Here is a 57,671-nt window from a genome sequence, read left to right as displayed (position 1 = left end):
ACCGTCAATCGATTTACTGGACTCGGTAAAAACGACGGATCAAAGTGACGAGTATAAAAAAATCGAGAAAAATATCGGAGTCTTGGAACAAACTTTTCAAAGTTTTGGCGTAGATGCGAAAGTCGTCAAAGCAAGTTTAGGACCCTCTGTGACAAAATTTGAAGTCCAACCAGCAGTGGGTGTCAAAGTAAGTAAAATCGTCAGTTTAACGGATGACATTGCATTAGCATTAGCGGCTAAAGATGTTCGGATGGAAGCACCGATCCCAGGTAAATCATTGATCGGAATCGAAGTACCGAATAGCAAGATCAGCATGGTGTCATTTAGAGAAATCATCGAAGCGCAACCCAATCATCCAGATAAGCTGTTAGAAGTGCCATTAGGAAGAGATGTTTCTGGGCGAGTCCAAACCGCAGACCTTTCTAAAATGCCTCACTTATTAGTAGCCGGATCGACAGGTAGTGGGAAATCGGTAGCAATCAATGGGATCATTACCAGCATTTTGATGCGAGCAAAACCCCATGAAGTCAAATTGATGATGATCGACCCCAAAATGGTGGAATTGAACATGTACAATGGGATTCCTCATCTTTTGACGCCAGTTGTGACTAACCCGAGAAAAGCTGCTCAAGCGTTGCAGAAAGTCGTTCAAGAAATGGAAGAACGTTATGAAAAATTCGCTGCTACTGGTGTTAGAAATATCACTGGTTATAATGAATTTGTCCAACAAAAAAACTTGGAAAATGGAACGAAACATCCTACCTTACCATTTATCGTGGTGATCGTGGATGAATTAGCTGACTTGATGATGGTTGCCAGCAATGAAGTCGAAGATGCTATTATTCGTTTGGCCCAAATGGCACGGGCAGCGGGAATCCATATGATTTTAGCGACCCAACGTCCAAGTGTGGATGTTATCACAGGGATCATCAAAGCGAATGTTCCTTCTCGTATGGCATTTGCAGTCTCTAGTGGAACGGACTCACGTACGATCATTGACTCCAATGGTGCGGAAAAGCTTCTCGGACGTGGGGATATGCTCTTCTTGCCAATGGGTGAAAACAAACCGATACGGGTTCAAGGTGCGTTTATTTCTGACCACGAAGTAGAACGAGTGGTCAACTTTGTAACAGATCAACAAGAAGCACATTATGAAGAAAAAATGATGCCTTCTGATGAAGTAGAATCAGGCGGTACCGCAGAACAACCACAAGATGAATTATTTGAAGAAGCTAAAGCACTTGTCATTGAAATGCAGACAGCAAGTATTTCATTATTGCAAAGAAGATTTAGAATTGGTTATAATCGGGCAGCACGCTTAGTCGATGAATTAGAAGCACATGGCGTAGTAGGACCTTCAGAAGGAAGTAAGCCAAGAAAAGTCTTCATTGAGCAAGTCGAAGAACCAATGGATATGATGCCAACGGATCACGAAACATAGAAAAAGTGCGTATGTGCTTGTCAGTTCTAACAATGAAACCGAAGAAACGCCAAAAGTAATTTTGGGTGTTCTTCGGTTTTTTTATGAGATTGATCACTTATTCATAAAAATCAAAAAAACGATAGCTAAAAAAGGAGGAGCATTCATAAACAGCCTAAGATTTGGTATCTTTGTTTTGTGAACTATTGCATTAGTTGTTAGAATCAGTTATAGTATGTAGCGATACTTTGAAAAAAAGAGGGAAACGATTTTGGAAAAACAATCCATTTATGGTTTAACAATCGAAGAATTAACCAATTGGTTTTTAGAAAACGGCGAAAAAAAATTCCGTGCCGCCCAAGTGTGGGAATGGCTTTATCAAAAGCGTGTCAAAGACTTCTCCGAAATGACCAACTTGTCAAAAAACTTGATAACAAAGTTAACGGATCAGTTTGTGATCAATCCGTTAAAACAAATAGTGGTTCAAGAAGCAACGGATGGCACAGTCAAATATCTATTTGAATTACCAGATAAAAATATGATCGAAACAGTCTTGATGAGACAAGAATATGGATTATCTGTATGTGTGACGACACAAGTCGGCTGTAATATTGGTTGTACTTTTTGTGCAAGTGGTCTGTTAAAAAAGAATCGAGATTTGACAGCTGGAGAAATCGTGGCACAGATCATGATGGTTCAACACTATTTTGATGAACGACAAGAAGGAGAAAGAGTGTCCCATGTGGTTGTGATGGGCATTGGCGAACCGTTCGACAATTATGATAATGTCATGAACTTCTTACACATCATCAATGATGCCAAAGGGTTGGCAATTGGCGCACGACACATTACTGTTTCAACAAGTGGTTTGGCAAATAAGATCAAAGAATTTGCTGATAATGGGTTGCAAGTCAATTTAGCGATCTCATTACATGCACCAAATAACGAGATTCGGACCTCCATCATGCGGATCAATCGGAGTTTCCCAATTGAAAAATTGATGGCTGCAGTAGATGAATATCTTGAAAAAACCAATCGACGAATCACGTTTGAATACATCATGTTGAATCAAGTCAATGATCGTCCGGAGCATGCACAACAATTAGCGGATCTATTAAAAGACAAAAAGAAATTAACGTATGTGAATTTGATCCCTTATAATCCAGTCAGTGAACATGACCAATACTCTCGCAGTCCTAAAGCAGATGTGCTGAAATTTTATGATGTATTGAAAAAGAATGGCATCAATTGCGTGATCCGTAAAGAACACGGTACAGATATCGACGCTGCGTGTGGTCAATTACGGAGTAAACAAATGAAAAAAGGAAAAGCAACGACTAAATAGCATTAGCTAATATCCAGCATCTATGGAGAAGAAACAACAAAGACGACAAAGCCTTATGCTTTGTCGTCTTTTGCTGAGTTTTCTTAGAACCTCAATTTACTGTTTGTTCTTGCGGTTCATCCCAATGCCATACAATATCCATGAGAGAACAAAACAGGATAATGCATACAGAATATCTTTTGTCACGTTCAAGACAGCGAGACTTGAGATGATTGATAATGATAAAAATATCAGAAACTTTCTATTATTCATTATACCAAACATTTGATACTCATTAAGCCTAAAGCAGCAACTACTACTGGGATGGTAAATTCGGCACCAGCTACTTCAAAAACAAGAGCAGCTATTTCTTGCCATGCTTTTTTCTGGATCAATGCCCATAATCCACCAGCAGTTAGACTCATATAGATCGTATCTCCTACATACTCTTTAATACTCTTGCCCATACAATCGGTAAAGCCTCTTCCATTTATAGAATCGATTTCATGCATGGAGCGTTCATTTTCGAAAAATTGCTTAAATAGATAATATGAATTTGAGTTAATTTGTTCAGGAAATTGTGATTCAATTCTAGTGAAATTAATTCCGATAACTTCACCAACACTATTTTTTATTGGTGCTTTTTCAAACATAAACGCTAGCTCTTTAGCAATTTTGTTGATTTCTATTTGCTTTTGATCCTCAGATAATAGGGGTAATCGATTATTTTTGATATCCATACTCAATTGTTTTTGAAATTCTTCAGGGGAAGTACTCTCGTTGGCATAAACAACTGTACCTGTACTAATCAGTAGATTTAAAACCATCAAAAATGACATTGCCAAACAAAAAAATTTTGAATTTCTTGATACATGTAATTCCATCTATAATCACTCTCCTATTTTTTTGGTAACAAGCACTTGTTGTAATAATCTTAATAGAATATACATATTTATACATTAAATCAGTATTTAATTTTTATTAAAATATAATATTTATATCATTTGTTTTTTAAATTTTTTTATTTTTAAATTAAATTTTTGTCAACTTTTATATACAATATTTCTTTATTATAATTATAAAAAATAACGAAATGTATTGAAATGTTGGGTCTGGTATTTATTTATTATAAGATGCTTATATGTATTTTTATTTATTTCGAGAGAGTTAAACATAAAAATTGATATTTCGTTTTCTATTATCTATTTAAAAAAGCAAAATTTTAAAGTAAATCGTTTCTGTTATGACCTCCTTTACGGCGTTCAAGAAGCAACTCCTCAGCAATAAGCGATGATTTTCTAAAATATGAGAAGCTATTTTAAAAAATCCTCTCTTATTCGCTCGGAGCTGAACGCTTCTTTCACGACCTTATCCACGGCGTTCAAAGAGCTGCCCTTCGGTATTAAGTCAAAAAATCTCAAAACATGAAAAGCTGTTTCGAGATTTTCATCCTTAATACTCAGGGCAAACCGCTCTTTTCACGACCTTAAGCATAAACTTTTCTTTTTTCTTTCTAGTACTGCTAAAATAGGCAGAAAAGGGAGGGATAGCGATGATTATCAGTGAGTTTGATCGTGAGAATATTGTCTTGCGAGATCAGCTTGCAGATCTTTTAAGATTGACTTGGCCTGATGAGTATGGAACAGAGCCGATGAAAGAAGTCGAACAGTTGATGGCTCCAGAACGGATTGCTGTATCGGCGATTGAAGGGGAGGAATTGGTCGGTTTTGTTGGAGCGATCCCTCAATATGGCAAAACAGGGTGGGAGTTACATCCTTTGGTAGTAGCAAGCGCGCATCGCAAACAACAAATCGGGACACGATTGGTTTCCTATCTGGAAAAAGAAGTCGCTTCATATGGTGGCCTGGTCATCTATCTAGGGACAGATGATGTTGAAGGACAAACAAATTTAGTTGAAACGGATTTATTTGAAGATACCTTTGCAAAGTTACAAGAAATCAAAAATATCAATCATCATCCCTATACATTTTATGAGAAACTTGGCTATCAGATCATCGGTGTGATCCCAGATGCGAATGGGTGGAACCAGCCTGATATTTGGTTAGCAAAACGAGTGGCCAAAAGAGAGCCAACGGAATAAATTAAGACACTAATATTAGAGAAATGAACGATCCATTTTGTTCTCTAGTATTAGTGTTTTTTTGTTAGAATAAAAAATTATAATCTTTTTATGAGCTAAATCCGAACATTATAGCTGTTTTTACGATTTATTTTTTTTTGATGAAAATTATTTTATTTTTTTATCAAGTAGAAATAAAACCTTATAAAATAAGTGTATTTTCAGAAAAGAACAATAAATATTTCACTATAATGACATTATTTAAAAAAAAACCGAGAAAAAAGTATTGCTTTTTTAATAATTATTCATTAAACTCTTAAACAACTCAGAAAAAACTAATTATTCTGAAAATTTCGACAAAAGGGGTACGGGAAATGAAAAAGAAATGGGCATTTAGTGTTGTAGCCTTGAGTGGGCTGGTACTTGCAGGCTGTTATGGCGGAAGTGCAAATACAAAAAGTAGTAATTCAGCGAGTGGCAACTCTACAGATGGAGGCGGAGTATTCAATTTAGTCGTACCTCAAGAAATGCCAACAGCAGATTTATCGTTAGCAACGGATACAATTAGTTTTACTGCATTAAATAATGTGTATGAGGGAATCTATCGTTTAGATAAGGATAGTAAACCACAACCAGCAGGAGCGAGTGAGCTGGCAGAAGTTAGTGAAGATGGGTTGACTTACAAGATCAAATTGCGTGAAGACGCTAAATGGTCCAATGGTGATCCAGTAGTTGCGGCTGATTATGTTTATGGTTGGCAACGTACAGTGGATGCTGCCACAGCTTCTGAATATGCGTATCTTTTTGCTCCAGTAGCGAATGCAGAAGAAATCACAGCAGGCAAAAAAGATAAATCAGAATTAGGAATCAAAGCAGTAGGCGATCATGAATTAGAAATTACATTAACGAAACAAACGCCATACTTCCAATATTTACTTGCTTTCCCATCATTCTTCCCGCAAAAACAATCAGTGGTGGAAGAAAACGGTGATGCTTACGCTTCAGCAAGTGATAAAGCAGTATACAATGGACCGTTTACCTTAACAGATTTTGACGGACCAGGGACAGATACTGAATGGTCATACAAGAAAAATGATAATTATTGGGATAAAGATGCAGTGAAGTTATCTGAAATCAAAGTTAGCGTGGTCAAAGAATCTTCTACAGCGTTGAATCTCTTTAAAGACGGACAAGCAGATGACGTCATCCTTTCAGGGGAACTCGCTCAACAAAATGCGAATGATCCAGCATATACGTCAGTCAAAGAAGCACGTACGAGCTATATTGAGTTGAACCAACGTGAAGCTGATTCACCATTTAAAAATGTCAACTTAAGAAAAGCTATTTCATACTCAATCAATCGTGATGCGTTAGTGAAACAAGTTCTAGGAGATGGATCGGTTGTGTCAACTGGCTTGATCCCAGCGGACATGTCTAAAAATCCAGAAACAAATGAAGATTTTGCGAAAGAAGCAGGCAAACTTGTTTCTTACGATAAAGACAAAGCAAAAGAATATTGGGAAAAAGCGAAAAAAGAACTTGGCATTGATTCCCTTGAATTCAATTTGATGGCTTCAGATGATGATGCATCGAAAAAAGTGATCGAGTATATCCAAAACTCAATCCAAGAAAATTTAGATGGCGTAAAAGTTAAACCAACACCAGTCCCATTCTCTGTTCGTTTAGACCGTTCGTCTTCAGGAGATTTTGATACTGTATTAGGCGGTTGGGCAGCAGACTATGCTGATCCAAGCAGCTTTACGGACCTATTTGTTGCAGGTAACTCTTATAACCGTGGACAATGGAGTAATGCGGACTACGACAAAGTAGTAGATGACTCAGGGAATAAAGATGCGGGCGATGAGCAAGCACGTTGGGCGGATCTACAAGAAGCAACTAAAATCATGGCAGATGATATGGGTGTGATCCCAGTTTACCAAAAAGCTGAAGGACACTTAGTCAATGAAAAAATCAAAGGAATTGTCCATCACGCTGCAGGAGCTTCATGGGATTACAAATGGACTTATGTAGAAGAATAGGCAAACATTAAGACAAAAAAAGCGGACTAGAGATTAAGGCAGTTGTCTTAATCTCTCTCCACTTTTTAAAGGTTACGTATCATAGAAACGAAAAAATCACCAGCACGATAGAAAGAGCAAGCAAGATTCCGGCAATGATCAGCCAAAAGGTATACATACCATAGCTGGCAGACGAGAGTGAAGAAAATTCTGGTTTTTTCTTGCGGTTTCTTGTTCGGGCTAAATAGATCGATCGTTGAAAATGATCAAAGAAACCCGAGGAAAAAACCCATAAAAATCCGCCGATAATCAAAAACGGCATCGCACATAAAAATAAATCATTTGATAATTGAGTGAGTGTTAGTTGATGATTCAAACTATTTTTTACAATAATCAGGAGAATCAAGACACCAGCAATCAGGTAGGGAAGAGACTTCTTTTTCATCAGTTTGCTCCTTTATCTTTGGTTCATTCATTAATAATGTAGCGAAACATTTGTCAGAAGTCAAAAGCTAGGGGGAAACATTAGTGAATAGTTATCTAAAATATGTATTGAAACGTGTCTTCTTTATGGCCATTACGCTTTGGTTGATTGCCACAATCACGTTCTTCTTAATGCAATTATTACCAGGAACACCTTATACCAACCAAGAGCGCTTGAGTCCTGAAACGATCGCTATGTTGAATCAACAAGTTGGACTGGATAAACCTGTGATCGTCCAATATGGTATTTACTTGTCAAATTTACTTCAAGGAGATTTCGGTATCTCTTTCCAATTTAAAAATCAGCCTGTCGCTCATTTATTAGCTGGTAGAGTAGGTCCTTCATTACAACTAGGACTACAAGCGATTATTTTTGGAACAGTGATCGGTACGATCTTAGGAACGATTTCAGCAATGAAGCAAAACACTTGGGCAGATACTTCTTCCACGTTGGTTGCTATTTTGGGTCGCTCGATCCCTAACTTTGTTTTTGCAGTCTTATTACAATATATTTTTGCGATCCGCTTGCATGTACTGCCGATTGCTAAATGGGACGGCTTCATTTATACGATCCTTCCAACCATTGCATTGGCTATGTCACCTTTAGCCGATTCAGCTCGTTTTATCCGAACAGAAATGGTCGAAGTATTACACAGCGATTACGTGGAATTAGCGAGAGCCAAAGGATTAAGCCGTTGGGAGATCGCCTTTAAACATGGTCTTCGTAATAGTTTGATCCCATTAATGACATTGTTAGGACCGTTAGCAGTTGCTTTGATGACTGGTTCGTTAGTAGTCGAAAACATTTTTGCCATCCCCGGTATTGGTGAGCAATTCGTTAAATCGATCACGACGAATGATTATCCAACGATCATGGCAGTAACGATCCTTTACTCATTTATGTTGATCTTTGTGATTTTAGTCGTTGACCTGCTGTATGGTTTAGTTGATCCAAGAATCCGTGTTTCAGAAGGGAGTCGAAGCTAGATGGAACTGATACCAAAACGTTATGAAACAATAGCAGATATTCCTGCAGATAAATTTCTTCCGCTACAAAAAAACACTGAAGAAGAACGAGAACAAATTGCAGCTCCATCGCTAAATTTCATTCAAGATTCTTGGCGACGTTTAAAGAAAAACAAAGCTGCAGTCGTTTCGATGATTTTACTATCAGTGATCATTTTGATCTCGATCGTTACGATCTTTGTTTCGCCACACAACCCAACAGCACAAAATATTGATTACATCAATCTACCCCCACGTATTCCAGGGTTAAATATCGATGGATTGAATGGAAAAGCGATGGTTGGTGGTGAGTTAGTCGATAAATATGCCCAAGCAAATGTTCCAGCAAATGTGAATTTCTTTTTAGGAACGGATGGTCTAGGACGTGACGTATTAAGTCGGCTATTCATGGGAACACGAATTTCCTTACTGATCGCTTTTATTGCTGCATTATTAGATGTGACGATCGGTGTTGCTTATGGGCTGATTTCTGGTCTGCTAGGCGGACGAATCGACAACGGAATGCAACGTTTCTTAGAGATCTTATCTGGGATTCCTAATCTGGTAGTCATGATTTTAATGTTGGTTGTTTTTGAACCAGGTATTTTTTCCATCGTGGCAGCAATGGCGATCACGAACTGGATTCCGATGGCTCGTATCGTTCGAGCGCAAACCCTGAAACTGAAAGATCAAGAATATGTGTTAGCTGGTATGACATTAGGTGAATCGAAATTGAAAATTGCCTTCAAACATATTTTACCGAACATTTCCAGTGTAATCATTATTCAAATGATGTTTAGTATTCCATCGGCAATTTTCTTTGAAGCCTTTTTAAGTTTCATTGGATTGGGGCTAACGCCACCATCTGCTTCATTGGGAACAATGCTGAGTGATGGCTATAAAACTTTCTTGTACCTGCCATATCTATTATGGATCCCTGCGGCAACGTTGTCTGTTATCATGATCGGCTTCAATTTACTAGCGGACGGATTACGTGATGCCTTTGACCCTAAAATGAAAGAGTGAGGAATATGACAAAAGTTCTTGAAGTTAAAAATTTGCAAATCTCATTTGATACGTACGCTGGGAAAGTCCGAGCGATCCGTGGTGTCAATTTTCATTTAAACAAAGGCGAGACTCTAGCAATTGTTGGAGAATCTGGTAGTGGGAAATCAGTCACTACCAGAAGTATCATGAGATTGTTATCAAGTAATGCTACGATCGATTCGGGCGAGATTTTATTCAAAGGAAAAAATATTGTCGATCAATCAGAAAAAGCCATGCAAAAAATTCGTGGGAAAGAAATCGCAATGATTTTCCAAGATCCAATGACTTCTCTCGATCCTACGATGACGATTGGGAAACAAGTGGCTGAATCCTTGCGAAAACACAATAAAGTTTCGAAAAAAGAAGGACAAAAAGCAGCATTGGAATTACTAAACTTAGTCGGGATTCCTGAGGCTGAAAAACGGATCAACAGTTATCCTCACCAATTTTCAGGAGGACAACGGCAACGGATCGTCATTGCGATTGCGTTGATCTGTTACCCGGAGATCTTGATCGCTGATGAACCAACAACTGCATTAGATGTTACGATTCAAGCCCAGATTTTAGAACTGCTAAAAGAAATCCAAACGAAAATCGATACCTCGATTATCTTTATCACACATGACTTAGGTGTAGTAGCAAATGTAGCGGATCGGGTAGCGGTGATGTATGGCGGAAAGATCATTGAAGTCGGTACCTCGGAAGAAATTTTTTATCATCCGCAACATCCTTACACTTGGGGCTTGTTAGGTTCGATGCCGACCTTAGATAGTGCGAATGAACGACTTTATGCGATCCCAGGTTCACCACCTGATTTATTGAATCCACCTAAAGGCGATGCCTTTTATCCACGGAATGAATATGCCCTGCAGATTGATGCAGAAGAAGAACCACCATTTTTTGAATTATCAAAAACACATCAAGCAGCAACTTGGCTTTTAGCACCTCAAGCACCAAAAGTAGAGCCACCTGAAGAAATCAAACGTCGTTGGGCGATTTTTGAAGAAAAGCAAAAAGCGAATGGAGGGATGACGAATGCCAAAAAAACTGCTAGAGGTTAATGGTCTAAAACAATATTTCAATATTGGAAAGAAAAATGAAGTTCACGCAGTCAATGATATTAGCTTTCATATTTATGAAGGGGAAACCTTTGGCTTAGTTGGTGAATCAGGTAGTGGTAAATCAACCACTGGGCGGACAGTCATTCGCTTAAATGAACCGACCGATGGCGAGATTTTCTTTGATGGAAAAGATGTCACCAAGCTAAAAGGAAAACAAGAAATGGCTAAGTTTCGCCGTGAGGTTCAGATGATCTTCCAAGACCCTTATGCATCATTGAATCCCCGAATGAAAGTTCGTGACATCATTGCAGAAGGGATCGATGTCAATGGATTGGTCAAGTCTCCTGAAGAACGTTCAGAAAAAGTGGATGAGCTTCTTCGAACGGTAGGATTGAATCCGAGCCATGGTACACGTTATCCTCATGAATTTTCAGGTGGACAACGACAACGGATTGGGATTGCACGTGCCTTAGCAGTTAACCCTCGTTTTATTATTTGTGATGAGCCGATTTCGGCTTTAGACGTATCGATTCAAGCACAAGTGGTCAATTTATTACAGGATCTGCAAAAACAACAACAACTAACGTACTTATTCATTGCTCATGATTTATCCATGGTCAAACATATCAGTGATCGGATCGGTGTCATGCACAACGGTCGTTTATTGGAAATGGGAACAAGTGATGAGATTTACCACCATGGGGTTCATCCTTATACGGAAAGTTTATTATCTGCAATTCCACTACCAGATCCCGATCATGAAAGACAGCGGAAAAGAATCAAGTATCAACCAGAACCAGAAGATGGGCAAAAACGGACATTAAGAGAAATTGCCCCAGAGCATTTTGTCTATGCGACAGAGCAAGAAGTGGCTTATTACGCAAAAAAATTGAAACGGCAAAAAGAAGCGAGCTTACTTGTGACGTCTTAGGAGGTAAGTGCTGATGCTAAAAGCCTTTAAATTCCGAATTTATCCCACGGCTTCACAAAAGCAATGGTTTGTTCAAAATTTTGGCTGTGTTCGTTTTACGTATAACCACTTACTAAAAGCCCGTCAGGAAAGCTACGCTAAAACAGGTGTCATCGATTATACACTGACTCCTGCTTCTTTAAAAAAGCAATATGATTTTTTAAAAAAAGCAGACAGCTTAGCGCTTGCGAATGCACAACTAAATCTAGATCGTGCGTTTCGTAATTATTTTAAAAAACGTGCCAGTTTTCCAAAATTGAAAAATAAAAAAAGTATGTGGCAGTCTTATACAACAAATAATCAAAAAGGCACAATTTATTTGAAAGATAAGTATCTAAAACTGCCAAAACAGAAAGAACTCATTCAGGTAAACCTCCATCGACCGATCGAAGGAGAGATTCGTTCAGCGACGATCTCCTCACGGTATAATGAAGCTTTTTATGTTTCTTTACTCTGTGAGGTTTCAGCGAAAGAAATAACAGAGTCTCGTCGTTGGATCGGTGTGGCTTATGATCCGCAAAAACTAATCGAGACATCCTCTCCAGTTGATGTACCATTACCATTGTTGAAAAAAACTGAAAAAGAAATGCAGCTGGCTAAGAGAAAATTAGGGATTAAGGGACGGGCAGCTCAGAAACGAAAAGCTCGTTTGGAACGATCGAAGAACTATCAAAAACAAAAGCGTAAAGTAATGGATCTTTATTTAAAACAAAAATTTCAAAAAGAAAATTATTTGGAACAGTTATCTGGCAAATTGATTCGTTATTATGACTATTTGTTTGTAGAAGCTGTCCCTAATGAAACTTTCTTGTCAGACTTCTCACTTCAAGATTGGTATAAATTAGTGACTAAGCTGAGGTATAAAGCAAACTGGTATAATAAAACGTTGATTTTGATTAATATGAATGAACAAACCGATCCTTTAGTGATTAAAAAAAGTCTAGAACTAGAAAAAATCGGGAAACAAGTGATTTTTGAATAAATGAACTGGTAGGAGCGCTAGGGATCGCCTTGTTGATAAAAAACACTTGCTGTTTTTGTTTCTAGGAATTTTCTTCTCAAGAAAAGCTCACTAATTATGATAAACCAAACAAGGAGGTAATGACCTTTCTGGCTAACCTCTAAAATAAGCCGAAGAATACCAAAAGCATTGCTTTTGTGTAATTCTTCGGCTTATTTATGAGAAGTATTTATCCATCAGATGGTCATTAATGGGTGACTGATCAGGTATTTGCTGATTGCAGAAAAATCGAATAAAAATCTTTGGTATTTCAGCTTTCTGAAATCTTCACCTTATTCATAGTTTCCAGGCTTCAACTGATAAATCTTGGATGGACGACCAATTCCTACTGGTCGTTCACCAATTTCATCAAAGTATTGCAGCATCGCTTTTTTGAAATTTGAATGATCAATCATTTTAAAATCGATCCCTAAAAATTTTGCAAATACTTTTCGGGCTTCTGTGATCGTAAAATCTTTACCTAATACTTGTAAGACTTGTGGTTCATGTTCCATTTTATTTGTCACTCGATTAAATGCTTTCGTAATGATCTCACTATGGTCAAATGCTAAAGTATCTTTGCCAGAAGATTCACTTGTCAGTAAATCTAAAGAAATAGCAACTTCATCACTCGTTAGATGGATTTTGTTTCCTTGGCGTGTCAAGGTAAACCATCGGACTTCTTCTGCATCGTCACCAGCAATCAACGGTTCTTCACCAATAAAAGCCAAGTAACTGACAGTTACGACCCAGCCTCGAGGGTCTCGGTTCGGTGTGCTGAAGGTGTGTAGCTGCTCAATATTTTCCTGAGAAATCACGACACCCGTTTCCTCTTTGGTTTCACGTAAGACACTTTCACCAGTGGATTCATTCTTTTGGACAAAACCACCTGGTAAAGCCCATGAATTTCGGTAGGGATGCCCTTTTCTTTGGATCAGTAAAATTTTTAACTGGTCTTCTTCCTTGTTGTAACACATCAACACGATATCAACAGTCAAAGAAGGTTTGTCATATTCTGGGCGTTCTTGCTTTTGATACCAGTCAAGAAAATCAGCTTCACTTGCTTCATGTTCATAATATAACTTTTCCTCTTCTTTAGAAGCAAATTGTTTCATCTTTTAACCTCCTGATGACGTTCTTGTTTAAATATACTTTTATCTTATTTTAGCAGACTCCAAAAAAAAACCAAAGTTTTCCTTGGAGAAAGACTTCTATACTTAGATAGGGAATAAAAACGGTAGGAGTAAATTGAACAAGAAGAAAAGTAAATAGATCAGTAACAGTTTTCTATTTTCTTCACGAAGCGTTACATACCCACAAAAAATGATATAAAAATTGAGAACAAAACGAAAAACTTGGGTAAATAAAAGAAACTGATTCAAGCTTCCTTGGAGGTTAAAATAACCATATAATCGTATATAAAAATAGCTGAACAGCCAGTGTAACACTGAAAGCAGTGCAATACTGATTGTAAAATAAAGATGTTTTTTTTGCATAAAATTTCAGCCTTTCTTGGACAATGGAATGTCTATTAGTCGTAAACATAAACAACCGAGTTCAGATCCACTTGCTTTTGGGTTGTTATAAAAAGGTTTATTTAGAAGGGAGAACGATGTATTCTTCCTATAAGCAGCTACTAAGTCGAAACCATGTTTCATCAAAATAAAACAACAGAACTGCTACAAGATTCCGTGACATTGTGAGAGATAACCTACATGTAAACATGCTGCTTACTAAAAACGAAACTTACTGATTCCAAGGTTTCTTCTCACACACTATTAATTATTATAGCATGTTTTACTAGGAAAATAATAAAGAGGAAAGGCATTTGTTAGAGGGTAGCGAAAAAATCGTCGCAGTCTTTTTGATTTATGGTATACTAGCAAGGAAATGAATTCGCATCATGCGATAAAGGAGGAAGAGCCCCATGGCAGAAAAGGAAACTTTTTATATTACGACGCCAATCTATTATCCAAGTGGCAAACTGCATATTGGTAATTCGTATACAACGATTGCCTGTGATGCAGTTGCACGTTATAAGCGATTGATGGGCTTTGATGTGTTTTATCTAACTGGGGTGGATGAACACGGTCAAAAAATAGAAAAAAAAGCAGCAGAATTAGGTGTTGAACCACAAGCCTATGTCGATAAGATGGCTGCGGATGTGAAAAAACTTTGGAAAACGCTGGATATCAGTTATGACAAATTCATTCGAACAACGGATGATTATCATAAAGCGGCTGTTCAAAAAATCTTTGATCGTCTAGTTGAACAAGGCGATATTTATCTTGGCGAATATGAAGGCTGGTATTCTGTTTCGGATGAAGAATTTTTCACTGAAACACAATTAGCAGAAGTTTATAAAGACGAAGAAGGAAATGTAATCGGTGGGAAAGCTCCAAGTGGGCATGAAGTCGAATTAGTCAAAGAAGAATCTTATTTCTTCCGTATGAGCAAATATGCTGATCGTCTTTTAGAGTATTACCAAGAGCATCCTGAATTTATCCAACCAGAATCTCGTAAGAAAGAAATGATCAATAACTTTATCAAACCAGGGTTAGAAGATCTTGCTGTTTCCAGAACGACATTTAGTTGGGGGATCCCTGTGAAAGACGACCCTAAACATGTCGTTTATGTTTGGATCGATGCGTTATCCAACTATATTACTGCATTAGGTTACGGCTCTGATGATGATAGCTTATTCCAAAAATATTGGCCGGCAGATGTCCATATGGTTGGAAAAGAAATTGTCCGTTTCCATACGATCTATTGGCCGATCATGTTGATGGCATTAGATTTACCGTTACCGAAAAAAGTCTTTGGTCACGGTTGGTTGTTGATGAAAGACGGAAAAATGTCTAAGTCAAAAGGAAACGTTGTTTATCCAGAGATGCTAGTTGAACGTTATGGTCTCGATGCGCTGCGTTACTATTTACTTCGTGCTGTTCCATTTGGTTCAGATGGCGTATTTACACCAGAAGATTTTGTTTCTCGGGTCAACTATGACTTGGCGAACGATCTTGGAAACCTATTGAATCGTACCGTTGCAATGATCAATAAATATTGTGATGGGATCGTTCCTGACTATGCTTCTTTAGTGACGCCTTTTGATAGTGAATTATCAACAACAGCTGCAAATGTCGTCGGGCGATATCATGATGCGATGGAAAAAATGGAGTTCAATACGGCATTAGCTGAAATTTGGGTCTTGATTTCTCGTGCAAATAAATATATCGATGAAACAGAGCCATGGGTTTTAGTCAAAGACGAGGACAAGAAAAAAGAATTAGCGAGTGTAATGATCCATCTAGCAGAATCATTACGGATCACTGCGATCTTATTGCAACCGATCATGACAGAAACGCCAATTAAAATCTTTAATCAATTAGGACTAGACCCAGAAACGATGAATCTTCAAGGCTTGCACTTTGGCGAATTTCCTTCTGGAACAAAAGTGGTTGCTAAAGGTACACCAATTTTCCCACGGTTGGACATGGAAGAAGAAATCAGCTATATCCAAGCGAAAATGTCTGAAGGAACACAAACGAATGAAGAATCAGTGAAATGGGACCCCGAAGAAACTGAGCTTGTTTCAACTAAAGACAAACAAATCAAATTTGATGTATTTGAAAAAGTGGAATTAAAAGTAGCTGAAGTCATCAACTGTCAAAAAGTTGAAGGAGCAGATAAGCTATTGCAATTCCGTTTAGATGCGGGAGATAACCAAGACCGCCAAATTTTATCAGGTATCGCTGAATTTTATCCTGATCCAAGTGAATTGATCGGCAAAAAACTAGTGATCGTAGCGAATTTGAAACCACGTAAGATGCGTGGACAAATCAGTCAAGGGATGATTCTTTCTGCAGAAGCACCAGATGGCACGTTACAAGTAGTCGAAGCGCCAAAATCAATGCCAAATGGTTCAGAAATTGGGTAAGATGAACATCCATATGATTTAGGTCAATAATCAGTAAGCGTGAATGGTGAGCCAATCATCATAAAAAGTAGTGTAGTCAAATGATGTTGGTAAAGAATAATCTTAGAATAATTTGGACAGAAAGAAGAAATACTTCTTTCTGTCTTTTTTATTTGGTTGGTTTTAATAGGACGAATCATAAATCGTCGCAATAATTGTCCTTCTAATAAATGATCCTAGAGGAGACGACAAATAACAATGTGGATATTCTTCGGGCGTGTATTGAAGAGTATCTTTGCCAATCAATTAAATTTGCCATTATATTTTTTTGGGTTAAATTATTTTCCTCAAAATAGATAATTAGGTTTAGAATATTTAAAGTCCTTCGATAAGCTGAGTATAAGACATTTTGAGTCCTCCTATGAATTGATTCGTCAAATTAATTCTAAAGGATTCCAGGTGTCTTTTTTACCCTTTTACATCATAAAAAAGATGTTGGCGAATTTCATCGACATCAAAGTTCATCTTGTTACAATTAAACTACCATGATATAATTTAAGTAGTGTATTTGTAACGAAAGAAGAGGTAAGTAAATGCAAGATAAATTGAAAGAATTGTTGGCTATTCGCGATGGAAATTTATCTATGAAGGAAGCCAGAAAATTTGGAATCGCAGCAACCACTGTACAAAGATTGGTGAACCAAGGAAATTTGATCAAAGTTGATCGTGGTTATTATGTAGAGGATGGTCATGGAATAGATGATTTATTTTGGCTTCAGCAACGATTTTCCAGGGGAATCTTTTCTCATGAAACGACTTTAGATATTTACCAGCTTTCTACGAATATGCCGAAATTCATTCATTTAACTTTTCCCCATGGATACAATGTTGATCGTTCAATTACAAAAGAGCAGCAGTTACAATTTCATTTCGTGAAGAAAGAAGTTTATGAGCTAGGAAAAGTAGAGGGAACTTCCTTCCAAGGGAATCCTATTACTATGTATGATAAAGAGCGTACACTTTGTGATATTTGGAATCCGAGATATGAAATTGAATACGAAATGAAATTAGCAGCATTAAAAGAGTACATGGAAGATCCATTGAGAGATCCGAGCAAATTAAGAGATTATATGACAAAACTACATGTAGAAAAAGAAATGAAATACCACATGCAAAGCTTATATTAATGGAGGGAAAAGATGACACCGACACAATTTGCATCAAAAACCAGAAATTTAGCAAAGAGTACAGGGCTAAATGCACAGTTAGTACAACGGCATTTTATGATGGATCGTTTAATTGAACAAATTTCTGAATCAAAGTACAAAAATGACTTCATTTTGAAAGGTGGCTTTTTATTAGGATCAAAATATGGAATCGATAGAAGGACAACAATTGATATCGACACGACATTTAGAAATAGCAAATTAACTGAAGAAAAATTGAAGAATATTTTTAATGATTTGATTAGGAAGCCCACGAAAGAAGGTATTGTTTTCTCTATTCAAGGAATGAAGGAAACAAGAGAAGCCGATTTTTATCCTGGATTTCAAATTAAATTGGTGGCTAATTTAGAGAAAGTGCGTGTGCCGTTTAAAATGGACGTGACAACAGGAGATTCTATTTATCCTGAAGTAGATACACACTATCACCAATTAATGTTTGAAGATAAAAAAGTGGAGATTCCAGCTTATCCAACAGAACAAATTATTGCAGAAAAGCTAAGTGCTACGTTCAGCTTTGGTACAGATAATTCGAGAGTAAAAGATTACTATGACTTATTTACCATACCAAAATTAGAAAATATTGATACGAAAGAGTTATATAAAAGTGTTCGAAATACATTCACAAAACGTGGAGATACCGAATCTTTGTCTTTTTATTATGAAAGAGAAATGGAAAAGATCAGAGGAAACGACTATTTGGAAGAACAGTGGGAAAAATATCGTTCAGTTAACACGTTTGCGAAATCCATTTCATTTACAGATACAGTCAACGAAATTGAGCACCTAATGAAAAGCATGATTAAAATTGAAAATTGAGAAACGAAGAGATTAAGCTGATAAATAATGTAACTTTAGAACGTATAGTACCATAACTAAGTTGAGCAATAGGAAATAAATTGCTAGTTAGTATTAGTACCAAATTGTGCTAAATTCTTATTTGGCAGCTATGTGAATCGCAAACTATTTTTACTATATATAATTCTAATGAACTGAAATATATTAAAAAAGATACACTTGGGAAATTTATTTCTTAGGAGGGGATTGTCATAAAGCAAATAGAGTTAGAAAGAATTGATACTACAGAAGCAGTAAAAATGTTTTCAAAATTAATTAAAGCAAAAAAGACATTTTTTTTAAATGGAACTTGGGGATCTGGAAAAACTGAATGTTTAAATAGGGTAAGCAATCAAGCAGAAGAAAAAAATTTTATATTTTTAAAATTGTGGGAGTTGAAAGATGAGATTGCCGATAGTCATTCAAAAATGTCGTTTTGGACACACCGACATTTTTGAATGACTATTGACAGTATTTATCAAAATTAGGACTTATTAACTTGATTTTAAACTGACGAAATTAATAATAAATTAATTAGGAGAATAAGCGATATAAATATTTTTTAAGCGAGGGTATTCGATTAAATCGATAGTAAACACTCCATCGTATGGGATAAGTTTATTTGATTTCAAAGATTTATTTTTTGTTTTATAGAGGCTAACTGTCATTTCGTCAGCACCACTTTCTACATAATACCCAGCTTCATTTCCTGTGATATGTAAAATAATTTTTAATTGATGGTCTTCAAGAAAAACTTCCTTTATTTCATGTTTCTTTAAGGTGAAAATTTCAGAATTTTTTGGAAGAACATCCTTAACAAAAATTATCGTAGGTTTTTTTGGATATAAAAGAAAAATGATAGTCCCAATAGCCACTAATAGTAATCCAGCCAAAATAACAGAGATCTTTTTTATCTTTTTTTCTTTGTTAAATCATTATCCACGGCTTCCATTATTTTTTGATCTTCATTCAAAAGATAATCAAGAGATACACCTAAAACATTAGATATATCAATAATTGTTTGAATATCGGGATAATTTCTACCAATTCCCCAATTTGAAATCGCTGAACGACTTACATTTAACTGTTCAGCCAAATCCGCTTGGGTCAAATTCATTTTCTTCCTTTCTTGTTTTAACAGTTTTCCAAATTCCATAAAAACCTCCTATATTTCTTTTTCCTTTTTAATTATATTTAAACATAAAAAGAGGTACAATTAGTCAGAAATTGTGGAATATGACTATTATCATGATGTCACAGATTGTGACTTCATACAATCGAGATAACCAAGCGTTTGCAAACGATTTTAAAAGACGAAAAATAACGAAGCTGATATTTAGGTAAAATGAATCAATTTTTAGGAGACTATTTTATAAATATGTAATACTTGTTCTAATCATATGATTAGCATTAAATAAACGAGGACGTCCATACGCCATTTTCTCTCTATTTTTTAGGTTGACACAATTAAGTTTTAAGAATATACTCTAAACGAATTGAATATTTCTTCGGGGCAGGGTGTAATTCCCGACCGACGGTGACGAGTTTACTCGAAGTCCGTGACCCACATTTTTGTGGTTGAGCCAGTGAGAATCTGGCACCGACAGTTAAAGTCTGGATGGGAGAAGAAAAATCGACTGAAGATCGGTTTTATTTGTATTAAAATCGATTATCTTTAGGTTTATTTAGTTATGCCCTGTGATTAATTTCGCAGGGCTTTTTTTGTTGAAAGGGGGAATTGATATGCACCAGTCGTTCATGATGGCTGCGATTGAAGAGGCAAAAAAAGGAAAGGGAAATACCTTTACCAATCCATTAGTTGGAGCAGCGATTGTAAAAGAAGGAAAGCTACTCTCACTAGGTGCTCATTTACAATATGGCGAGTCCCACGCTGAAGTAAATGCTATTCAAAATTGTGATTCCCCCGAAGAACTGTTTAATTCAACTCTATATGTTACCTTAGAACCTTGTAACCACCAAGGGAAACAGCCGCCTTGTACGCAAGCTATTATTCAGTCTGGTATCTCAACGGTAGTCATAGGTCAGCTTGACCCAAATCCTTTAGTAGCAGGAAAAGGTAAAAAATTTCTACAAAAGCATGGAATCAAAGTAATTGTAGGTGTGGAAGAAGAGAAATGTAGAGCACTGAACCCTTTTTATAACCATTTTTTTGAAAGGGATCGTCCCTATATCACATTAAAACAAGCTATTACACTAGATGGAAAGATTTCTTTAAAGGAAGGTTCGCGGTACTCAATAACAGGTACAGAGGCAATCTCAAGAGTACGGAAAGAGCGAGGAGAACATCAAGGAATCGTAGTGGGAAGCGAAACCGTTCTAGTTGATAACCCTATTTTGTTGCCTGATATCGTAACTAACTTTCCACCAGTGCGCATTGTTTTGGATCGTAGAGGGCGGATTCTTAAAAATCCTAAACTCAATCTTTTTCAAACGACAACAAATCCAGTCTGGATATTTACGGAAAACCCTAAGCTAAAGGAACTGTTTCCCCATGTAACTATTTTTTATACGCCTAAGTTTTCTTTTACCTTCTTTATTGAGACCATGAGAAAAAGAGGTGTTCAGTCGCTGTATATAGAAGGTGGAGCGAAAATTCATGATGCTTTTTTAGCAGAAAATCTCTGGGATGAAGTCATCAGTTATATTGCGCCCAAACTTTTTGGTGGAAACAGTCCGATGTCCTTTCATAGTGAACGTTTAGTTTCTAAAGAACAACAATTAGTATTTTTGGAAGTTGAACAGCTTGGAAAAGACATTCGAGTTAGGGGGAAACGAAAGCAATGTTCACAGGATTAATCGCCGAGCAAGGAAAAGTCAAAGAAATTAGACGAAACCAACAAATGATCCAACTCACTTTCCAAGCTTCAAACAGTATACTAAGTGATTACAAAATTGGAGATAGCATGGCAGTCAATGGCGTGTGTTTAACTGCTATTGAGGTTTCAAGCACATTTTTTAAAGCTGAAATAATGCCTGAAACTTTTAAACGGACTACTTTCTCCACCGTAAAAGTTGGAGAGAGGGTAAATCTAGAACGAGCAGTTTTGATGACGCAACGCTTTGAAGGACATTTTGTTTCGGGACATATTGATACTGTTACAAGATTGATCAAAAAAATAGAGAATCAAAACGCATTAATTTTGACGTTTGCTTATCCAACCAAATATGCAGGTGAAATCATTCCGCAAGGATCAATTGCAATTAATGGAGTAAGTTTAACAGTTACGGATACTACAGCAGCAAGCTTTTCAGTTAGTCTGATTCCACATTCTAAATCCTTAACAAATCTGGGGAATTTAGGTGTAGGACATCTTGTGAATATAGAAACGGATATCGTTGGGAAATATGTAAAGGCACAGAGAAATAAATTTGAAATGTACAAGGAGAAGGACTTACTATGAGTAATATTACTGAAGCAATCAAGACTTTGAAAAAGGGTGGTCTAATCATTGTAGCTGATGATGAAGATAGAGAATCAGAAGGAGATTTGGTTGGTTTAGCCGAATATGTGACACCTGAGGCAGTAAATTTCATGACCAAATTTGGTCGAGGATTAATCTGTGCGCCAATATCGAAGAAGATTGCGCAACGCTTATCTTTAGGAGAAATGACAACTCATAATACTGATGCGTTTGGTACAGCTTTTACGATTAGTGTGGATCATAAACATACGAAGACTGGTATTTCAGTATTTGATCGAGCTACTTCCATTAAAGCATTGGCTGATCCTCATTCGAAATCAAGTGATTTTCTTAGACCAGGACATATTTTTCCTTTGATTAGTGTAGATGGCGGAACGCTTATACGTCGAGGACACACCGAAGCTGCAATTGATTTAGCCAAATTAGCTAATAGTGTAGAGGCTGCTTATATCTGTGAGATTCTGAAAGAAGATGGAACGATGGCAAGAATGAAAGATTTGACCCGTTTATCTGAAGAATGGCAATTACCCTTAATTACGATTGAAGAGTTGGCAAATTATTTAGAAGAAAATAGTCATATAACCGTAAATTTACCGACAGATTATGGTGATTTCAAATTGACTATTTATGAAGACGAAGAAAAACGGGAGCATCTATTGTTAACAAAGGGAGATATTCAAAATAGTCAGTTTCCTACATTAGTCCGAGTTCATTCGGAATGTCTAACTGGTGATGTCTTCGGGTCTCAGCGTTGCGATTGTGGGGAACAGTTACATGAAGCGATGAGAATGATCGAGGAAGAGGGGACTGGAGCTATTCTTTATCTTCGTCAAGAAGGCCGCGGAATCGGATTGAGGAATAAGTTAAAAGCGTATCAATTGCAGGAAAAAGGATTGGATACTTATGAAGCAAATACTGAATTGGGTTTTGCTCCGGATGAACGGGATTATCACTTTGCAGCAGAAATTTTAAAATCAATTGGTGTAACGTCCATTCGTTTACTTACAAACAATCCCGATAAAGTAATAGAGTTACAACAAGATGGAATTACGATTGTCGATAGGGTACCAATTGAAACCGTTCCGAAAAAGGAAAACCAAGCCTATTTAAAAACAAAAAAAGATAAGTTTCACCATTACTTATCAGTATAAAAATAAAGGAGCAAGAAAATGACAATTTTTGAAGGAAATTATTCTCCAAAGGATCTTCGAATCGGAATTGTAGTCGCGCGTTTTAATGAATTTATCAATCAAAAATTATTACAAGGAGCATTGGATAATTTAAAAAGGCACGGTGTGAAAGAAGAACAAATTGATATTTATTGGGTACCAGGAGCTTTTGAAATTCCTTTTATTACCAAAAAGCTCAGCAAAAAGGACAGTTACGATGGGTTGATTACGTTGGGGACAGTTATCAGAGGTGCAACTACTCATTATGAATTGGTTTCCAATGAGGTAGCCAAAGGAGTCGCACATATTAACCTGGAGTCCAATATTCCAGTGATGTTCGGGGTATTAACCACGGAATCCATTGAACAAGCAATTGAACGAGCAGGGACGAAAGCAGGGAATAAAGGCAGTGAAGCTGCGCAAGGGTTAATTGAGATGATTTCTCTTTCACAACAAATTTAAGAATTCCTATTTTTTAGAGTATGATGAGTTTACTGTGTAAATAGCATCCCATCAGTTTATTAAATGTAACAAACGTAAATATTAATCTTAGTATGTTTTGCCTGGAATAGATACATTAAAGCGACCACCTAAAGTTAGAGCAAAAAATCTAACTTTAGGTGGTCGCTATACAAATTGACACTATTTTTTTGAGGGTATTTTTTTGAATCGCTCTTTTAAACGAGTTGGTAACAAGAAACTTAAAAGAGTAAAAGGTATCGATACAATGTACCAAAAAATCGTTCGGCCAATCCCATAGCGTTGGTAAAGTTTTTGCAACATCAAATGGAGTAGCACTAACCCAGCGAATAAACTGCTATAAAGGAACCAAGGATTATCGAGATGTGAGAGCGTTCTTAACGACATGATCGTTGCAGGGTAAAAATAAAAGAAACCAGCAACTAAAGTGACTCGCCAATTTTTGGTGAAAGTACTGAGATTCAATAGAAAGAAAAGCGCAGATAAAATGATACCTAGAGGAGGAAAAAGGCTGATTAAAAAAGCATAAATGGCTCCCCATAGAATCATTCCGGAACCTTTGATCAGTGCAACGAGCAGAATCAAGCTAAACAACAAAAGCAACTGTTGAGTGAAAGTAGCAAGAATGAATGTCCCGAACAAAATCAGTATGAACCAATGCCAAAGTGATTGTTGTTGTGATTTTCTGGAAATGGCAAAATGATCCTTTAGGAAAGATGCCAGTTTTGGGTAAGAACGATTAAATTCCATAATTGGTCCTCCTTTATCTAACCTACATTAATTATAATTGAGGTGAATGGAGGATTCATAGGTCTAAGGTGGTATCTTTCAATAAATTTACTGAAAAAAATGATGGTAAAACAAAATATTCTCCGTTATACTGAAAATTATATTAAAAACTGCGGGGAAAAGGGGAATGTGAATGAAAGGCAAGTTAAAACGAGAGATCAACTTATTTGGCGCATTAGCAACTGTTATGGGAACTGTAATTGGGGCAGGAGTTTTCTTTAAAACAGCGGCTGTTACGGCAAGTACACAATCGACTAGTTTGACCTTATTGGCATGGCTATTAGGAGGATTTTTAACGATCTGTGCTGGTCTAACGGTAGCTGAGTTGGCAACTGCGATCCCAGAAACGGGTGGTGCAGTCAAATATATTGAAGCCGCTTATGGAAAATTACCGAGCTTTTTACTGGGTTGGTCCCAAAGCTTGATTTATTTTCCAGCGAATATTGCGGCACTTTCGATTATTTTTGCGACACAAATGACGAACTTATTACAAATATCTACGGATTATCTTCTATTAATTGCGATTATTACTGCTATTTCTGTTACTGGTTTGAATTTACTAGGAACAAAAGTGGGTACGACTGTCCAGTCTGCGACACTGATTATCAAATTGATTCCATTAGCTGTCATCGTTATTTGGGGACTGTTGACACCAGGTAGTGGAACGATCCAACTATTCCCATTTGAAGCAGGGAAAGATGTGTCGTTTGCAGAAGGCTTAAGTAGTGCTTTACTAGCAACTTTATTCGCTTATGATGGCTGGCTTGGTGTCGGCGCAATGGCGGGGGAAATGAAACGTCCCGAAAAAGATTTACCTAAAGCAATTATTTTAGGGTTAAGTTTTGTAACAGTGGTTTACTTATTGATCAACTTTGTTTTCTTAAAAACTCTGCCAATTGATCAGATTGCAGGTAACCTTAATGCAGCATCTGATGCATCAGCGGTTATTTTTGGAAATATCGGTGGAAAGATCGTGACGATCGGTATCTTGATTTCTGTTTATGGGGCACTGAATGGGTACACGTTGACCGGAATCCGTATTCCTTATGCGATGGCTTTGGAAGGTGAGTTACCTTTTAGTAAACAGTTAACGAAATTATCAAAAAAATTCACAGTGCCATATGTTCCAGCACTTTTTCAATTAGTGATTGCGTGCATTATGATGAGTTTAGGTTCATTCGACTTTTTAACTGATATGCTAATTTTTGTTATGTGGCTGTTTAGCTTATTGATATTTATTGGTGTATTTGTTTTAAGAAAAAAACAACCAGACTTACCAAGACCATACAAAGTACCTTTGTATCCCGTGATTCCATTGATTGCAATCTTTGGCGCTGTCTTTATTTTAGGGATGACTTTATTTACTCAAACAGCTTTGGCAATGATCGGGATCGTTGTCACATTACTAGGTATCCCAGTGTATTATTACAAGAAAAAACAAGAAGCGCGTTAATTTAATAGTCATGTAAAAGGACTTAAGAGAGGGAACTTGCTTAAGTCCTTTTATTTACAACTAGAAATTTGCATTTCAATAAATTTGACCTGATTTTTGTCTTTCCTACTTCTGCCATAGCCACTTATATGCTAAAGTAATGAAGAAAAGGAGCGATAAAAAATGATATTTGATTCTCATACCCATTTGAATGCGGAACAATTTAATGATGATATTCCTGAAACTATTGAACGGGCCAAAGAGTTGGGCGTGACAAAAATGGCGGTAGTAGGTTTCGATACCCCAACGATCGAAAAATCATTACAGCTTAGTCACGATTATTCAAACATATATAGTATTATTGGTTGGCATCCTACTGAAGCAGGAAGTTATACTAAAGACATTGAGAAAAAATTACAAGTGCAATTAACGATGCCAAAAGTGGTAGCGTTAGGTGAAATCGGCTTAGATTATTACTGGATGGAAGATCCGAAAGAAGTGCAAGCTGAAGTTTTTCGTAGACAAATTGCGATTGCGAAAGAAATGAATCTGCCGATCAGTATCCATACCAGAGAAGCGTTAGCAGATACTTATCAAATTTTAAAAGAAGAAGATATTCGTGATATTGGTGGAATCATGCACAGTTTTAGTGGCGATTTTGAATGGGCCAAACGATTTCTTGATTTAGGAATGCACATTTCATTTAGTGGGGTCGTGACTTTCAAAAAAGCGCAAGATGTTCAAGAAGCAGCCACTCATGTTCCACTCGATCGATTGCTAGTAGAAACGGATGCGCCTTACTTAGCTCCAGTACCTTATCGTGGGAAACGAAACGAGCCAGGTTATACCCGTTATACAGTTGAAAAAATTGCCGAATTACGTAATCTTCCGGTAGAAGAAGTGGCGCTCCAAACTTGGAAAAATGCTCATCGTCTATTTAGGATCGCTGAAAATGACTAAATTAAAAATCCAAGAAATTGTAGTCGTTGAGGGAAAAGACGATACTAGAAGACTCCAAGAAGTAGTCGACGTCGACACGATCGAAACGATTGGTTCAGCGATCAATGATGAAATACTCATGCAGATTGAACATGCGCAGGAAACACGTGGTGTAATCATTTTTACTGATCCTGATTTTTCTGGTGAGAAAATCCGCAAGACGATCATGGAAGTCGTTCCTCAGGCAAAACATGCTTTCTTACCTCGTCAACAAGCACGTCCCAAAAAACAAGGAAGTCTTGGCGTTGAACATGCTAGTGATGAGGCCATCTTAGAAGCATTGAAAAAAGTAATCACCCCATCTTTTGAGGAAGACGAAACGGAAATTACTAGACAAGTGCTGATTTCTCATGGTTTAATAGCGGGAGCGCAAGCAAAAGAAAAACGTGAAAAACTAGGGGACGAATTAAGAATTGGTTATACCAATGGGAAACAACTGGAGAAGCGTTTGAAAATGTTTCGAATCACACCAGAGGAATTTGCCCAAGCAATGAAAAAAGTGGAGGAACAACATGAGTGAACAGCGTGATATTGCGACACCTTCTAGAACAAAAGAAATCTTATTGAAACATGGATTTTCATTTAAAAAAAGTTTAGGTCAAAATTTTTTGACTGAGCCCAATATCTTAAGAAAAATCGTGGAAACTGGCGAAATCGATCAACAAACAAATGTCATCGAAGTTGGTCCAGGTATTGGAGCGTTGACGGAACAACTAGCACGTAATGCCAATCAAGTCGTTGCCTTTGAAATCGATGATCGCTTGATTCCTGTGTTAAAAGATACGTTAGCTCCTTATCCTAATGTGACTGTTGTTCATCAAGATATTTTAAAAACCAATTTAGATCAGGCAGCAACAACCTATTTTGAACAAGCTTTACCGATCAAAGTTGTTGCAAATTTACCTTATTATATTACGACACCGATCATGATGCATTTTTTAGAATCAGATCTGCAAGTAGAAGAAATGGTTGTGATGATGCAAAAAGAAGTCGCTGACCGTATTTCTGCTAAGCCTGGTACAAAAGCATATGGCTCATTATCAATCGCTGTACAGTATTATATGGAAGCATCTGTTGCTTTCATCGTACCTAAGACTGTTTTTGTTCCACAACCGAATGTCGATTCAGCTATCTTGAAACTAACCAGAAGAAAGCAACCAGCTGTAGCGGTTACTGATGAAAAGGCATTTTTCCGATTGACAAAAGCAGCGTTTCAGCAACGAAGAAAAACATTATGGAATAACTTACAATCTTCATATGGCAAAGATGAAGCAACGAAAGCTTGGTTAACGACTAGTTTAGAAAAAGCTAACATCGATCCTAAACGTCGTGGAGAAACCCTCTCATTAGCCGAATTTGCTGCATTAAGTAATGCAATGGAAGAGCTGAGCGAGAAAAATTAATTTCTAATCTAATTCAATAAAGAAAGCAAAACGCCTAAAAGTCTAGCATGCTAGCTTTTAGGCGTTTTGTTTATCTAAGTCCAATAAAATGAGTTGGATGGTCATCACTAATTGAAAAATAAGTAAATGACTACTGTAACCCGATTCCTGTAATCTCAGTTTAAGATCATAATCGTTCATGTATTTAAGAATGGCTAACGGTTTAGACCGAAAAATAGTTTCTTATGAAAATAAATTTTTTTAGAATAAAACGATACTATAATCATAAATGAACACGATGAATTTTTAGAACTGATTTTGATTACTAAGGAGAAAGAAGGGTGAGTTAATGAACAAAATGAACCAATCGATTGTTTTGGGGTTAACATTGATTACCGTTGGCGGATCAATTGCCCCTGTTACCAATGTATTTGCTTCAGAAAAAGCTACGAACTTTACCGCCACAAACGAATTTGATAAATACTACAACGATTTATCAAATGAAAAGAAAGCAGAATTTGAACGATTAGTATCCGGGGCTCACTTATCCCAAGTGGAGCAATTACAAATATTAAAAGAAAAATACGAGTCCGATAGACAACCAACTCCTCGCTGGAAAATTGCCGTCATTAAAAAGATAGCCAAATGGTTAGTAGCTAAAACAGGTGAAAAAACGGTAAGTGATGTTACTAATTACTTATTCGAATGGCAAGATAATTTAGAACAAGGTGCAGAAAATTGGTTAGTGAATCATGGGTGGAATAGAACCGCAGCTCATTGGACTGTTAAGACTGCTAGCTTCATTTTCTTATAGGATGAGTGTAAGAAAATGAAAGGAACAAAGAGACTGATTTTTTGGGGACTGACACTATTTTTTTGTGTATCTAATTTCATTAGATTATTCATTCATGATGATTTTGGAAAAACAATAAGAGTTTATTTCAGGGATGTTCCTGTCTATTTAAAAGTAATTTTTTTTATCGTGTTCATACTGTTGTTTTGGTGGAGCTATCCTTATAAAAAAGAAAAAAATTTTTTTGATTGAAGTAAAATAACCAAAAATAAACCTGTCATAAACTTCAGTGAGGGTGGACGGGTTTATTTTTGTATTAAAATCAGCAACCATTAAAATGGACTATACTTCAAGAGGGTGAGCCCAGTGTATCTCGTTGTTTTAGTGTATACCTTAGGGTAGGGAATTAGAATGATACTGGGGCTAAATAGGGTTCCAGGAAATATTGTTGTTGACATGTACATAGGGCGTACTTCTTTTTTGTATTTATCTTTCATCTATATAGACAAAAATTGAAGGAGATGATGTAGCTAGCAGAGACTGTAGTTTAAAACATATTTCTTGTATAAGCTTCATTCAAAATTTACTTTATCTGGTGTCGGATAATTGAATACATGAAAAAGGCTCATTCAACGTTTTTCTGATTGATGTGTCTTGACACATTTTGTTGTTAAAGTTAAAATAAGACATCATAAAGGTGTCAAGACACATTAGGAGAGAAAAAAATGAAAAAAAAATCAGTACGATCCCTGACTATTTCTGCCTTGTTGATAGCTATGGGGGTTATTATTCCAATGGTTATGCCAAAAATCATGATTCCACCTGCTTCTTTTACTTTGGCTTCTCATGTACCAATATTTATTGCGATGTTTTTTTCACCAGGAATTGCGATTACCGTTGCTTTGGGTACAACATTTGGCTTCTTTTTGACCACACCAGTAATTATTGCGCTGCGTGCATTATCTCATTTGATTTTTGCAGTGATTGGTTCTTGGTATTTGCAAAAGAAACCAGAAATCGTTTTAAAAAATGGCCAATTTACTTTAGCCAACTGGCGCTTCCAAAGTTTCAATTTTGTGATAGGTATCATTCATTCGATTGCGGAAATGTTAGTGGTTAGTGTCTTTTTCTTTGTAGGGAACATGCCAGAAACTTATTATTCTGAAGGCTATTTTTATACAGTCTTTATCCTAATGGGGATTGGTGGGTTGATCCATAGTTTAGTCGATTACAATATTGCTTATTTTGTAGCCGGAACATTGAGCAAATACTTTGATATTCCAGTTTTCACTAAAGCTAAGCAAGTAAGTCAGAAGACACCTTCAACGAAATCAATCAAGAAAATGGCTTGAAAAAAGTACCATTATCAATCAGTTTTTCCTCTTTAACTAGAGATAACTCCTTTAAAATGAATAAGCCGAAAGTGCTGTGTATGAACACAGCACTTTCGGCTTATTTGTTATAGTTCTAGCTTTTGGCATAGTTTCTGCCAAAATTTACATCAAAAGCTGATTTTTTAATTTTTATGGCAATCCGATCACTTCTTCAGTTGATTTGTCAAAGAAATGTCCTTTGCTGATATTGAATGCTAAGTCGACCATTTCCCCTGGTTTATGGAAGTCACGTGCATCGACTTTTGAAATAAATTCAGTTGTACCTGTTCGGGTATAAAGCATGGTTTCTGCACCTAACAATTCTGATACAACAACTTCTGAATGAACAACTGCTTCGGGTTGTGCTTCTAACACCACTTGTTCACTGTGGATATCTTCAGGGCGAATACCAAAAACAACTTCTTTCCCTTCATAGCCTTTTTCAACTAAGACTTTGTTTTTTCCTTCAGGGATTTTTAATTTTAAGCCATGACCGTCACTGATTACTCCATTGTTTAAAGTAACGTTGAAGAAGTTCATTGCGGGTGAACCGATAAAGCCTGCGACGAACATATTGACTGGTGTGTCATACACTTCTTTTGGCGTACCAATTTGTTGGATAAAGCCATCTTTCATGATAACGATACGATCTGCCATCGTCATTGCTTCTGTTTGGTCATGGGTTACATAGATGGTTGTTGTTTCTAAACGTTGATGGAGTTTGGCGATCTCAGCACGCATCGCTACCCGTAATTTTGCATCTAAGTTTGATAATGGTTCATCCATCAAGAAAACTTTTGCATCACGAACGATGGCACGTCCTAAAGCAACCCGTTGACGTTGTCCACCTGAGAGAGCAGCAGGTTTACGTTTCAAATATTCAGTAAGCCCTAAAATCTCAGCAGCATTTTCTACCCGTTTTTTGATGTCTGCTTTGTCATACTTTCTCAACTTCAACCCAAAAGCCATATTGTCAAATACAGTCATGTGTGGGTATAACGCATAGTTCTGGAATACCATAGCGATATCACGATCTTTTGGTGCTACATCGTTCATTACTTTACCGCCGATGCTTAATTCTCCTTCCGAGATATCTTCTAGCCCAGCAATCATTCTTAATGTAGTTGATTTTCCACAACCAGAAGGTCCAACAAAGACAATAAATTCACGATCATCGATTGCTAAGTTAAAATCCGTTACGGAATAATTTTCTGCGTTGTCATATTGTTTGTATACATGTTTCAGTGCCATTTCTACCATGATTCATTCCACGCTTTCTGTTTAGTTTTAATGTTGAATTAAGTATAAATGAAAGCGTTATCTATGCTCAATGGCAACTTGAACAAGAATTGATTGTCTTTTTGGGCAATATGCTACACCTTGAGGTAGAATAGAGTAGGAACAAGATGTTGAGAGAGGAAAGGATGATCAATATGAAAATTGCTTTAATTGCTCATGACCGCAAAAAGCCCTTGATGATCAAGTTGACAACCGCCTATAAGGCAATCCTGGAAAAACATGAATTATTCGCAACTGGGACAACAGGTGGTAAAATCACCGAAGCAACTGGCTTAAAAGTCCATCGCTTTAAATCCGGTCCTTTAGGTGGTGACCAACAAATTGGTGCAATGATCTCAGAAGATCAATTAGACCTCGTGATTTTTCTGCGAGATCCGTTGGCTGCACAGCCTCATGAACCGGATGTGACTGCACTGATCCGCTTATCGGATGTTTACGAAATTCCTTTAGCAACTAATATTGGAACAGCAGAAGTACTGTTGCGAGGACTAGAAGCTGGCTTTCTGGATTTCCGTACTGTAGTTCATGAGTTAGAAAATCGACCGTTGTCTCTGGAATAAAATTCGTTATTTGCTATTGATCGTCCATTTATGTTCGTTGAATGTGTGATTTTTCACGAACATGAATTACTTTTTATTCGGGAATGTATGTTTTTTTATTTACAGTCGTGTGTGATCTATGCTATAGTTTTGCTGGGAATGACTTCCCAAAAATAAACAGAGTAGAAAATAAAGCGTTAAGTGCTGAGAGGATGGGATGTTGCCTCTTTGACGAAGGACAAGTTGTTCGCGGTTTTATTTTCGCATTCGCTGCATGTAGGATGTAGCAGCTCTTAAAGGAGATGCTAAGAAATGAAGAAAAATCGGTTAGACGCACGCATGATCGCTATCATGGGATTGTTGATTGCTTTGATGGTCACTTTATCCCGTTTGGTATCGATCGAAACCCCTTTTGTGAAGATCAGTGTCACATTTATTCCACAAATGATCATGGGGATTTTATTTGGCCCGTTTTGGTCTGGAATTGGGGGTGTATTAGCTGACTTAGTAGGAATGGCGTTATTTTCAAAAACAGCTTTCTTCATTGGTTTTACTTTGAATGCCTTTATTGAAGGAGCAATTTATGGTTTCTTTTTTTATCGAAAAGAGATTACTTGGAAAAATTCGCTATTAGCTACACTTTCGGTCACGCTGATCATTAATTTGCTATTGACCCCTTTGTGGCTAGCGATGATGTATCATGTTCCATTATTTAGTTGGATCGTCTGGGCACCAAGGTTATTAAAAACAGTCGTTTGGATTCCTATTCAAACCATTGCGATGTATTACGTCGGACGTAGTATTCCATACAAAAAGATTTTAAGAAGTATGACTCTTCACGCAAAATAGTCAACTCAGAAACCAAAGAAGCAACCTTCCCATCCCAGAAGGTTGCTTCTTTTGCTTATTTATTGTAAGAAAGGAGACGTTTATTTCTATAAAATAGTGAACAACGATTGAAAGAGATGATATATGGCCATACCACCTAGAATACTACTGATGATGGTCAAAAGGATTGTGACACTTTTAGAGGGCTTTGTTAATGAAAGATAGTAATAGGCAAGCCCAATTTGAAGATTGAAGTAGAAAATAGCACTTCCAGATCTAAAATTAGGGAAAAGTGTCATAATAATATTTATACACAGTGATATCTTTAACAATTCTTTGTACCAATTCTTTTTAGCCATTTAGGATAAACTCCTCGATTGCTTTTTCATTTTTTAGGCCAATTATTCGATCAATAACTTTCCCATCCACAATTTTTATTATGGCCGGGATAGAATTAATTCCTAAGCTGTCAGCCATTATTTCCAACTTATCCTCATTCTCTTTACGAGCGTTATCTGTATTATAATATCCCATAGATTGGTGCTGGTTGTTTAGTACTTTTCGCAAAATAGGCTCAAATTCTTTACATTGGGGGCATGTAGGTCTCCCTACATAAACAAATAAAGTATCCTTTCCATTCATTATTTTTTCTAAAGAAATACTATTCACTTCATATAAACCTTCTTTAGATGTTGCCATTTGAGTATAGACATATAAAATAGTAGGTAAACTAAAAATAATTAAAATGAAACACATCAATTTTTTTGGATTAATATTTATCATAAACACAACCAGTTTATAATTTAAAACATGCGACTACTCCACCGATGGCACCACCAGCAAGAGCGACAAAACCTGTTATACAAGCAGCACATACTAATGGAACTGCAAGACAAGCAGCAGCACATGTAGGGGCAATGATGTTAGCAACTGCACGGATTATTCCTAAAACAATTGCTAGACAAGTTGCTTTTTCAGCCATTCCACGGGCTTGCTTCAAATGAAGAAACTCCCTTTGAACTTCTTGTAACTGTTTTTTCAATTCATTATTTGGTATAAATTTATCTTCAAGAATTTGGTGAGTCATTTCTTCGCCATTGGAAAATGTTCTAATCTCGAAAGTATCTTTTTCTGATTGAGTGATCAAAGATTCTTGGACTCCCTTAATGTTGTACATCATATCAAAGATTACCGTAACACTGCTGAATAGATTAGAGTGTTCATTTGTGATTGGTACAGTCAATGAATAATAATCTTTATTTTCTCCATTTTCACTTATAATTTGTAACGCTGTAGCATTGTCCAATGTTAAATATTTTTCTGAAACATGTAATTGAATAGTAGAGTCAAGTTTAGATGAAAATACGTCCATTAGTTTGTTTTTTTCTTTCGAGCTAATTTCTTTTGCTGTTTCAGACAAAATGACCATATTTTTAACGATTGATGTAGCTTCTTTCGAATTTATACCAGGAACCGTCACTGGATTACTTTCAAAATAGGTACTAATCGTTTGTGTCACTGGCACATAGTCAGTCTCTTGAATCATCTCTGCATTGACAATCATAGAAAAGTTAGGAATGATAAAGGAAGCTAGAGTTATAACAGCAATAAGACTTATAATGAATTTGTTTTTTAACATATTTTTTTAATTCCTTTCGATGATCCAGTTTAAGTAAAAAATAGTTACTCTTAGTCGTGTGAATTCTTACATAACATTTATTTTTTGTACTTTGCAGTAAAAATAAGCACTTTATAACAATTTAGTGAATAAAACATAATCACCAAATAACTATATTCACAAATCTCCTGATATTTTCTCCTTTACTATTATTTAAAGCGCTTTTATTGCTTGTATCCATAGTATAGAATGAAAACGAGTATATTATTTTATATGGTATCAATAGTCACATTGAATTTAAAAAAGGAAGTGAACGACGAATGGAAATTCATGAATTACTACGTAAATTTCGAAAGGAAAGGGGGTTATCTCAAAAAGAGTTAGCACATAAAATAACTTCTAGAGAATCTTTAGTAAAATACGAAAGTGGTAAAAATCAGATTCCATTGATTCCTTTATTAGCTTTTTTAAAAAAGATGAACATTGAGTTAGACGAATGTTTATTTTATTTAAATAAAATAAACGGAAATCATCCAAGACAAAAGTTAAATCAGCTACTTAGTCAATTGGAAGATGTCAAGTTACCAATTGACGACCGATTAAGAAATTTAGAATTAGATACCAAAAAAACAAAAAGCATTGTTGATAAGCGGAATTATCTAATAGCTAAAGGCTATCAATGGCATTTACTACCGAATGATGAAAGAAAGTTTACCCTACATGATAAGGTTTATATCAAAGCGATCATGAACCATCTAGAAAAAGTAGCAGAATATGGTCGTTTTGAAATAGTCACATTTACTTCACTGGCTTTTCTTTTTACAACAGAATTTATTCAAATGCAAGCTTCGAAAGTAGAAAGAATGGGTGATAACGAAAATTTTCTCTCTTCACTTTGCACGTTGTATCATGTTCTCTTTCTTTTAATGCTAGAAAGAAAAGAAAGCGGCTATTCAAAAGAATATCTAGAAAAATTAAAGATGGTTCGAGGTAGACTAGTGACACCACAAAAAACAGAGGTACACGAAAGGTTTGACGATTTGCTACTGAATAGCTTGGTCGAGCGTACAGCTAATCCTAAGCAATTAACAGATTTTTTTATGGGGATTAGGTTAATTGGTGCAACTCAACTTGAAAAGGAGTTTCTTTTAGCTTTAAAAAAATATGAGAGACTTTATGGTCTTTCTCTTTTACCTTCAATTATAGAATAAAAACCGTTGGTAGTAAGGAAGTTTTGGGCAGCTAAGCTATTTAAAGATGAGCTAGGGATGAAATGTTTTGCTTTTGTTTTTTTATGAAGAAGTATAGTTTTGATAACCATTTACATATAAAGTGAGTCATGTCGCAAAGACGTTGTTCATGTTTTAGGAGTGAATGAATAGGTTCTTTTAATGCTTTTCTCTAATAAAATAATAACTGTCCCACAAAAGTTAGTGAAAAACTAGCTCTTGAGGGACAGTTACACTGATTTATTACAACTACTTTTTGATTGAGTTAACTATTTTTAGTAAACTGCGCTTGATATAGTTGATGGTAGTACCCGTCTTTTTGTAGTAATTCATCGTGGGTACCCATCTCAACGATGGCGCCTTGCTCCATGACTAAGATTTGATCGGCATTTTTGATTGTCGATAAACGGTGGGCAATCAAAAAGCTCGTTTTGCCTTCCATCATTGTTAAAAAGGCATCTTGAATTTTCTTTTCCGTCAAAGTATCGACTGAACTAGTTGCTTCATCTAGGATCAACATAGGAGGGTTGCTGATCATTGTACGGGCGATCGTTAACAATTGTCTTTGTCCGTCAGAGATTTTCAGTCCTTGTCCGCCGATTTTTGTTGCTAACTTTTCAGGCAAGCGTTCCACAAATTCATACATATACGAAGCTTTGAGTGCTTGATTGATTTCTTCATCACTAGCATCTGGATTGCCATACTGTAGATTTTCTTTTAACGTACTGTCAAAGAGCCAAGTATCTTGTAAAACCATTCCAAAGCTTTTTCGCAAGCTATCTCTTTGGATATCTCGAATATCATACCCGTCGATCGTAATGGTTCCACCTGTCGCATCATAAAAACGCATCAACAGGTTAACTAACGTGGATTTACCAGCACCAGTCTTACCTACAATCGCAATCGTTTGCCCTGGTTTAGCAACGAAACTGAAATTTTCGATCAATCGTTGACTTGGTTCATAAGAAAAGGATACATGATTGAACGCTACTTCACCTTTGATTGTTGCTGGATTCAACGCATAAGCATTAGGTTCATCTGGCGTTTCTTCGGGTTGATCGATGAGTTCAAAGGCACGTTCTAATCCAGAAAAAGCGGTTTGGATCTGTGTCGTGATTCCAGAAAGTTCAATAAACGGTTTAGAAAACTGACTAGAATAGATCGTGAAACTAGAGATCACACCGACTGTAATGGCTGAGCCACTTCTTAATGCTAGTAAACCACCAACTAATCCAATCGAAAGATAAGCCAAGTGATCCACAAAACGAGAAGACGGATTCGTCAAAGAAGAAGAAAATTGGGCACGTTGTCCTTTTTGATAAAGATCAGTGTTCAATGCTTGGAATTGTCGTTGATTCATTTCTTCTTGTTGAAAGGCTTTGACGATTTTCTGATTCCCGATCCGTTCGGTAACAAAGCCAGAGATATTCCCGATAATCTTTTGTTGATTGTCAAAGTCGTTTTGTGATGCACGGGCAACGATCCAACTCACAAGAAAAATGATCGGTGTGGAGCAAATCACGACGAGTGTCAATAACGGGCTAAGGCGTAACATAAATATAAAAGACAAGACGATGATAGCCACGCCGGCAAACATTTGGTTAAAAGCCGCAGAGATCGCAATGGAAATATTATCCATATCGTTGGTAAAACGACTAACGATATTCCCGTGTGAATTTTGATCATAGTAACGAAGCGGTAATTTATTCAAACGTGCAAAGGCATCTTTTCTTAATTTTGCTACGGAAAGATAAGCCAAGCGATTACTTAAGACTTGGATCAGCCATTGACTGATCACGTTGATCAATACGATCCCGCCAAATAATAATAAGAGGTGGAACAATTGAGCAAATCGAACTTGACCTGCGCCGATCATTTGGTCAATACTTTGACCAATCTGTAAAGTCATTACCACAGTAGCGATCCCGTTGATGATCCCTAAAAGGATCGCAAACCAGATATCTTTTGAATAGGCTGTAAGGTAAGGAACGAATCGTTTGAGGGTTTTCCAGGATAATTTTTTTGTTTTCATCTTATTCTTCCTCCTGTGATGCGACGATTTCGCGATACTCAACGGAATCCTTCAATAAATCTTCATGTTTCCCTTGCGCAACGATCTTTCCTTGATCCATCACGAGGATCTTATGTGCTTCTTGAATCGAGCGGATTCGTTGAGAAATAATAATGACTGTCGTATCTAGTGAGGTTTGTAATGCTTTTCTTAAGTTAAGATCGGTTTGATAATCTAACGCGCTTAAAGAATCATCTAAAATCAATAATTCAGGTTTGGCAATTAACGCACGTGCAATCGTTAGACGTTGTTTTTGACCGCCAGAAAAGTTTTTTCCGTTTTCCATTACCTTTGTTTCTAATCCTTTAGGAAGTTGTCGAACAAAATCTTCTGCTTGAGCAATTCTAAGAGCTTCCCAACATTCTTCATCTGTGGCATCTTCTTTTCCCCATTGAAGGTTTTCACGGATAGTTCCAGTGAATAAAACAGCGGTTTGAGGAACTTGTGAGATTTGGCTTCTTAAAGGATCAAGTTTCCATGAGCGAACATCCACGTCATCAAAAGCAACGGAACCTGCGTTGACGTCATAGAAACGTGGAATCAATTGAGTTAAAGTTGTTTTTCCGCTACCGGTTGGTCCAATGATCCCCAAAACCGTGTTTCGTTTCAAAGCAAAAGTAATGTCTTGTAAAGATAATCCTGACTTTTCAGTATAACGAAAGTCGACATGTTCAAATTGAACGATATTTTCGGATTGGAAATTCGGTGTCAAGGCATCTTCTGCATCTGTCAGTGTAATGTCAGTTTCTAGGACTTCTTTGACCCGATTACCTGAAGCTTCGGCCCGGGTAAAGATAACGACCAGGTTAGATACGACGATCAATGCCAGTAACATTTGATTCATGTAATTGATCAACGCAAGGACTTGACCTTGTTGCAAATGTCCGATATTGACTTTGAGCCCACCAACAGTCAACAAACAAATAATACCGATATTCATGATCAATGTAGTAGCCGGTGATAAGAGAGCTGAGATATTTGAAACACGTAAGTAGTTTTTAGCTAATTCATCGGTGTCCTCATCAAAAGTATCAATTTCTGTTTTTGTGCGGGAGAATGCTCGAATTACACGAACACCGCTTAGATTTTGACTAACCGTTTCATTTAAACGATCCAGTTTTTCTTGGACTTTTTGGTACAGTGGAATTGTTTTTTTGATGATAAAGTATAAAATGATTGAAAAAATCGGTAGGATAGCTAAGAAAAACAAGCCGATTTCCCAGTCAATCACAAAGGCCATGACGACTGAACCGATACTTAGAAATGGCGCACGGATCAATAAACGGATTACCATGGCTAATGCTAATTGGAGTTGGTTGATGTCGTTCGTCATTCGAGTGATCAATGTATCTGTACCAAAATGATTTAATTCACTATGTGAAAAGGAATTGATTTTCTTGATTAGTTGATTTCTAAGCTCAGTACCAAATCCTTGTGAAGCTATTGAAGCATAATATTGACAAATGATCGCACAAATCAATCCAACAACTGACATCACGACCATCCAGATCCCCATTTGGATGATCACACCACGATCATTCATCTTTAGACCGTTATCAATCAATGAGGCCATCAATAATGGCAAAATCAATTCAAAGACAGCTTCTAAGAATTTAAAAACGGGACCCAGAATGATTTGTTTACGGTAATCTTTTGCATAACGCAATAACTGAATCATATGATTCCTCCTAAAATATATTTACCATTAGCTAAGAAAAAGCCAAATAAATTTTCTCGAATTTCTTTCTTAGCTACTTAAACGGTAGGCACGGATTTAAGAGAAAGGGGAGTCAGTTGCAAGAAATTTCTGTCTATTTTACATTGATGACCCTTTGTCTTAAACGAGTACTTTCCTATGTATAAGTAGGTACTCTCACATTGTATCTTATGAAATTTAGAATGAAAAGTGAATAAGCCTTTTCATAAATGAAACTTTGAAGTGAATTAGCAAAAAAAGTCATTGACGAATCTCGTTTGTTTCTCCTTCTTTTTAGATAAAAATAGCTATTGACAAAATGAATGCGTTTCCTATGATGGAGAAGAGGTGAGAGAATGTTAAAAGAAGAAATCCAAGATTATTTAGAAAATCAAACGGCATTTATCGATTTAGCACAATTAAGTGATGTTTTTACAGCGAAATATTTAGCAGCATACTTTAAAGTGAAACGTAATACGGTCAGTCATTATCTTAATCAATTAAATGAAGCTAGCATTTTGGTTAAGATCAATTCTCGTCCGGTCTATTACTTTCATAAAATGGCTTTTGAACAGCAATTTTTTGCTTTAAGTAAAACGTACTATGCCTCAACTGAAGAAATAAGGGCTGAACAGCCTATTTTTTCAAGAAGTAAAGATCTTTTTTCTTTAGTGATCGGTCACGAAGCAAGCCTGAAAGAAAGCATTGAACAAATCAAAACAGCTCTTTTTTATCCAGATGGTGGGCTACCTGTGTTATTAACTGGAGAAAGTGGTACAGGGAAAAGCTTCTTAGTCAATATCGTTTATCAATACTGTTTAGAACATGATCTCTTACCAGAAAATGCGCCTTTCGTGACGTTGAATTGTGCCCAATATGCCGACAATCCAGAATTGTTGACGAGTAATTTATTTGGACATGTCAGTGGAGCATACACCGGTGCGACACAAGATAAGGTTGGCGCTTTTGAGGCAGCCGATGGGGGTTTATTATTTTTAGATGAAGTTCATCGACTTAGCCCTGAAGGACAAGAAAAATTGTTTACGTATCTGGATCAAGGGATTATTTATCGAATGGGAGAAACGAATCAGGGGAAAAAAGTCGATGTTCGGCTCTTCTTTGCTACGACTGAAGAAGTCACCAAACATTTTCTGCCCACTTTTATGCGTCGGATTCCTTTTAAGATTGATCTGCCTTCTTTACGTGCTCGTGGAAAAGAAGAACGATTGGAGCTGATTTATTCTTTTTTCTTAAATGAACAAAGAAAAATCGAGCGACCAATGAAAGTGAGTGGTCAAGTGCTGTCATTATTGACGAACCAAAGTTTTTCGGGAAACATCGGCGAATTGAAAAATAGCGTAAAAGTAGCTGTAGCCAAAGCATTCGCTGAACAAAAAGAGGAAGAGAGCCTATCGATCAAACTCCAACATTTACAAAGATATCTTTTGAAGGTTCCCCATCAAGACAGCCCAGCCCAATCAGCTGTGTGGATCACTGAGAAAAAAGAATTAGCTCATTTGGTTGAAAAAAGACAACCAGAACAGGAGCGAATGATCCGCTGCTTTGAACAACTATTATTGACCTTTAAGAAAAATGGCGCAACAGTAAGTAACTGTGAGGAAAAATTAAAAGAAGAAGTCGTTTATTTATTTGATTTTTTACTCTTTGAAACGAGTCGCCAAGAAAAACATGAACTACTAGTCTACTGGTTGCACTCCATTCGAGAAACGCTAAAACAAATGGAAAGTGCCTATCAGATCAAGTTTGATGGTAACAGCGTCTATGCGCTAAGTTATTATCTCTATCAAAGAAGCACAGTAAAGTGGTTACCAGAAGATGGAGAAATCGAACAATTAATCAAGGAACTAGACCGCCAGTTAGAACTAATGTATCCAGCAAACTATCACTACGCCCATCGGATCTTGGAATTGACACAAGCCAAGTTAGATTTAGAAGTTACTTTATTAGATCATATTTTATTAACGATCTATTTGAGACGGACGAAATGGACAAAAGAACAAAGTGTGCCTAAAGCAATCATTGCTGCTCATGGTTATGCTACCGCTAGTAGTATGGCAAACGTCGCTAATCGACTGTTGGGAAATGATCTGTTTGAATCCTTTGATATGCCCTTAGATGTGACACCCCAACAAATTGCGGATGAAATGATCGATTACAGTAATCGTCATGATATCTCTAATGGACTGATTATTTTAGTTGATATGGGCTCGCTAAAAGAAATCCATCAACTATTCAAAGATCAGGTCTTTGCCCCAATCGTTATTTTGAATAATGTGACAACACCATTAGTTATCAGTATTGGAGAAAAAATGCAAAAAATGACTGATCTGGAAGAAATCGTCAAGGAAGCGGTGGCCTCCTTGGAAGCAGAGTGGACGATCATTTACCCTCAAAAAAATAAACAAAAAGCATTACTGATCACTTGCATGACGGGGATCGGAACGGCTGTCCATATGAGTGAACTACTTGAAAAAAGTTTACCAGCAAACAGCGCACTTAAAATCATCCCTTATGAATACCAAGTATTAACCCAAAGAAAATTAACGGAATCGGTTTTTTCGATGTACGATGTGATTGGCATCATTGGGACAACGAATCCTCAAATCGACACGATGCCATATCTTTCGTTAGAGTCATTGATTTCAGGAGAGAAAATGGATGAACTTGTTCAATGGCTGGCTCCTATTTTTTCATTGAAAGAACAAGCTAACTTTGATCAGCAATTTGTCCGAAATTTTTCATTAGAAAAAGTACTGGAGTCGGTGACGATCCTTGATACAGAAAAAGTGATGACAGAAATCGAGCTGTTTATGCGTGAATTGGAGATGCGTTTTGATAAGAACATCACGACGCCACAAAAGATCGCCCTTTTTGTCCATGTCAGTTGTTTGATCGAGCGATTGATCAGGCAGATCCCGATTGAAAGTTACCATGGTCAAGAACAGTTGTTACAGTGTCAAAAAGAAACCTTGGATCGAATCAAAGAAGCATTTAGTGTCATCGAAGAACATTATAGTGTCACGATCCCACCATCAGAAGTCGCTTATATTTATGATATTCTCGAAAATGTAGAGGATAAAATAGGCTCAGAAGAAGAATTTTAATCGTAAGCAAGATACCGCCACTATGTTGGCACGTATCTTGCTTTATTTGTAGTGAGAGTAAGAAAGAGGTGGAAACATGGAAAGAACAATTATTCTAGCCTCCCATGGACGTTTTGCTTCAGGGATTTTAGATTCTTTGGAACTTATTTTTGGTAAAACGCATTCGATCCTAGCGTTAGATTGCTATGGAACTGAAACGTTTGATTTAGCAAAATCAGTGCAGCAATTGATCAACGATCATCAAGGGCAGGAGTTGATCATCATCACTGACTTATTTGGTGGCAGTGTAAACAATGAATTTTTGCAGTACGTTAACCGACCGAATATCTACTTGATTGCTGGTTTGAATCTGCCATTGTTGATCGAGATTGCCACAAAAATTGAGACAGCTGATTCAATCGTTGAATTGATCCATCAGGTATTGAATGATTCAAAAGAAATGATCCAATTTTGTAATGAAAGTATTGAAAAAAAAATGGAAGAAGAAGAATTTTAGGAGGGATTGGAAATGATTATTTTAACAAGAGTCGATCATCGTTTATTACATGGTCAAGTCGCTTTTTCTTGGACACAGTCAATTGGCGCAGATTGTATTTTGATCGCAAATGATGATGTGCCAAACAATGAAATACGCAAAACAACCATTAAGCTGGCAAAGCCACAAGGAGTGAAACTAGTGATCAAATCGATTGAAGATTCGATCGCTGCATTACAAAGTGGCGTAACGGATAAATATAAACTATTTATCGTAGTAGAGTCTGTGAAAGATGCGTATCAATTAGCAAAAGCTTGTCCACAGATCAAGCAAATCAATTTAGGTGGGATTAAAGCAAAGGAAGGAACGCGGAGTCTAGGTAAAGCGGTCAACGTATTACCTGAAGAAGAAAAATTGTTGGAACAAATGATCGCTGATGGGATAGAAGTAGAAATTCGTCAAGTACCAGCAGATAAAAAAATAGCAGCAAAGGAAGTCTTATGAGAAAGGAAGAATAAAAGATGATCCTACAAGCAATTCTTTTAGGTCTGGTTGCCTTTATTGCGCAATCAGAGTATGCGTTAGGAACTTCCCTGCTTTCTCGTCCGATCGTAACGGGATTATTTACAGGGATTGTTTTGGGAGATGTAAAAACAGGTATCATTATGGGAGCAACTTTGGAATTAGCTTTTATTGGTTCATTCTCAGTTGGAGCATCGATTCCACCAGACGTTGTGACCGGTGGAATCTTAGGAACTGCATTTGCCATTACTGCAGGAGCAGGAACAGAAACAGCATTACTATTAGGTTTACCAATTGCGACACTTACCCTTATTTTAAAAAATGTTTATTTAGGACTATTGATTCCGATCATGAACCACAGAGCAGATCGTTATGCGGAGGATGGGAATTATAAAGGGGTCGAACACATGCACTTACTAGCTGGTTTCGGCTTGTCATTGATGCTTGGTCTGGTAGTCATGATTTCTTATTTAGTCGGAAGTCAAACGATCGGGAATCTCTTAGCGAAAATACCAGATTTTGTGCAAAACGGCTTGACCGTTGCAACTGGGTTGATTCCAGCGCTTGGATTTGCCATGCTGGCACGTTTATTGATCAATAAAAAAGTAGCACCTTATTTCTTTTTAGGCTTTGCTATAGCAGCTTACTTAGAGATTCCAGTAACAGGTATTGCCATCTTTGGGGCGATCTTAGCCGTCATTGTCGTCAATATCATGAACGTACGTCAAGTATCCGTTCAAACTTCAGCAGGGGAGGTAGAAGAGGATGAAGACTTCTAATCAAGAAGAACACAAAGTGACCAAAAAAGAATTGAATCAGGTCTTTTGGCGCTCATTTCAAATGGAATTTTCATGGAACTATGAAAGACAGATGAATATGGCCTATGTCTTTGCCATCATTCCCATCTTGAAAAAGCTCTATCATACCAAAGAAGAAATGTCAGCGGCGCTTAAACGACACTTGGAATTTTTTAACACGACACCACATATCGTGACCCTGATCTTAGGGATCAATGCAGCAATGGAAGAAGAAAATAAAAATGACCCAGAGTTTGATGTAACAGCTATCGATAGTATCAAGACCTCACTAATGGGTCCTTTAGCAGGGTTAGGCGATTCATTCTTTTGGGGAACGTTGCGTTTGATTGCGACGGGTGTTGGGACTTCGCTAGCACTACAAGGAAATATTTTAGGACCAATTTTATTCCTTTTGATTTTCAATATCCCTCATGTTTTGTTTCGTTACTTGGCAACAAGTTGGGGCTATCGACTAGGTACTGGATTTTTAAAGAAAATCCAAGCAAACGGAATGATGGAAAGTTTAACGTTAGGTGCTTCAATCATTGGATTGATGGTAGTTGGCGGAATGACTGCGACGATGATCGATATCAATATTCCTTTGAAAATCGGAACAGGTGAAAATGCCGTCACGATCCAAAGTATTTTTGATGATATCGTTCCTCATATTTTAAGTTTAGGTGCCTTTGGAGCAGTCTTTTATTTATTGAAAAAAGAAGTCAAACCATTGATGATTTTGATTGGATTAGCTATTTTTGGGATCGCTGGTTCATGGATTGGTATCTTTTAGAAAAGGAGAGAACAAGATGGTCACAATGCTTGATTATATTCATGAAGAAAAAACAGCTTTATCAGCGATTCTTGAAAAGAATGATTCGTCACTTCATGTGTCTTATCAAAACATGCAACACGTTCTGATTCTGGCGACAGGCTCTTCGTATAATGCTTGTCTTGCTGCAAAGCCGGCACTAGAAAGCTATGGAGACATCACTGTGGATATCCAAGAACCTTATCATTTTAATCATTATGGGAAATTGTCAGAAGAAGTTGATACAGTCATCGCTGTTTCTCAAAGTGGGAAAAGTGCTTCGACAGTCGATGCCATTCGAAAGATCCGATCATCAAAACGACGGACGATCGCTTTAACTGGAGATGATCAAAGTCCGATCACCAAAGAAGTGGATCAAGTGATTGACTTGAATATGGGCGTGGAAAAAGTGGGATTTGTTACCAAGGGCTATTCAGCAACCGTTCTTCAGTTGATTCTCTTAGGTCTAGCGATTGGAACCAGTAAAGATCGAATAACAGCAGCGCAAAAAGAAGAAAAACTAGTTCAACTAAGAGAAATCGTGATGAAAATTCCTCAGATCATTGCGCAAACAGAACAATTTTTTGAAAAAAATGAAGCACTCTTTCGTGTAGCAAAACGATTTATTGCGATCGGGTATGGACCGAATTGGGGAACAGCGAAAGAGTTTGAAACCAAGTTTACGGAAACTGTTCGGGAACCTTCCCAAGGCTTTGAATTAGAGGCATACATGCACGGTCCGTATTTAGAAGCCAATCCTGGTCATATCCTATTCTTCTTGGAAACCAACAGTGATAGTCAGCAACGTTCCCAGCGATTAGCACAATACATGAAACAATATGTTGGACAGGTCATTGTTGTAACGACTGAAGGAGAAACGACTGAGAATCAGCTTAGTCTGGGAATCACTAGCGAAGAAGATCTTTCTGTTTTAGCTTTAGTTGTACCGATCCAAGTTTTGGCTTATAAAATTGCGACTGCCAAAGGGATTGATTTAGGACAAAGAATTTTTGATGATTTTGATGAAGTATTAAAAAGTAAAATTTAAGAGGTGGAGACTATGTTAAAATTCAATGAACAAAAACAAATCGAGGATATCAATGGGGCGCTCGCTTTACGTCCGCAAGTGGAACAAATCATTGACGGATTGGGAGAGGGATTCGATGCAATTTATTATTTAGGAATCGGCGGAACCTACGCGTCAGCGATGCAAGCTGTGACTTATATGAATGGTAAAAGTAACCTACCTGTTTATGTCCAACATGCAGCAGAATATTACACAACTGGCAACAAACGCCTAACAGAAAAATCAATTGTTGTCTTGTCTTCAGTTACTGGTACCACGCAAGAAGTCGTGCAAGCGGTCAAAGAAATCAAAACAGTGGGTGCGACACTGATCGGGTTTATTGATACAAAAGAGAGTATTCTCGCTGAACTTTGTGACCATACAATCACTTATCCTGCACCTGGAACCGAACAAATCAAATTCTTTATGGTCGCAGATCGTTTGATGTATAATCATGGCGAATTTGAAGACTACGAAACCTATTATCAACAATTAGAAGAGCACTTAGCAGTTGGCTTAGTCGAAGCCGAAAAACAAGCAGATGCTTTTGGATTAGTGTTTGCTGAAAAACATCGTCATGATTCGATGCACTATTTTATCGGTGCTGGGAACCAATGGGGCGCTGTCTATTCTTATGCGATGTGTTATTGGGAAGAGCAAAGTTGGTTGCCTTCTAAATCGATCCACGCTGCTGAATTTTTACATGGTACGCTAGAAGTGATTGAAGAAACGACACCAGTGACGTTGTTCTTAGGAGAAGATGAACAACGTGTACTTGCAGAAAGAGTCGCAAACCTATTACCAAAAATCTGTGCAAATTATACATTGATTGATACAAAAGACTATCCAATTGAAGGAATTGACGAAAGTTATCGTGGACGTGTCCTTTCTTATTTGCTGATGCATGCGGTGACACAACGAATCGATGCACATATCGAGCAATTAAATTGTCACCCCTTAGAAATCAGAAGATATTACCGTCAATTTGAGTATTAAGCGACACATTCAGTTCTAAGAGGAACGATTTCGTAAAATAATAAAATAAAACATACCAATATGAATCGTCTGTCAGTGAAATAAACGGTTCATGCTGGTATGTTTTTTGGTTATGACATGGATCAAGTGAGCGATTTGATCCGTGTATTGATATGTTGATAGAAGAATTTTTATGAATTGTTTGATAAGTCAGTTAAGAGATTACGAGGTTGGATATTCGCATCAATCACATTGTAAAAGGCATTTGAAGTATCATTCACATCCCAAACGGCTAAGATGACATGATAACCGAGATGATCACTTGGAATAGTGATCGTGTGTGTTAGATTTGTGTCGGCATCTTTCCCGTGACCGTCTACCTCACCTATAAATTGAAATTCATCGCGGGATAATGGTTTGTTTGGATTCCAATTATTTTTCGTGATATAGTAATGCCATTTAGCTGTTTTATGCGCGGCAGTATAAGACCAAGTGAATTTCGTTGGACCAGTTGAAAGGTTTTGTTTTGTCCAAATAGTAGCAGTTTGTTTGTCTAATTCAAATCCTTTGACGCCATTTGCGGAAGCAATTTTTCCATCTGCAGGTCCACCATTTGGGAATCCTTTAGGTGCTTCTAGTGATTGTGGCTCAGTAATTATTTCACCGTATTTTTCAAGAGCTGCATGCCAATTCTTCTTACTGTCTAATTCTCCTTGATAGGCACGACTGATAGGTTTCTCCACATAACCGTGAGCATCCACATTAACTGTCGATAAGGCAGTTAAACCAGTTGTTGCTAAAACGAGACCTAATCCTACGACTAAACTTTTTTTCATCTTGATTCCCTCCATCAATTGCTTATTATGTGAAATAAATTTTTTCACAAAAATAGTATAAAACGATAGGAGAAGAGGGTTAAATATTGTTTGTTATTGCAACAAAAAAAGTATGGTTCCTAAAAAAGTACACTCAGTTCGCTATCATGAAAAAGCATTCGATAAAAGATAACTTCTTTCTGATACGCTCTTATTATTGATGAGTGGCAAAAGTGAAACGAAAAAGATCCCACGATGTTGAGCCTAGCGATACTAGAACTACCCATCGTGGGAAAGAATGAGCAAATGTTTTCAATAAACAGTAAAGAAAATGAAGAATGATTGATTGTTCAGTTAAAGAGAATCACATGGATTCATTTAAATCATTTAAGATACTACGAGGTTGGATATTCGCATCAATGACATTGTAGAAGGCATTTGATGTATCACTTACATCCCAAACTGCTAAAATCACATGATAACCTATCCGGTCATTTGGGATCGTAATGGTGTGAGCTGGACTCGTGCTAGCTTGCGCACCTTTTCCTTGGACTTCGCCGATCAATTGAAGTTCATTGCGAGAAAGTGGTTTATTCTGGTTCCAACCTGGTTTAGTGATATAGTAATGCCATTTACTAGTTGGGTGTGATTGCGTATACTTCCAAGTGAATTTTGTCGCTCCCCCTGTTAAATTTTGTTTCGTCCATAGACTAGAAGTTTGCTTATCTAATTCAAATCCTCTTGCACCATTTGCAGAAGCGATTTTTCCATCTGCTGGTCCACCTTTAGGGAATCCCTGAGGAGCTTCTAGTGATTGTGGTTCATTAATGATCGGACCATATTTTTGAACTGCGAAATCATAGCCAATGTTTTCTTTATCCAATTGACCTTGATAGGCACGGCTAATTGGCGAGATAACATAACCATGTGCTGAAACATTGACGGAAGATAATGTTGTCAATCCTGTCGTTGCTAAAACCAAACCTAACCCTAATAAAGAACTTTTTTTCATATTATAACTTTCCTCCAAATGATTTTTATGAAAAGGTTTTCTTTTCATGAATTTAGTATAACGGGGAGAACAATAAGCTTAGATTGTTTGTCTAGCATTACAACAAAAATAACATCTTCCGGTTCGTAATTGTTAATTAGCTTTGTTTTGTAAACTGCTTTCAATCAATGAATTTTTGAGATTACTAAAATATTCTTTAGCATTAGTCAAATCTAACCACTCAAAAAAACGAAGACCCTTTTCGATTTCCGGAATGGCTGAATGATCGCCATCTGCTAATCGATCCAAAGCCGCAAATAATTTATACTGGGCAAGATCAATTGACTGTTTGTGATTTTGCGTTAATCTTTTCAGTTCGCATAGAAAAAGTTTTCTAAGAATCGCAGAATGACGGTTAAATGAGAGGCGTAAACCATTTAGAATAAAATTAGAGAAAAGTTCTGAATAGTAGGTAGAGTCTATGTACGTTTTCATTTTTGATACACTGGTTTGAAAGAGATGGATGATGTATTGATCATCAAAAATAAACAAACAGTTTGAAAAAATCGTTAGTTCAAAATGTCCCCAGGTTTCAATTTTTTCAAGATAATTTTTGATCACAAAAATTTCTTCTTCTATTTTCAAAGTGGTATCAGTATGGTTGTAGAGGTAGTTCATAATCAATTTTCGTTGGGCATAAATCAAACGATAGTAGATGCTGCCTGTTTTTTCGTATTCGTTTAGTAGTTCTAATTCTTGTTCGTGAGTGATTTTTTTGGATGAGATAGTTGGTTAATTTTTGTTTATTCGTAAGTGAATTGCTATTAAGAAGAAATTGATACTCTGCTAAAGTAATGTTCATTCGTTCAAGGTAGTTAACTAATAGTTCAAAACTGATCTTTGTTCCTCTTGATTCAAACGCAGCAAGGGTTCCTCGTTGTGAGATACCTCGTGTCAACTGTTCTTGTGTTAAGCCACGTTCTTTTCTTAACTTACGAATCAGAGACGAATGGTTAGTCATATCTTTATCCTCCTAGTGTTTTTTTATATATATTGTTGATGTTTTTTTAAATATATCACAAATGTAATAAAATTTAAATAAAGCGTCATTTTTGCGCGCTTTTAAAGAAAAAGTGCGTAATCGATTATTTGGGTGTTGCAATACTATGCAAATAATTGTAATCGTTTTAATTGATGGTGTAATATGTTATGTAATAAAGAATAATGGAGGCGGTTTGATGAAGAAAAAACTAGTATTATTTTCTGTAGGCGTGTTTAGTGCAATAGTAAGTGGAGGTACGACGGTTTTTGCAGCTGATGCAGCAGACACAATGCCTGACCTCGCGAATAAACAAATTGCAGTCGGATACTATCATAACTGGCAAGCGGAACAAGGCGCAGGCTATCAAGGAGGTCGTCCAGCCGACATTGATTTGGCCAAAATAAATCCTTTTTACAATGTAGTGACGGTTTCGTTTATGAAAGGAGAAGGGATTCCTACTTTTAAACCTTATAATATGACGGATCAGGCCTTTCGTGAAAAAGTAGCAACATTGAATGCGCAAGGGCGAGCAGTCATTATTTCTCTAGGAGGAGCAGATTCACATATTGAATTACATCGCGGCCAGGAACAAGCTTTTGCGAATGAAATCATTCGGTTAGTAGAAGTATATGGCTTTGATGGATTAGATATTGATTTGGAACAAACTGCGGTGGCTGCTGGGGATAATCAAACAGTCATTCCGGCGGCATTAAAAATCGTTCGTGAGCATTACAAGAAAGAAAACAAACATTTTATTATCTCAATGGCGCCTGAATTTCCATACTTAAGAACAAATGGGGCATATGTACCATATATTACAGCTTTACAAAATGAATATGACTTTATTGCCCCTCAATTGTATAATCAAGCAGGCGATGGGATTAGTGTTGGGACGGAATGGATTGCCCAAAACAATGACAATAAAAAGTATGAATTTTTGTACGGGATTTCAAAATCATTTAATGAAGGAAGCGGTGGCTTTATCCAAATTCCGGCAAGTAAACTAGCTCTAGGGATCCCAGCTAACGAAGATGCCGCAGCGAATGGCTATGTTAAAGATCCTTCAAAGGTCTACCAAGTGTTTGAACAAATGACAAAAGATCAAACGCCATTAAAAGGAATCATGACATGGAGTGTCAACTGGGACGAGGGCAGAAATAAAGCTGGGATTGCCTATAATCAGTCGTTTGCGAATGCTTATCAAGGATTGTTCAAAGAGCAAGTACCAGATACTGAGAAACCTTCTAAACCAGAAAATTTAAAAGGAACTGCAACGCAATCAAGCATTTCATTAAGCTGGTCAGCTTCTACTGATAATGTGCGTGTTTCTCATTATAATGTTTATCAAAACAAACAACTTATTGGCACTAGTAACACAACCAATTATACGGTGAGCAACTTATCCCCTGACACAACCTATTCATTTACGGTTGAAGCAGTCGATACATCAGGAAATCGCTCAACATCGTCTGATGTATTAACGATCAGAACACAAGCTGGTTCACAATTACCAGCCCCTTCGATGCCAACTGGTTTAGTAGTAAAAGGTGTATCGCAAAACTCTGTGACACTCGGTTGGTCTGCAAATGATCCGAAAGAAGAGGTCATCGGCTATGAAATCTATCGAAATGGCGTGCTATTAACAACCACGATGACACCAGATTTTATAGACAAGGGATTAATGTCTGATACGACATACACTTATCAAATCGCAGCAGTCAATTCTTCTGGTATTTCTAAGAAAAGTCAACAAGTGACAGCGAAAACGACAGCAGATAATCAAGCAGAAGAATGGAAAATTGGGAAATTATATAATATTGGTGATATTGTGACCTATAAAGGAAATCTTTACCGTTGTCGTAACATCCACATGGGACAAATCGGTTGGGAACCTGATGTGGCTTTAGCATTATGGCTGAAGATCAGTTAATAAAGTTAACAAAATAAAAAAAGAGTCAGAGTGCAGTATGTCAGGGCTATTACAATGAGGATGTAATGAGGACATAGACATATAAGGCGCACTCTGATTTTTTTACATAAAATTGTCAGAATCAAAATATAAGATAAGCCACGCAACCATTTTACATGCTCTGATCTAAATAGTTATTTTCAGTTGTTTAGGATGAGAGAATAAACAAAAGAAGAAAACACACAGTTCAATCTGAATTCTGGTGTTTTCTTCTTTTATCATTTAGTAACGATCGTACAAAAGTGATGGGACAAACGATGCAACCCATATCGCTGGAATAAAAATAACTGAAACATTAATTAAAATGGCGGTGTAACAGACCACATATTCTAGCCCCCCTTTCTAGTTGATTCAATGATTATTTATATGATAATTATAACGCTTTGAATGACATAAAATTAAAATGTATCTTAATACAACAATGTCAAGTGTTAAACAAACTGTTAAAACGGGAAAAATAGTTTTCAACATTTAGAGTATCTATACTATAATAGTTACTATCAACTATTTGGAGGAATATCAATGAAACAAAAAATTGCAGTTTTAGGCCCAGGCTCTTGGGGGACTGCTTTAGCGCAAACCTTAGCAGAAAACGGACATGACGTTCGTATTTGGGGAAATGTTCCTGAACAAATCGATGAAATTAATCAGTATCATACAAATAAACAATTTTTACCTAACCTAAAGATTTCCGAAGCGATTATCGGTTATAAAGAATTAGCAGAAGCAGTGAAGGATGTCGATGCGGTTTTATTCGTTGTACCAACGAAAGCCATTCGTTCAGTTGCTCAAGAATTGATTGAGAAAATGAATACTAAACCAATCATCATTCATGCAAGTAAAGGGTTAGAGCAAGGAACACATAAACGCATTTCTGAAGTTATTGCTGAAGAGATTCCAGAGGAAAAAAGAAAGGCAATCGTCGTGCTTTCTGGACCAAGCCACGCGGAAGAAGTTGCTGTTCATGATATTACGACCATTACTGCTGCAAGTATTGATCAGCAAGCGGCAATCTATGTGCAAGATCTGTTCATGAATGATTATTTTAGAATTTATACGAATAATGATGTCATCGGAGTTGAAACGGGTGCGGCTTTAAAAAATATCATTGCTATCGGTGCTGGTGCCATCCATGGATTAGGTTTTGGTGATGATGCAAAAGCGGCGATCATGACTCGAGGATTAGCGGAGATTAGCCGTCTAGGAGTGGCAATGGGTGCCAATCCATTGACATTTATTGGCTTGAGTGGTGTAGGTGACTTGATCGTGACTTGTACAAGTGTTCATTCTCGTAACTGGCGAGCAGGAAATTTGCTTGGTCAAGGACATAAATTAGAAGAAGTACTTGAGAATATGGGAATGGTGGTTGAAGGAGTCTCTACCACTAAAGCTGCGGTTGAATTAGCGGAACAACTAGGGGTAGAGATGCCGATCACACAGACAATCTACAATGTATTATATAATGGAGAAGACATCAAACAAGCAGCCAAAGAAATCATGTTGCGAGATGGTAAAATAGAGAATGAATTTTCATTAAGCTAAGGGCTTATATTGAAATGAGAGGACGGGGTGTATGAAAGTTAAGAAAGCAATCATACCGGCAGGTGGTTTAGGTACGCGTTTTTTACCTGCGACAAAAGCAATGGCTAAAGAAATGCTTCCTATTGTTGACAAACCAACGATCCAATTCATTGTTGAAGAAGCATTAAAATCTGGGATTGAAGATATTTTAATTGTTACTGGGAAAGAAAAACGTCCTATCGAAGATCATTTTGATGCTAACCTTGAATTGGAATTAAATCTGCGTGAGAAGGGAAAACTCGATTTATTAAGTACCATCAAGGAAACGGAAGCTGTTAATCTTCATTTTATCCGACAATCTTACCCCAAAGGATTAGGGCATGCAGTTCTTCAGGCCAAAGCATTTGTAGGAGATGAACCATTTGTTGTCATGTTAGGGGACGACTTGATGGTGGATCAAGTCCCTTTGACAAAACAGCTAATGATGGACTTCGAGGAAACTCATTCATCAACGATTGCAGTGATGGAAGTTTTGCCAGAAGATACAGGAAAATATGGAATCATTGATCCTGGAGAGGAAGAAAAAACTGGGTTATATCGAGTAAGAAAAATGGTAGAAAAACCTACTCCTCAAGAGGCGCCTAGTAACCTTGCCATTATTGGACGCTATTTATTAACACCAGACATTTTTCCAATACTCGAAACGCAAACACCAGGTGCGGGCAATGAAATCCAATTAACGGATGCGATTGATACATTAAATCGCCATCAAAAAGTCTATGCAAGAAATTTTAAAGGGCGACGATATGATGTTGGTGATAAATATGGTTACATGCGAACCAATATTGATTATGGGTTACAACATCCAGAAATCGGCGCTGCCCTTAAAGAGTATCTGATACAACTTAGTAAAGAGTTATAATTTCTAAACTAAGGTACTTTTACTTGGTCTTATCTAGTTCGTTGCTTAAATTTTAGTAAAATACTTTTTGTTAGCTATTAAAATAAACGTCATTTTTCTTATTATGTAGTAATATAAAAGAGTTATGGCAAAATTGACTTTTAAATACAGAAAAGGTGTGTAGCTTTGTATGGGAAAATTGATTACAATCGGTCAAACACTTCTTGATGGATTGAAATGGCTGATGGAAGGAAATAACTGGTTGTTTTTGACTCCATTGGTGCTAATTTGTGGATATGTTTTCATTCAAATGGCTAGAAAAAAAGAGAAATTATTGATTTTTATCTGGTATTTAGCAACAATTTCTATTTTAAGTGTTATGCTTGAACTTGCTTTAGGTGCGTGGGAAGCTATGATTTTTGCTTTGATATTTATCATAGGTTATTTCATCATCTTTATCCCTTATTTCTTTAGAGGCGTTCATATCGGCAAAAAAGGCAGACACACGGCTTCTCATCGCAGAACAAAACGATCAGATAAACGCTAAAAGCAGTGAGTTAAGAAAGTTGATCCATGTAGCTTGCAACTACGGTTATTGCTCGATTGAGTTTTTCGTTAGAACAAAGCAATCGCTGGTTAAATCCATTTTATTTGGATGAGCGGTTGCTTTTTTGTCTGGTTTTAGGGTCTGAGTATACCATTTAAGGAATAGGAGTTAGCAAAAAGCAGTAGGGGAGAGTCATCCTGGTAGGCTAAACAAAAAATGATCATGACATGTCTAATTGTGGACGGCAAATTTATTTATTTAAGTAGATATTGGCTGTTATCATTGTTAAAAAATAAATCTAAAAACAAGAATCCTATCGTGATAGGATTCTTGTTCAGTTAAAAAAGTTGATTTATATGTCAAGAAAACAGACCGTGTTTTTTTTATTTTTTCGGACTTGCACTTGTCTGATAGATTACTTAAAATGATTGAAGATAGAAACAGCAGAATAAAAAAAGGCTCCCTGATAGTTAGCGGCAACTAACTATCAGGGAATGACCAGTCACACGTATACACCCTGACCGATCATTTGCCATAGTCAATGCAAGGCATCGACCGTATTTATTGTACCTAATTTCTGGGGAGATTTCTACCCTTGTGTCGGTTTTTCGATGGTCGGTAGCTCGTTTATTTACTATGTCAAGGTATTGGGCAGTATGCTCAATGCCTTTTTTTATCTTTTATTTTCAAGCAAAAGGTTGATACGTCTTAACTGATTTCTTTTTTTATGTTTTAGCGCACTTGCTGTTTTTGTTGTGAAATTAAAGGTGGAGAAATAAATGAGTTTACGCTATTTTGATTATTATCAGCAACTAGAAAAGAAATTAAGAATCGAAGAACCCTTGATGGTTCAAGCTGCTTCTTTAATTGCTCGTCAAGTTTCATTAGGTGGACGTTTACAAATCTTTGCTAGTCGTACACTAAGCGGGATAGCATTTGAGTTTTGGGAACATTTACCTGAAATGATACCGGGCAAGTTAATTGAAAATCCGGCAAATGGGATATATGAAACTTTGGAAGGAACAGGAAAAGCGATCATTGATCAGCTCTCTGTCAAACAAGCAGATATTTTTCTACTTCTTTCCAATGAAGGCAGGGATCCAAGTATTGTGGAGCTAGCTCAATGGATCAAGTCAAATGGTCATTTACTGATTATTGTTACTGGATTTGATCTCTCGCGAAGTATCAAATCACAACACAGTAATGGGTTGCGACTGTTTGAATTTGCTGACCTAGTATTGGATAACCATGCACAAATGAATGATACCGCTTTATCATTGTCAGAAGTTGAGCTTGCTCTTTGTGATAGTTCCTCTATCGCTACCATATTACTATTGCAGCAAACCCTATATTTTACAGTCTGCCAGCTGATTCGTTAGGGAACGTAAAAATAGAATGAATGGAAACATTGCCTTGAAGTAGATGAAAAAGGGACACCTTTGAATAAAACTAGGAACATTCGGCGATTTCTAAGTGTTAGTGTAAAAAGTAGAGCAAGGTAACATCTTTTTTCAATAGTTAAAACAAGCAAAATATCACAAAGAAGAGACAAAAAAGAATTCACTTGAATTCTTTTTTGTCTCTTAATACACGTTGATGAAAGAGTCTTCCCCAAAACTCTTTACATTGCAATTATAGTACATTAGTTATGATTATTGCAATGAAGATTGTTTATAGATTAAAAAAAGTCTGAAGCAGCTATTTTTTCTAATACACTATCTGTTTTTTTATTCGTTTTTTTTCGGATAAATAATGAATAAAAAATTCTATTTATATCGAATGTTGAAAAAATATACATATTTTAAAAATGATAAAATATAATTGGTTTTTCTTCATAAATAATAAAACAAGTAAAGATATCATATGAAACTAATTGATTATATGCTTGCATCACAAAATACAAGAGAGTTATTTAACTTTTTTGGTTGTTTTTAACAAAAATAAAAAAGATTGCTTTAATAGATAATTAATGTGTTTAGCGTTTTTTTGCTGTATAATCTAATCTGATATTGATTGTTTTATTCATAAAAAATTAAAGATAGAAAGGAAGACTTCATAGTGAAGAAACAAGTGTCTTCGGGGAAATCCAAACGGGATCTCACAAAAATGACGACACCTCATACTTATGTCATCATTTTTGGAGTGGTCATCCTTGCTTGGTTGCTGACATTTATTGTACCAGCAGGAAAATTTAGTACACAAGATATCGAATACCAAGATGCAAATGGAGAAACAAGTACGCGAACTGTATTACGCCAAGATTCATTTCGTTATGCTTATGCCTTGGATCGCTCCTATGTATTTGATCAATTAGAGAAGTTACAAAATGATCCGACGGAAAGAGAGAAATTAAAAGTCCCTGAAAAAGGGTTAGAAGAAGTGATTTCTGAAGGTGAAAAGAAATTAACGCAAGAAAAGTTAGATGAAATCTCTTTAACAGATGATGTACTTTATGACCAATTTGGAGAACGCATTTATGATACTTCAAAAAAACTCCATAAAACGGCTCGAGTATGGGGGACCGACGATTTTGGTGGTTTCGGATTTTTGAATTTTGTCTTTGAAGGATTAGTCTCAGGAGACAAGTATGGAT

The 57,671-nt window shown here is 36.8% G+C and carries 53 protein-coding genes, 1 pseudogene and 2 riboswitches (2 of these 56 only partly in view); of the genes and pseudogenes, 39 read left to right on the top strand and 15 right to left on the bottom strand.

What is annotated here, in order from left to right; genetic code table 11:
- Together IGK81_RS10615 and rlmN are read left to right on the top strand one after the other, a co-directional pair.
- Positions 1-1,441: the 3' portion of a DNA translocase FtsK gene (locus IGK81_RS10615; protein ID WP_412003980.1), read on the top strand. It extends 1,001 nt beyond the left edge of the window; the window shows 1,441 of its 2,442 coding nt (coding positions 1,002-2,442); its start codon lies off the left edge, out of view; the stop codon is at positions 1,439-1,441.
- Between the two features lie 250 nt (positions 1,442-1,691).
- A complete protein-coding gene (gene rlmN, locus IGK81_RS10610; RefSeq protein WP_034700629.1) occupies positions 1,692-2,765 on the top strand; it encodes a 23S rRNA (adenine(2503)-C(2))-methyltransferase RlmN in 1,074 nt (357 codons plus the stop codon).
- Positions 2,766-3,016: 251 nt separating this feature from the next.
- Here the strand turns inward: rlmN and IGK81_RS10605 are convergent, their stop codons facing one another.
- Positions 3,017-3,628, bottom strand: a complete 612-nt coding sequence (locus tag IGK81_RS10605; RefSeq protein ID WP_034700628.1) for a hypothetical protein — start codon at positions 3,626-3,628, stop codon at positions 3,017-3,019.
- Positions 3,629-4,296: 668 nt separating this feature from the next.
- On the opposite strand from IGK81_RS10605, the gene IGK81_RS10600 reads away from it, so the two are divergent.
- Together IGK81_RS10600 and IGK81_RS10595 are read left to right on the top strand one after the other, a co-directional pair.
- The gene (locus tag IGK81_RS10600) at positions 4,297-4,845 is read left to right on the top strand and encodes an aminoglycoside 6'-N-acetyltransferase (RefSeq protein ID WP_034700626.1); all 549 of its coding nucleotides are present in this window, start codon (positions 4,297-4,299) and stop codon (positions 4,843-4,845) included.
- 353 nt (positions 4,846-5,198) lie between these two features.
- Complete coding sequence (locus tag IGK81_RS10595; protein WP_010737154.1) at positions 5,199-6,863, top strand: peptide ABC transporter substrate-binding protein; 1,665 nt, start codon at positions 5,199-5,201, stop codon at positions 6,861-6,863.
- A 79-nt stretch (positions 6,864-6,942) separates the two neighbouring features.
- Here IGK81_RS10595 and IGK81_RS10590 read toward each other — a convergent pair whose 3' ends face one another.
- Entirely contained in the window at positions 6,943-7,287 is a 345-nt protein-coding gene (locus tag IGK81_RS10590; RefSeq protein ID WP_010720788.1) for a DUF3899 domain-containing protein, read from the bottom strand.
- A gap of 83 nt (positions 7,288-7,370) precedes the next feature.
- On the opposite strand from IGK81_RS10590, the gene opp3b reads away from it, so the two are divergent.
- From opp3b to IGK81_RS10565, 5 genes are read left to right on the top strand one after another with little or no spacing between them, the layout of a single operon-like run.
- Positions 7,371-8,312, top strand: coding sequence for an oligopeptide ABC transporter permease (gene opp3b / locus IGK81_RS10585; RefSeq protein WP_010720787.1), 942 nt, complete (start codon positions 7,371-7,373; stop codon positions 8,310-8,312).
- The gene (locus IGK81_RS10580) at positions 8,313-9,356 is read left to right on the top strand and encodes an ABC transporter permease (RefSeq protein WP_010737155.1); all 1,044 of its coding nucleotides are present in this window, start codon (positions 8,313-8,315) and stop codon (positions 9,354-9,356) included.
- A gap of 5 nt (positions 9,357-9,361) precedes the next feature.
- Positions 9,362-10,438 carry an ABC transporter ATP-binding protein gene (locus IGK81_RS10575; RefSeq protein WP_010720785.1) on the top strand — a complete coding sequence of 359 codons (1,077 nt, stop codon included), beginning with the start codon at positions 9,362-9,364 and terminating at the stop codon, positions 10,436-10,438.
- Entirely contained in the window at positions 10,413-11,369 is a 957-nt protein-coding gene (locus tag IGK81_RS10570) for an ABC transporter ATP-binding protein (protein ID WP_010720784.1), read from the top strand. The genes IGK81_RS10575 and IGK81_RS10570 overlap by 26 nt, the downstream gene beginning before the upstream one ends.
- Positions 11,370-11,382: 13 nt before the next feature.
- Positions 11,383-12,390 carry an RNA-guided endonuclease TnpB family protein gene (locus tag IGK81_RS10565; protein ID WP_034700625.1) on the top strand — a complete coding sequence of 336 codons (1,008 nt, stop codon included), beginning with the start codon at positions 11,383-11,385 and terminating at the stop codon, positions 12,388-12,390.
- 311 nt (positions 12,391-12,701) lie between these two features.
- Here the strand turns inward: IGK81_RS10565 and IGK81_RS10560 are convergent, their stop codons facing one another.
- Positions 12,702-13,523 carry an NUDIX domain-containing protein gene (locus tag IGK81_RS10560; RefSeq protein ID WP_010737158.1) on the bottom strand — a complete coding sequence of 274 codons (822 nt, stop codon included), beginning with the start codon at positions 13,521-13,523 and terminating at the stop codon, positions 12,702-12,704.
- Between the two features lie 102 nt (positions 13,524-13,625).
- Positions 13,626-13,904: a hypothetical protein gene (locus IGK81_RS10555; RefSeq protein WP_010720781.1), complete on the bottom strand. Its 279-nt coding sequence runs from the start codon at positions 13,902-13,904 to the stop codon at positions 13,626-13,628.
- Between the two features lie 431 nt (positions 13,905-14,335).
- On the opposite strand from IGK81_RS10555, the gene metG reads away from it, so the two are divergent.
- The 4 genes from metG to IGK81_RS10535 all read left to right on the top strand — a co-directional run bounded on the left by metG (position 14,336) and on the right by IGK81_RS10535 (position 18,842).
- Complete coding sequence (gene metG / locus IGK81_RS10550) at positions 14,336-16,345, top strand: methionine--tRNA ligase (protein WP_010720780.1); 2,010 nt, start codon at positions 14,336-14,338, stop codon at positions 16,343-16,345.
- A 572-nt stretch (positions 16,346-16,917) separates the two neighbouring features.
- On the top strand, positions 16,918-17,511 hold the full coding sequence (locus tag IGK81_RS10545) for a type IV toxin-antitoxin system AbiEi family antitoxin domain-containing protein (protein WP_034700624.1): 594 nt from the start codon (positions 16,918-16,920) through the stop codon (positions 17,509-17,511).
- A 12-nt stretch (positions 17,512-17,523) separates the two neighbouring features.
- A complete protein-coding gene (locus IGK81_RS10540) occupies positions 17,524-18,366 on the top strand; it encodes a nucleotidyl transferase AbiEii/AbiGii toxin family protein (protein WP_034700623.1) in 843 nt (280 codons plus the stop codon).
- Between the two features lie 278 nt (positions 18,367-18,644).
- Positions 18,645-18,842, top strand: coding sequence for a P-loop NTPase fold protein (locus IGK81_RS10535; RefSeq protein WP_034700621.1), 198 nt, complete (start codon positions 18,645-18,647; stop codon positions 18,840-18,842).
- Positions 18,843-18,914: 72 nt separating this feature from the next.
- On the opposite strand, the gene IGK81_RS10530 is transcribed toward IGK81_RS10535, so the two are convergent.
- Both IGK81_RS10530 and IGK81_RS10525 read right to left on the bottom strand, forming a co-directional pair.
- Positions 18,915-19,259, bottom strand: coding sequence for a hypothetical protein (locus tag IGK81_RS10530; RefSeq protein ID WP_034700619.1), 345 nt, complete (start codon positions 19,257-19,259; stop codon positions 18,915-18,917).
- A gap of 35 nt (positions 19,260-19,294) precedes the next feature.
- Positions 19,295-19,540 (bottom strand): helix-turn-helix domain-containing protein, encoded by a 246-nt coding sequence (locus tag IGK81_RS10525; protein WP_051641784.1) that lies wholly within the window; start codon positions 19,538-19,540, stop codon positions 19,295-19,297.
- A 344-nt stretch (positions 19,541-19,884) separates the two neighbouring features.
- Positions 19,885-20,018, top strand: a riboswitch (FMN riboswitch).
- 109 nt (positions 20,019-20,127) lie between these two features.
- Here IGK81_RS10525 and ribD point away from each other — a divergent pair.
- From ribD to ribH, 4 genes are read left to right on the top strand one after another with little or no spacing between them, the layout of a single operon-like run.
- Positions 20,128-21,201 (top strand): bifunctional diaminohydroxyphosphoribosylaminopyrimidine deaminase/5-amino-6-(5-phosphoribosylamino)uracil reductase RibD, encoded by a 1,074-nt coding sequence (gene ribD / locus IGK81_RS10520; protein WP_034700618.1) that lies wholly within the window; start codon positions 20,128-20,130, stop codon positions 21,199-21,201.
- Positions 21,186-21,806, top strand: a complete 621-nt coding sequence (ribE, locus tag IGK81_RS10515; RefSeq protein ID WP_034700616.1) for a riboflavin synthase — start codon at positions 21,186-21,188, stop codon at positions 21,804-21,806. The genes ribD and ribE overlap by 16 nt, the downstream gene beginning before the upstream one ends.
- A complete protein-coding gene (locus IGK81_RS10510; protein WP_034700614.1) occupies positions 21,803-22,978 on the top strand; it encodes a bifunctional 3,4-dihydroxy-2-butanone-4-phosphate synthase/GTP cyclohydrolase II in 1,176 nt (391 codons plus the stop codon). The genes ribE and IGK81_RS10510 overlap by 4 nt, the downstream gene beginning before the upstream one ends.
- Before the next feature lie 18 nt (positions 22,979-22,996).
- Positions 22,997-23,458: a 6,7-dimethyl-8-ribityllumazine synthase gene (gene ribH, locus IGK81_RS10505; protein WP_010720773.1), complete on the top strand. Its 462-nt coding sequence runs from the start codon at positions 22,997-22,999 to the stop codon at positions 23,456-23,458.
- Positions 23,459-23,638: 180 nt separating this feature from the next.
- Here ribH and IGK81_RS10500 read toward each other — a convergent pair whose 3' ends face one another.
- Positions 23,639-24,226, bottom strand: coding sequence for a hypothetical protein (locus tag IGK81_RS10500; protein WP_034700613.1), 588 nt, complete (start codon positions 24,224-24,226; stop codon positions 23,639-23,641).
- 172 nt (positions 24,227-24,398) lie between these two features.
- On the opposite strand from IGK81_RS10500, the gene IGK81_RS10495 reads away from it, so the two are divergent.
- From IGK81_RS10495 to IGK81_RS10470, 6 genes are all read left to right on the top strand, one after another.
- Positions 24,399-25,718 carry an APC family permease gene (locus tag IGK81_RS10495; protein ID WP_034700612.1) on the top strand — a complete coding sequence of 440 codons (1,320 nt, stop codon included), beginning with the start codon at positions 24,399-24,401 and terminating at the stop codon, positions 25,716-25,718.
- A gap of 162 nt (positions 25,719-25,880) precedes the next feature.
- Positions 25,881-26,657 carry a TatD family hydrolase gene (locus IGK81_RS10490; protein ID WP_034700611.1) on the top strand — a complete coding sequence of 259 codons (777 nt, stop codon included), beginning with the start codon at positions 25,881-25,883 and terminating at the stop codon, positions 26,655-26,657.
- The gene (rnmV, locus tag IGK81_RS10485; RefSeq protein WP_010720769.1) at positions 26,650-27,216 is read left to right on the top strand and encodes a ribonuclease M5; all 567 of its coding nucleotides are present in this window, start codon (positions 26,650-26,652) and stop codon (positions 27,214-27,216) included. Before IGK81_RS10490 ends, rnmV begins: the two co-directional genes overlap by 8 nt.
- Positions 27,209-28,099, top strand: coding sequence for a 16S rRNA (adenine(1518)-N(6)/adenine(1519)-N(6))-dimethyltransferase RsmA (gene rsmA / locus IGK81_RS10480; protein WP_034700610.1), 891 nt, complete (start codon positions 27,209-27,211; stop codon positions 28,097-28,099). Before rnmV ends, rsmA begins: the two co-directional genes overlap by 8 nt.
- Positions 28,100-28,427: 328 nt before the next feature.
- Positions 28,428-28,892, top strand: coding sequence for a hypothetical protein (locus tag IGK81_RS10475; protein ID WP_034700608.1), 465 nt, complete (start codon positions 28,428-28,430; stop codon positions 28,890-28,892).
- A gap of 704 nt (positions 28,893-29,596) precedes the next feature.
- Positions 29,597-30,223 (top strand): hypothetical protein, encoded by a 627-nt coding sequence (locus tag IGK81_RS10470; RefSeq protein WP_010720766.1) that lies wholly within the window; start codon positions 29,597-29,599, stop codon positions 30,221-30,223.
- A 171-nt stretch (positions 30,224-30,394) separates the two neighbouring features.
- On the opposite strand, the gene IGK81_RS10465 is transcribed toward IGK81_RS10470, so the two are convergent.
- Positions 30,395-31,504 carry an ABC transporter ATP-binding protein gene (locus tag IGK81_RS10465; protein WP_010720765.1) on the bottom strand — a complete coding sequence of 370 codons (1,110 nt, stop codon included), beginning with the start codon at positions 31,502-31,504 and terminating at the stop codon, positions 30,395-30,397.
- A 173-nt stretch (positions 31,505-31,677) separates the two neighbouring features.
- Between IGK81_RS10465 and mgsA the strand changes: the two genes are divergently transcribed.
- On the top strand, positions 31,678-32,103 hold the full coding sequence (mgsA, locus tag IGK81_RS10460; RefSeq protein WP_014834468.1) for a methylglyoxal synthase: 426 nt from the start codon (positions 31,678-31,680) through the stop codon (positions 32,101-32,103).
- A gap of 155 nt (positions 32,104-32,258) precedes the next feature.
- Positions 32,259-32,357: riboswitch (THF riboswitch) on the top strand.
- A gap of 37 nt (positions 32,358-32,394) precedes the next feature.
- Positions 32,395-32,931: a folate family ECF transporter S component gene (locus IGK81_RS10455; protein WP_010720763.1), complete on the top strand. Its 537-nt coding sequence runs from the start codon at positions 32,395-32,397 to the stop codon at positions 32,929-32,931.
- Between the two features lie 330 nt (positions 32,932-33,261).
- On the opposite strand, the gene IGK81_RS10450 is transcribed toward IGK81_RS10455, so the two are convergent.
- The gene (locus IGK81_RS10450; RefSeq protein WP_034700606.1) at positions 33,262-33,693 is read right to left on the bottom strand and encodes a thioredoxin family protein; all 432 of its coding nucleotides are present in this window, start codon (positions 33,691-33,693) and stop codon (positions 33,262-33,264) included.
- Positions 33,694-33,706: 13 nt separating this feature from the next.
- Positions 33,707-34,549 (bottom strand): hypothetical protein, encoded by an 843-nt coding sequence (locus tag IGK81_RS10445; protein ID WP_034700604.1) that lies wholly within the window; start codon positions 34,547-34,549, stop codon positions 33,707-33,709.
- A gap of 299 nt (positions 34,550-34,848) precedes the next feature.
- On the opposite strand from IGK81_RS10445, the gene IGK81_RS10440 reads away from it, so the two are divergent.
- Entirely contained in the window at positions 34,849-35,739 is an 891-nt protein-coding gene (locus IGK81_RS10440; RefSeq protein ID WP_034700603.1) for a helix-turn-helix domain-containing protein, read from the top strand.
- 283 nt (positions 35,740-36,022) lie between these two features.
- Here IGK81_RS10440 and IGK81_RS10435 read toward each other — a convergent pair whose 3' ends face one another.
- Positions 36,023-37,789 carry an ABC transporter ATP-binding protein gene (locus IGK81_RS10435; RefSeq protein ID WP_034700602.1) on the bottom strand — a complete coding sequence of 589 codons (1,767 nt, stop codon included), beginning with the start codon at positions 37,787-37,789 and terminating at the stop codon, positions 36,023-36,025.
- A gap of 1 nt (position 37,790) precedes the next feature.
- Positions 37,791-39,506 (bottom strand): ABC transporter ATP-binding protein, encoded by a 1,716-nt coding sequence (locus tag IGK81_RS10430; RefSeq protein ID WP_034700600.1) that lies wholly within the window; start codon positions 39,504-39,506, stop codon positions 37,791-37,793.
- A 374-nt stretch (positions 39,507-39,880) separates the two neighbouring features.
- Between IGK81_RS10430 and IGK81_RS10425 the strand changes: the two genes are divergently transcribed.
- The 7 genes from IGK81_RS10425 (at position 39,881) to IGK81_RS10395 (ending at position 47,313) form a co-directional block, all read left to right on the top strand.
- A complete protein-coding gene (locus IGK81_RS10425) occupies positions 39,881-42,649 on the top strand; it encodes a sigma 54-interacting transcriptional regulator (protein ID WP_034700598.1) in 2,769 nt (922 codons plus the stop codon).
- 76 nt (positions 42,650-42,725) lie between these two features.
- On the top strand, positions 42,726-43,145 hold the full coding sequence (locus IGK81_RS10420) for a PTS sugar transporter subunit IIA (protein ID WP_034700596.1): 420 nt from the start codon (positions 42,726-42,728) through the stop codon (positions 43,143-43,145).
- Between the two features lie 12 nt (positions 43,146-43,157).
- Positions 43,158-43,628 carry a PTS sugar transporter subunit IIB gene (locus tag IGK81_RS10415; protein WP_010720758.1) on the top strand — a complete coding sequence of 157 codons (471 nt, stop codon included), beginning with the start codon at positions 43,158-43,160 and terminating at the stop codon, positions 43,626-43,628.
- A gap of 17 nt (positions 43,629-43,645) precedes the next feature.
- Entirely contained in the window at positions 43,646-44,425 is a 780-nt protein-coding gene (locus tag IGK81_RS10410) for a PTS mannose/fructose/sorbose/N-acetylgalactosamine transporter subunit IIC (RefSeq protein ID WP_034700595.1), read from the top strand.
- A complete protein-coding gene (locus IGK81_RS10405) occupies positions 44,412-45,233 on the top strand; it encodes a PTS system mannose/fructose/sorbose family transporter subunit IID (RefSeq protein WP_010720756.1) in 822 nt (273 codons plus the stop codon). The genes IGK81_RS10410 and IGK81_RS10405 overlap by 14 nt, the downstream gene beginning before the upstream one ends.
- Positions 45,234-45,249: 16 nt before the next feature.
- A complete protein-coding gene (locus tag IGK81_RS10400) occupies positions 45,250-46,299 on the top strand; it encodes an SIS domain-containing protein (RefSeq protein ID WP_034700594.1) in 1,050 nt (349 codons plus the stop codon).
- A gap of 12 nt (positions 46,300-46,311) precedes the next feature.
- Positions 46,312-47,313: an SIS domain-containing protein gene (locus IGK81_RS10395; RefSeq protein WP_034700593.1), complete on the top strand. Its 1,002-nt coding sequence runs from the start codon at positions 46,312-46,314 to the stop codon at positions 47,311-47,313.
- A 170-nt stretch (positions 47,314-47,483) separates the two neighbouring features.
- Here the strand turns inward: IGK81_RS10395 and IGK81_RS10390 are convergent, their stop codons facing one another.
- The 3 genes and pseudogenes from IGK81_RS10390 to IGK81_RS10380 all read right to left on the bottom strand — a co-directional run bounded on the left by IGK81_RS10390 (position 47,484) and on the right by IGK81_RS10380 (position 50,119).
- Entirely contained in the window at positions 47,484-48,128 is a 645-nt protein-coding gene (locus tag IGK81_RS10390; RefSeq protein WP_034700590.1) for a lytic polysaccharide monooxygenase, read from the bottom strand.
- A gap of 343 nt (positions 48,129-48,471) precedes the next feature.
- Positions 48,472-49,119 (bottom strand): lytic polysaccharide monooxygenase auxiliary activity family 9 protein, encoded by a 648-nt coding sequence (locus tag IGK81_RS10385; protein ID WP_034700589.1) that lies wholly within the window; start codon positions 49,117-49,119, stop codon positions 48,472-48,474.
- A 132-nt stretch (positions 49,120-49,251) separates the two neighbouring features.
- A pseudogene (locus IGK81_RS10380) lies at positions 49,252-50,119 on the bottom strand (helix-turn-helix domain-containing protein).
- A gap of 217 nt (positions 50,120-50,336) precedes the next feature.
- Here IGK81_RS10380 and IGK81_RS10375 point away from each other — a divergent pair.
- From IGK81_RS10375 to yfcC, 6 genes are all read left to right on the top strand, one after another.
- Entirely contained in the window at positions 50,337-52,070 is a 1,734-nt protein-coding gene (locus IGK81_RS10375; protein ID WP_034700588.1) for a fibronectin type III domain-containing protein, read from the top strand.
- 561 nt (positions 52,071-52,631) lie between these two features.
- Complete coding sequence (locus tag IGK81_RS10370) at positions 52,632-53,651, top strand: NAD(P)H-dependent glycerol-3-phosphate dehydrogenase (protein WP_034700587.1); 1,020 nt, start codon at positions 52,632-52,634, stop codon at positions 53,649-53,651.
- A 31-nt stretch (positions 53,652-53,682) separates the two neighbouring features.
- Positions 53,683-54,552: a UTP--glucose-1-phosphate uridylyltransferase GalU gene (gene galU, locus IGK81_RS10365; RefSeq protein WP_034700586.1), complete on the top strand. Its 870-nt coding sequence runs from the start codon at positions 53,683-53,685 to the stop codon at positions 54,550-54,552.
- Positions 54,553-54,721: 169 nt separating this feature from the next.
- A complete protein-coding gene (locus IGK81_RS10360) occupies positions 54,722-55,078 on the top strand; it encodes a hypothetical protein (protein ID WP_010720747.1) in 357 nt (118 codons plus the stop codon).
- Positions 55,079-55,857: 779 nt separating this feature from the next.
- Positions 55,858-56,457: an SIS domain-containing protein gene (locus IGK81_RS10355; protein WP_010737187.1), complete on the top strand. Its 600-nt coding sequence runs from the start codon at positions 55,858-55,860 to the stop codon at positions 56,455-56,457.
- A gap of 679 nt (positions 56,458-57,136) precedes the next feature.
- Positions 57,137-57,671: the 5' portion of a putative basic amino acid antiporter YfcC gene (yfcC, locus tag IGK81_RS10350; protein WP_010720745.1), read on the top strand. It continues 1,205 nt past the right edge of the window; the window shows 535 of its 1,740 coding nt (coding positions 1-535); it begins with the start codon at positions 57,137-57,139; its stop codon lies beyond the right edge, outside the window.

It is taken from the genome of Enterococcus sp. DIV0703, from assembly GCF_051711065.1.
Classification (GTDB): Bacteria; Bacillota; Bacilli; order Lactobacillales; family Enterococcaceae; genus Enterococcus_B; species Enterococcus_B hirae.
This window is presented reverse-complemented; position numbering and strand designations above follow the sequence as displayed.

Bases quoted from the DNA above. Each gene is read 5' to 3' on its own strand.
- IGK81_RS10605 (WP_034700628.1), bottom strand. From the start codon at position 3,628: ATGGAATTACATGTATCAAGAAATTCAAAATTTTTTTGTTTGGCAATG.
- IGK81_RS10600 (WP_034700626.1), top strand. From the start codon at position 4,297: ATGATTATCAGTGAGTTTGATCGTGAGAATATTGTCTTGCGAGATCAG.
- IGK81_RS10595 (WP_010737154.1), top strand. From the start codon at position 5,199: ATGAAAAAGAAATGGGCATTTAGTGTTGTAGCCTTGAGTGGGCTGGTA.
- IGK81_RS10590 (WP_010720788.1), bottom strand. From the start codon at position 7,287: ATGAAAAAGAAGTCTCTTCCCTACCTGATTGCTGGTGTCTTGATTCTC.
- IGK81_RS10580 (WP_010737155.1), top strand. From the start codon at position 8,313: ATGGAACTGATACCAAAACGTTATGAAACAATAGCAGATATTCCTGCA.
- IGK81_RS10575 (WP_010720785.1), top strand. From the start codon at position 9,362: ATGACAAAAGTTCTTGAAGTTAAAAATTTGCAAATCTCATTTGATACG.
- IGK81_RS10570 (WP_010720784.1), top strand. From the start codon at position 10,413: ATGCCAAAAAAACTGCTAGAGGTTAATGGTCTAAAACAATATTTCAAT.
- IGK81_RS10565 (WP_034700625.1), top strand. From the start codon at position 11,383: ATGCTAAAAGCCTTTAAATTCCGAATTTATCCCACGGCTTCACAAAAG.
- IGK81_RS10560 (WP_010737158.1), bottom strand. From the start codon at position 13,523: ATGAAACAATTTGCTTCTAAAGAAGAGGAAAAGTTATATTATGAACAT.
- IGK81_RS10555 (WP_010720781.1), bottom strand. From the start codon at position 13,904: ATGCAAAAAAAACATCTTTATTTTACAATCAGTATTGCACTGCTTTCA.
- metG (WP_010720780.1), top strand. From the start codon at position 14,336: ATGGCAGAAAAGGAAACTTTTTATATTACGACGCCAATCTATTATCCA.
- IGK81_RS10545 (WP_034700624.1), top strand. From the start codon at position 16,918: ATGCAAGATAAATTGAAAGAATTGTTGGCTATTCGCGATGGAAATTTA.
- IGK81_RS10540 (WP_034700623.1), top strand. From the start codon at position 17,524: ATGACACCGACACAATTTGCATCAAAAACCAGAAATTTAGCAAAGAGT.
- IGK81_RS10535 (WP_034700621.1), top strand. From the start codon at position 18,645: ATGTTTTCAAAATTAATTAAAGCAAAAAAGACATTTTTTTTAAATGGA.
- IGK81_RS10525 (WP_051641784.1), bottom strand. From the start codon at position 19,540: ATGGAATTTGGAAAACTGTTAAAACAAGAAAGGAAGAAAATGAATTTG.
- ribD (WP_034700618.1), top strand. From the start codon at position 20,128: ATGCACCAGTCGTTCATGATGGCTGCGATTGAAGAGGCAAAAAAAGGA.
- ribE (WP_034700616.1), top strand. From the start codon at position 21,186: ATGTTCACAGGATTAATCGCCGAGCAAGGAAAAGTCAAAGAAATTAGA.
- IGK81_RS10510 (WP_034700614.1), top strand. From the start codon at position 21,803: ATGAGTAATATTACTGAAGCAATCAAGACTTTGAAAAAGGGTGGTCTA.
- ribH (WP_010720773.1), top strand. From the start codon at position 22,997: ATGACAATTTTTGAAGGAAATTATTCTCCAAAGGATCTTCGAATCGGA.
- IGK81_RS10500 (WP_034700613.1), bottom strand. From the start codon at position 24,226: ATGGAATTTAATCGTTCTTACCCAAAACTGGCATCTTTCCTAAAGGAT.
- IGK81_RS10495 (WP_034700612.1), top strand. From the start codon at position 24,399: ATGAAAGGCAAGTTAAAACGAGAGATCAACTTATTTGGCGCATTAGCA.
- IGK81_RS10490 (WP_034700611.1), top strand. From the start codon at position 25,881: ATGATATTTGATTCTCATACCCATTTGAATGCGGAACAATTTAATGAT.
- rnmV (WP_010720769.1), top strand. From the start codon at position 26,650: ATGACTAAATTAAAAATCCAAGAAATTGTAGTCGTTGAGGGAAAAGAC.
- rsmA (WP_034700610.1), top strand. From the start codon at position 27,209: ATGAGTGAACAGCGTGATATTGCGACACCTTCTAGAACAAAAGAAATC.
- IGK81_RS10475 (WP_034700608.1), top strand. From the start codon at position 28,428: ATGAACAAAATGAACCAATCGATTGTTTTGGGGTTAACATTGATTACC.
- IGK81_RS10470 (WP_010720766.1), top strand. From the start codon at position 29,597: ATGAAAAAAAAATCAGTACGATCCCTGACTATTTCTGCCTTGTTGATA.
- IGK81_RS10465 (WP_010720765.1), bottom strand. From the start codon at position 31,504: ATGGTAGAAATGGCACTGAAACATGTATACAAACAATATGACAACGCA.
- mgsA (WP_014834468.1), top strand. From the start codon at position 31,678: ATGAAAATTGCTTTAATTGCTCATGACCGCAAAAAGCCCTTGATGATC.
- IGK81_RS10455 (WP_010720763.1), top strand. From the start codon at position 32,395: ATGAAGAAAAATCGGTTAGACGCACGCATGATCGCTATCATGGGATTG.
- IGK81_RS10450 (WP_034700606.1), bottom strand. From the start codon at position 33,693: ATGATAAATATTAATCCAAAAAAATTGATGTGTTTCATTTTAATTATT.
- IGK81_RS10445 (WP_034700604.1), bottom strand. From the start codon at position 34,549: ATGTTAAAAAACAAATTCATTATAAGTCTTATTGCTGTTATAACTCTA.
- IGK81_RS10440 (WP_034700603.1), top strand. From the start codon at position 34,849: ATGGAAATTCATGAATTACTACGTAAATTTCGAAAGGAAAGGGGGTTA.
- IGK81_RS10435 (WP_034700602.1), bottom strand. From the start codon at position 37,789: ATGAAAACAAAAAAATTATCCTGGAAAACCCTCAAACGATTCGTTCCT.
- IGK81_RS10430 (WP_034700600.1), bottom strand. From the start codon at position 39,506: ATGATTCAGTTATTGCGTTATGCAAAAGATTACCGTAAACAAATCATT.
- IGK81_RS10425 (WP_034700598.1), top strand. From the start codon at position 39,881: ATGTTAAAAGAAGAAATCCAAGATTATTTAGAAAATCAAACGGCATTT.
- IGK81_RS10420 (WP_034700596.1), top strand. From the start codon at position 42,726: ATGGAAAGAACAATTATTCTAGCCTCCCATGGACGTTTTGCTTCAGGG.
- IGK81_RS10415 (WP_010720758.1), top strand. From the start codon at position 43,158: ATGATTATTTTAACAAGAGTCGATCATCGTTTATTACATGGTCAAGTC.
- IGK81_RS10410 (WP_034700595.1), top strand. From the start codon at position 43,646: ATGATCCTACAAGCAATTCTTTTAGGTCTGGTTGCCTTTATTGCGCAA.
- IGK81_RS10405 (WP_010720756.1), top strand. From the start codon at position 44,412: ATGAAGACTTCTAATCAAGAAGAACACAAAGTGACCAAAAAAGAATTG.
- IGK81_RS10400 (WP_034700594.1), top strand. From the start codon at position 45,250: ATGGTCACAATGCTTGATTATATTCATGAAGAAAAAACAGCTTTATCA.
- IGK81_RS10395 (WP_034700593.1), top strand. From the start codon at position 46,312: ATGTTAAAATTCAATGAACAAAAACAAATCGAGGATATCAATGGGGCG.
- IGK81_RS10390 (WP_034700590.1), bottom strand. From the start codon at position 48,128: ATGAAAAAAAGTTTAGTCGTAGGATTAGGTCTCGTTTTAGCAACAACT.
- IGK81_RS10385 (WP_034700589.1), bottom strand. From the start codon at position 49,119: ATGAAAAAAAGTTCTTTATTAGGGTTAGGTTTGGTTTTAGCAACGACA.
- IGK81_RS10375 (WP_034700588.1), top strand. From the start codon at position 50,337: ATGAAGAAAAAACTAGTATTATTTTCTGTAGGCGTGTTTAGTGCAATA.
- IGK81_RS10370 (WP_034700587.1), top strand. From the start codon at position 52,632: ATGAAACAAAAAATTGCAGTTTTAGGCCCAGGCTCTTGGGGGACTGCT.
- galU (WP_034700586.1), top strand. From the start codon at position 53,683: ATGAAAGTTAAGAAAGCAATCATACCGGCAGGTGGTTTAGGTACGCGT.
- IGK81_RS10360 (WP_010720747.1), top strand. From the start codon at position 54,722: ATGGGAAAATTGATTACAATCGGTCAAACACTTCTTGATGGATTGAAA.
- IGK81_RS10355 (WP_010737187.1), top strand. From the start codon at position 55,858: ATGAGTTTACGCTATTTTGATTATTATCAGCAACTAGAAAAGAAATTA.